This window comes from Roseovarius sp. M141, assembly GCF_024355225.1.
Classification (GTDB): domain Bacteria; phylum Pseudomonadota; class Alphaproteobacteria; order Rhodobacterales; family Rhodobacteraceae; genus Roseovarius.
Map to the genome: position 1 here is coordinate 108,975 of NZ_VCNH01000001.1, position 57,671 is coordinate 166,645.

The following is a 57,671-nucleotide window of genomic DNA, read 5'->3' on the forward strand; positions in this document are numbered from 1 at the left end:
GTCACCTGCTTCCACTTGAAGGAAGCCATCATATTGTTCGACTGAAAACCCAAACCCTCTCAGCGCAAGCGCGAACGTTGCCGTTTTCATTGTTCCTACTTTTGTTGCGATGATTGAGGTTTCTTCACCCAAATTGACAAGGGACGCATCCGTAAACCCCATCTGAGCGTAGTTCAGCCGCGCCTCTTCAAGCATTTCGAGCGAATTTACGTCCATGTAGAGAGGACTGTTATCAGCTTCCAGCACATCGAACATGCGCTCGATCACCTTGTCATGAATCTCACCCGGATCGCCACCGAACACAGGTGGCACACCTGCTTTGGCCGGTTTGACCATGATAACCTTCTCACGATCATGGATCTCTTGAACCAGCCAACGGCGTCCAGAAAAGATGAGCATCATCCCAGGTGAAAGGATGTTGTCAATCGGTAGTGTCCCAAGATCTCGCCCGTTTGAGACCAGACGGAATTCCTCGGGCGTCTTGAACACCGCATAAAAGCTATAATGCTCAACCAGCCGTTCCCCGGCTTGCCCCAACAGTAACAACCCACCGTCCGTTTGCTCTATCAAGCCCGTTTCAGGATTACCAAGCGCACGCAGCACCTCAGTGAACACCGCTGTACTGACTTGGCGAAACGGTCCTTCGCGACACAGTACGCTGTATAAAATATTTGCCGGGGCCCCTCCCCGCTGCGCAATCACTGAAAGGATTTGATGGACAAGTGTAGACAGATGCAGCGCTTGCGGCTTGGGTGGTTCGCACCAGCCTTCCAGCAGAAGGTCGATCATCGCGATGGACCGGATCAACCCCAGCCTCAGACGATCCACAAAGCTGCTATCCGAGGTGAGCCTCGTTTCTACCGCATATTGTCGAAGGATTGCTGGCTGACCCTCCCGACGTCCTGAACGTCCTAATCGCTGCCGAAGGGCTGCAACGGTGAAGGGTGCGCCGATTTGGGCGACACAGGTCACATCACCGATATCGATACCCAACTCTAAAGTGGATGTGCAGACAGCCGTGGTCGGTTTGCTGTTATCTTTAAGGCGGCGTTCGACAAAATCACGGTGATCGCGTGAAAGGCTGGCATGGTGCGGATAAAACTCTTGGGGAAGATGGTCTTGCTCGCAAAGATTGCGCAGTCGGTCAGCGTAAATTTCAACACGTTGACGGGCACCGGCAAACACAAGATTGTCGCTTCCGCGTAGATGCTCGAACAAATGCGCTGCGACAGCGCCTGTGGCAGATGGGGTGTTGTCGTCTTCTCCACCGGAAAGATATCCACGCAGCTGTAGTTTCAGTTCCGCTTCTCCGCCCTCTGCTTCGATCAATATGACGTTTTCCGCATTGTCAGGCCGCAGATAAGCGCGGGCTAGGTCCATATCTCCAAGCGTCGCAGATAGTCCAATCCGGCGAATGGGCCTTTTGAGCGCCAGCTCAAGACGTGTCAGCAGGGACCGCAATTGCACCCCGCGCTCACTGTCGAGCACGGTGTGCAACTCATCTATAACCACCGCGCGGGTCGCCCCGAACAAGCGCGAAATCTCCAAGCCCCGACGGACGAACAACGCCTCAAGCGACTCTGGCGTGATCAGCAAAATCCCTTTGGGGTTTTTCATCGCGCGCGTTTTGACCGATTGCGAGACATCGCCGTGCCACGGCACCACTGGAAGTTCCGCCTCATGACAGATGCCTTCCAACCGCCCTGCCTGATCCGTGATCAGCGCCTTGAGTGGCCCGATGTACAGCACGTCGAACCCGCCGCCTTCAGCCGGTGTGTCCAGTACCTGAGAGATCAACGGAAAAAATGCAGCTTCCGTTTTACCACCGGCCGTTGATGCGGCAACGATGAGGTCGTTCTCATTTTCGCAAATAGTCCGAATTGCGCGCGCCTGAATATCGCGCAACTCACGCCACCCCTGCTGTCTGATCCACTTCTGGACGGGGCGTGCAAGTTGGTCAAAGGCGCTGCTCATCCTCAGGGCTCAGAGCTTGAAGCTTATCAGATCATCGTCACCACTTGGCTGAGCACCAGTAGTTTCCTCCACCTCGCTCATGTCCTCGCCCAGGTCTTCTGAGACGTCGATCTTTTCGATCAGGTCACTCCATTCAACACCTGGGTTTTGTTCCAGCACGGACAGCAAGTTCACAAAAGCCGTGACAGTATTGCGTGGCGTCCTGAAATAGGCCTCTCCAATCCGGTCTGAGCAATGGTTCATAAAGGCTTCCAGCGCTGTATCCGGCAAAGCCGTTTCATCGTCTTGCATCACGCGTCTGACATTGGCCAACAGAACAAACAGATCTTCCGGCGTCAGGCTTGCAAGCCGGACAACAGGCCCTGACAGATCGACCAAACCATCCCGGGCGAAGGTGTTTTCTGTCAGCCGCGATTGCAGGGCTTCGTAACTATAAAGCCCACGGCGCGTGCTCATCAAAAACTCTGGCGTGCCCCCCATCAAAAAGCCAAGGTTCTCGGCACTGCCCTGAAGCACGTCATTCAAAATCCGCAGAATCTGCTCGTAGTTCGCATTGCGTGCTTGGGACGATGTGAGCTTGAACAGGTTCACCATTTCATCAAGGCCGACAAGCAGCCCTTTGTAACCCGCCTCGCACACAAATGCCGACATCAGCTTGAGATGATCGTAAACGCTCGCATCATCGACGATCGTGCGCACGCCAAGTGCTTTGCGCGCATCCGTGCGGGTTGCAAATTCTCCCCTAAGCCAGCGCAGAGCAGCAGACTTAAGCTCGTCATCCCCGTTCTCATGGCCTTCCCAATACCGGCGAATGACCTCTGCAAATTCAAAACCGCCAGTGAGTTCTTCGAAATGGCTCAGACGCTCACGGATAATGGTGCCAGTCGGCACATCTTTTTCCTCGGCGTCTCGGTGGGCTTGGCTGACAAACCGTTCAACCACACTGGCCAATGCACCGCCGTCGGGCTTTGTGCGCGTCGACAGGTTGCGCGCCATCTCTGCGTAGAGGCCACGTGCCTGACCTCCCGTCGCGTGAATACGTCTATCAGGGGCAAGATCAGCGAACATCACCACTAGCCCTTTTTCCAAAGCCACCAAACGGATCAGGTTCATAAAGAAGGTTTTGCCTGATCCATACTCCCCGATAACGAAACGGATGGCTGAGCCGCCGTCCGCGATACGTTCCATGTCCTTCACAAGTTCTTCGATCTCGCGAACGCGTCCTACCTGAATATGACGCAGGCCCAGTTTTGGCACGACCCCCGCCCGCAAAGCCTGAACAATTGCATCGCGTTCACGTGGCTTCAATTTAGACATGACGCCCCTCCCCTTCCAATTTTTGTTTTACCGCATCCGCAATCTCCGGAGACACGTCATATCCATCATACTCGTCCAGCAAGGCTTCATCATGAGTCTCAAAGGCCCACTCGTTTACGGCCTCCAATGCACCTGACGGCATCAATCCATGCTTTCCGCAAAGCTGCTCGAATGCGTCCTCGGTCCAGTTCTCTTGGCCCACCAAATCCAACAGCAGTGCCCCATGTTTTGCATCTAGCCCAGCAAACAGCGTTACATCCTTGGAGTCCCTGCCCTCTTCTGCTTCTTCCTCGGCTTCAAATATCTGTCCAAGGACAGAAGACACCCGCGCCGTATCTGATCTAATAGCCGCGATCCGCGATGCATCCAGCACTGGCCCGGTTGCCTTTTGTAGCTCAGGAATGGCCTCTCCAGAATTGCCCGGCTGGGCCGCGCGAACAGTGCGTGGTGCATCCGCAATTTCTCCAGCGTGCAGGTCTGAATACGCAAGCGACGGATCAAGACCCAATGCCTTGTACACCTTCTCAATACTGGCGACTTCTTCGGATTGGATGACACCATCGGCGTGTGCCGCACCCACCAAGGCCGCACGCATCGCCATTTGGTCTTCCACACCAACATCTTTGAGTTTGCGGCGCAGCAGCGTCATGTCAGGCGGCACAGCAAGGAACCATACCATATTTGCCTGAAGCCGGTGGCGCTCCTGCTCACTCAGCCCCTCAACAGATGCAACTTGAGCCTCCAACGCTTTGCGTTCAGCTTCGGCGATACGCCCATCAGCATGGGCGACAAACGAGGCAAGAGCTAACTCCATCAACGCAGTCTGATAACTTGCCGAAACATCTTCCAGCTTTTCGATCTGCTCGCCGAGATCAAACAAGACCACAGGCTCTTCCGGTTTCGGGGAACGCAGTGCAAAGCGTGGATCAGGTGCCAGCCCAAATCCAAGACGCGCCAAAGCATCTGCCGCCCCTGTTAGCTGTCGCTTGCCAATTTTCGTGCTGCGCTGTCCTTCGAGCTTTTCGATCACGTCGGCCAGCGGAATAAGTCCGCCGCTCTTCATGATCCCCCTCGCCCACTCTTTCAGCGCTTCCATTTCTGTCGATGGGAACAGGGTCCACAGATCTAGTGGCAAGAGGGCATGCGCTTCGATGCTTCCGCGACCCTCGGGGTTCCGACCAAGATAGCGGCTCAGCTTATCAAGGCCGTCTATGACTTCGTCCGCGACTTCCTGCGCAATCTCGACCGGCTTTCGCAATCCGGAGATATCTGGAACGGGTTTGCCGTCGGCTGTTGGGTTGAGTGTCCCCTCGAACTCGCTTGAGGCTGCGCGATACGTTGCTTTGAGGTGTTTGCGCGGCTTGCTGACCTTTAGCCCATTGGGAAAGCGATCGTCGAACCTCATCTTGAACAACGCCAGAAACTCTTCACGACAGCGCGTAGCGGGCGTGCGTAAATGGCTCTCTGGATGGCAAATCAACCAGCTCAGGACCCAGTCTGCGCTCAGGTTTTCTCCCTTATCGAGACGCGCGCCAATCGCATACTTCAACGAAAATGGAAGCTCCCAACCCTGGCGTTCAAAGGTCGGCTCCAGCGCCTCAAACTCAGTTTCGGCAAGTGTCGCGATATCAAGAAATTCACCCAAGTATCGTTTCACCGAATGGTTTTCAGGATAAAGAGAAATCAATCTCCGAACTTCCGCGATGATATCCTTTGCATCAGCGTTGGATTGGTCGACGAAAAATCGCCGCTCTAACCCGTAAAAATACAAAAAAATGTAACCCGGATCATAGGATGGGTCAGAACGGCCACTTGCCAACCACTCAAGATAGGTAGCCCTGCTTCGTGCTGAAATATCGGAGTACCCAGGCCAGTACGACATACCCTCCCCTGCCCTATCGTCCCCTGTCCTAGCGACAGAAAGAGACGGGTCAATGAATGCTCTGCATTTGTCTTGATAGCCGTGCTGATTGAGCAATGGCGGCGTGCCGACATAAACCATTCCACCGATATCTCGTCCAGCAACGGTCGCTGTCTCTGCCGCAGATATCCAGCCACTCCTACGTGAATTCGTTTGCGTCTTTTGTCCTTTTGGCCGCGCGTTTTCATACTGCGTTGCAATGGCGGAAAGTGCTGGTGCCGCAGACTGGCCAGCACGCACAATTTCAGCGTGATCCTGTTTTGGAAATTCAGGCGGCAGTTGGGGAGATGCGGCTGGTTTCTCAGCGCTCATCGGAGGTTTGCGGACAATCTCTTTATCGGAAATGCGCGGCGCGATGTTGGGTGAATGGCTACGCTGTTTTTTATCTTCAATCGTATCCGGCTTGCTGAGCGCCTTCCGTGCCCTTCTGCGCTCTTGCAACCACACAAGCAAGATAGGCAACCCAAAGGCAAAGAGCATTTGACCGCCAACGGGCCAGCCTTGCAACACAGTCACTACGGCCACCATGCACATCAAAAAATAAATCGCGAAAAAAAATAAAACTCGAAAAAACTTTAGAATTGATGCCATTAACGAAACCCTCTTTCGGAACACACTAGATTGCGTGATTTGCGATGCAATCACTATCGCTAAAGTAGCAGCGAAAATCTCTGCGACTTTCAATAACTACGCTCTCGGTCCGCGTCACGATGAGAGCAGACCAAGGCAGGTCCTAGGATGCAAAGGCTTAAGCATTGATGTCACTCCACAGGGCGCTCACGGGGAGTGCAAAATTTCTATCACCAAAGGTGAGTTTTTCCTGACCCAAATAGAACACGATGCCGGTACATGCCCGACTACGACCGGGTCCGTCTTTTGAGAACCATTTGAGGTGTTTGAAATCATCTCCGCTGACTGATGCAGAAGCTTTGACCTCGACACAGACCAGATGGCTGCCGCCGTCGATCAGGATGTCAATCTCCCGCTGGTCCGCACTGCGCCAGTGATAGAGCCGATAGTCAGCGGCCTGCATCGGGACGGCACGCTGGATCTCGTTCAAAACGAAGCTCTCAAGCAGACCGCCGAGGGCTTGCGGATTGTTGTCGATGGTAAAGGTATCTTCAGTGAAGCGGCGCAAGGCACAGGCTATGCCTGAATCTGCGAAGTGATATTTTGGGTTCTTGATTTCCCGCTTGCCCTCACCCGATGTCCAGGCACCCAGCTTGGTGAGCATTGATAACCGTATCAGGATATCTAGATATTGTTCGACCGTAGCGCGCTGCAGCTTGGTCAGTTTGGCGAGTTCGGACGCGTTGATCTCTTGAGCCGACCGTGCCGCCATCTGGTCTATCAGGATACGCAGGGCATCTGGCTTCCGAACCGGCGTGATATCTGCCACATCGCGCTCAACGACCGCGTCGATATAGTCCCGATACTGCCGCTGACGGGATCTGAGTGGCAGCGTTCTGGTTTCAGGAAAGCCACCTTCCAGAATAAGATCAATGTAGTCACTTCGGCTGACCGGCTCTGGATCAACCACTTGCCCTAGCTTCGGGTCTTTTTGCATCGCCCAATCCATTAGGCGGCTGACAGGTGCTCTTTTGACTTCGGCGACTGACAAGGGCCAGAGCTTAAGTGTGCGCATCCTGCCCGCAAGCGAGTCAGCTACGTCAGTGGTCGTAAACACGTTGGAGGATCCGGTAAGGACAAACTGCCCTTTGCGCCGATTGGTATCCACAACCCTCTTAACTGCCAGAGCCAGCTTTTTAGACCGCTGAGCCTCATCAATGATAAGCGGTGCGCGGTCTAGGTCTTCCATCAGACTGGCGAGCTGCCCTTCTGGGTCCGATTCAATGGCGGCCAAGACTGCAGCGTCATCCAAAGTGATAAAACGGCCATTGCCAAACAAGTCTCTTACAAGTGTCGTCTTGCCGACCTGCCTCGGGCCTATGAGGTTAACCACACGTGCTGATGCGATTGCATCTTCAAGCTCTGGAACGAGGTGTCTTGGCAGGTAGTCTTCTGTATCACTCATGGATCGGAGCTTCCCTTTCGAGCTTTGTGGAAAACATACCGTGTGAGGGGTCTGGTTCCTTACCACAGATTGCATATTAGAATGTCCACCATTTGTCTACTAGAAGCTTCACCATTTGCTCATTAGGAAGCTCACCATTTGCACACTACATGAGCTTCTGCGTGTCAACTCGCCAGACCAGCATCCTGTAACCCTTCGTGATCAGGCAAGTCGCGGAGGCTTTCCATCCCGAACACCACCAAGAACTTCTGCGTCGTCACATAGGTATAGGGTGCCCCGGCCCGCGGGCTGCGCGGTCCGGGGGTGATCAACTCTTGCGCTCGCAGACGTGCGATTAGATCGCGGTTGATATCTTTGCCGAAAATATCCTTCAACCCATCGCGGGTCAGTGGCTGGTGATAGGCAATCGACGCGAGCACAGCGACTTCGAATTCATTCAAGTCGACCAGCTGGTCGCGCACATCCGCCGCCGCGCGTATCGCTCCTGCAAATCGCACCCGCGTGCGCATCATCCAGCCATCGCCAACCACGACCAGCTCATAGGGACGACCGGCCAGTTCCGCTTTGATATCCTCAATCAACAGATCAACCGATGCCCCCTGCCCCACAACGCGCGCCAGATCCGCAGCGCGCACCGGTGCCGCACTGGCAAAAATCACCGCCTCAATGCGGCCCATCCATTCCCGCCACCGCAGGTCCGGCGGCAGGTCTTCCAATTCAGTGTCTAACTCGGGCGTTTCCTTGGTCATGTTCACACCCCGTAGAGCCGGAACGTCGCGCGCCCGGTGAGTTCGCGCACAACGCCCAATTCCACCAGCCGATCACAGAGCCGCCGTGCCGCACGGTCTGTCATCGGGACCGCCGTGCCTTGTATCATCGGAGACAACATCCCCGATGGCGACACTGCATCATGGCTCAAGAACAGAGCCAACGCCTCATCCGATCCCTTGGCCCGCAGTGTCGGCGCAACGGCCCGCAACTTCGCGACGCGGCGATCCAGATCCGCAGCCTTGCGAATGGCCCCATCGCAGGCCGCAATCATTGCCAGATGCACACGAGGACCCGGATCGCCTGCCCCGTCCGCGATCGCTCGGATATCCTTGCGCGGCAGATGCGCCGCCAATAACGGCATGGGCCGATCCCACCCAACCGCGCGGGCCAGCGTGAGATCCGCCAACATCAATGCCGCCGCTTCCTCGCGGGGAAACTGTCGCAGCACGTCCGCCAGTATCCGGCTTGCCTGTGCAACCGGCGGTCCTGGAGGGGCGCCAAAATCCGGCATCGCGTCCGCCACCGCGGCAGGCAGCACCGTCCTGACACGGTCTGTCCACCCACCCGCGGCCAAGTTCACCCGCGCCAACCTGCGCCATGCCACAAACATGTCTCCAGCAGGCCCATAGGCATCCCCTGCCCGCCCCAGTCGCTCTGGCCGCACCAGTCGCACTGGCCGCGCCAAACACACCGCATCCCGGATATCGGATGCAGAGTCACTGCGACCTTCCAATCTCAGGCAGGCTACAGCCGCATCCATTGCCAACCGGTCCCGCAACAACGGCGCAGGCAATGTGCCGCCCGGGTCGCGCAGCACCACATCTAGCATCGCTAACGCAGCGCCCGATAAAAACGCAACAGTTTCAGGGGTATCGTCCTGCGGGAGGGTGATCCAGCGGGGTAGCAGCTGTATGCTCTTGGTAGCGCTCAGAGTGGGTTTAGCGGCTTGCTTCATCCCGAAAGCCTAAACCCACGCGGCGCTTTACTCCAGAAAATACTGCGCTAACCGCCCCGCCTTACAGTTCTCTCTTACGTCCAATAATGTTGCATTATCGGACATGAAAAGATATGCTGGGAAGCAGTTCAATTTCATTGCTGGATTCACTGGAAAATGACCTCAGAGGACGAGAAACCGACTTCATCAACCACTGGTGCATTTAGTATTGCTCAGGACGACGAGGGAGATCAAGAACAAAGCGATGGGATCGCCCTGCCCGCGCATGTCGCGGGCTCGGGCACCCTCGATCGTCTTGTCGACACCGCGCGCGACTACGCCAAAGCCTCCACGGCCGAAAACACCAACAAGGCTTACGCTGCCGACTGGAAACACTTTGGGCGATGGTGCCGGATCAAGGGCACCGATCCCCTGCCCCCCTCTCCCGAAATGATCGGACTCTATCTGGCGGACCTGGCTGCGCCAGTTGGCAAGGCCTCAACAACAACGGTCACGACCATCGAACGGCGTCTCTCGGGCCTCGCCTGGCACTATCAACAACGCGGCTTCAGTCTTGATCGCAAGAACCGCCACATCGCCACCGTGCTGGCCGGGATCAAGCGCAAGCACGCGCGGCCGCCGGTTCAGAAGGAAGCGATCCTGCGTGATGACATTCTCGCCATGGTGGCCACCCTGGGTTTCGACCTGCGGGACTTGCGCGACCGGGCGATTCTGCTTCTGGGCTATGCTGGCGGCCTCAGGCGCTCGGAGATCGTCGGCCTGGACGTCCACAAGGACGACACGCCCGACAGCGGCGGCTGGATCGAGATCATGGGCGACAAGAATGGAGGGGGTGCCCTGCTCACGCTAAACGCCAAGACTGGCTGGCGCGAAGTCGAGATTGGCCGTGGCTCCAGCGACCAGACCTGCCCGGTCCACGCACTGGAACAATGGCTGCACTTTGCCAGGATCGAATTTGGGCCTCTGTTCGTCCGCACGTCCCGTGATGGCACGAAGGCACTGGAGGCGCGGCTCAGTGACAAACACGTCGCCCGTTTGATCAAGCAAACAGTGCTGGATGCTGGCATCCGGTCCGACCTCCCCGAAAAAGAGCGCCTCGCCTTGTTCTCCGGCCACTCGCTGCGGGCTGGTCTTGCCAGCAGCGCGGAAGTCGACGAACGATACGTCCAGAAGCACCTCGGCCACGCGTCCGCCGAGATGACACGCCGCTACCAACGCCGCCGTGATCGGTTCCGCGTGAATCTGACCAAGGCTGCGGGGCTATAAGCCCCCTGCCCTCTTCAGTCACCAAGTAACGCCAGGATATCCCGTCGTTGATGAAGAACACGGATAACGGCGATCCCGGTCTCGACGGTCTCGAAAACAAAAATGTGGGATCCGTAGATGTGTATCCGAACGGGCGGTCTGAACTCTTTTCGCAAGCGGGCTATCTCGGGCTGTTCGCTCAAGAGATCAAATAGCTCAACCATCCCGTCGAAGTAGCGGTCGGCCTGCGCAATGCCCCAATGATCCGCGCCGTCGGTCCAGATGTCAGCAAGGTCCTGTTCAGCAAGCGGTCGAAGAACGTAGCTACGGGCCACGTGTGGAATGCATCTTCTGCTTAAACGCCGTGGGATCGAATGGCGCGGCCGGACCGCTCTCCAGCCCAGCATCAATTGCGGACTGAAGCTCCGCTATCACCATACCCCGCTCCTGATCGCGGCGGATAAGATCGCGCACGTAATCGCTTGAGTTGGCAAACCGACCACCTTCGGTCTGTTGCTCCACCCAAGATTTCATCTGCTCCGGGAGAGATACATTCATTGTCACCATGATGAGCCTCCTTATGAAAACCTATGGCAAAGATTGCCAAATATCAAGATCCTTCCACTCTCCGCAGACCGAAAGCGACGCGAAGGACATAATCTTCTCATGATCTCACGCCGCCACTCCACTCAAGCGACCGTAGAAGCTGCGCTCAAGATGCAGCTCCCCTGCCCCGGCCTTCTCAACCATACCACGCAGATATCCCCCAGGTGAGGCCACCTCGCCGGCGCAATGCTTGTCGAACACGAGCACAAGCGCCGCTGTCGCCACTTGCTTGCCCAATCGATCCTGGGCAACGTGCCAGGCGTGCTCTGAAATGCCGATCATAGGTCGGAGCTGGCCTGCGACGCGGTAAAGATCGCCCCAATCTTTCAGATATCCTCCCATATTGTGCGCCCAGGATGCGAATTCGGGACAAGCCTGCATGACTGTCTGCAGATCAAGCGCTGTTCCCCGCTTTTTGCGGGTTTCAGCCACCCAGTCTTCCAGCTCCTGATCAACACGCTCTTCCGGTGGCGCATTTGGCACCACGGCCGCCGCGTTCTCATTTTCTGAGGACTTACTAATTACAGGAATAAGTTGTTTTGTAGTTAGTATATGAGGGTCGGAAATGACCTCCATGGGGTTCATATCTTGAGTCTTTCTAGATGTCTGTTCATTCGTTGCGGAGCTGTTATCCACAACTTCATCCATCGCAGCTGCCTTGAGGAACGATGCTTCGACGCGCTCTTGAAGCTTCCTGAACCAGTCCAGAAGGCATTCAAGTGTCTCGGAGGCCTCGTGGCGACGCGGGAGCCTGCCCAGAAGGTCCTCAAACATGTCAGTGAAGACGCCCCAAGGGCCCTTCAGTGCGCCGCTGAGCGCCGCATCGATCCGGGCGCGGATCATCCGGCGTGCGATTGTGATCTGACGCTTCAGGCGCTGGCACAACGCGCGTTCAGCCTGAAGCTCGGCGTGGAGATGCTCGAATTCTTCGACACGGGCCGACATGGGTGACAGATCAAAGCCGTAAGCCTCGATGATCACGCCATCCGCGTCCCTGCGTCCCCAGCGCTTGCCATTGGAGCTATCCTGGAAGGCAATGATGCCCGCCTCTGCGAGGCGGCGTGCGTGGCGCTTGAGCGCAGAGAGCGAAAACCCCGTCTGCTCCATCAGGTAGGCGTTGGACGCCCACACGATCGGCCGCCTGCCCCCCTCCCAGTCCTGAGCTTGTGTGAAGGCCCCAAGCGTGTCGAGGAGCATCATATCGCTCGCTTTAAGCCCTATGTGTGCACCCACACGCTTTACGGCCACAAAAGCCTTTGATTTTGACACACTGACCCGTTCACCGGCTTGCGCAAGTTGCTCTGCAACCCCAAGACCCGGTGTCGGCTTGCGCCAACCTGTATGTTTCATGCCTGTATTCCACCTCCATTTTATGTGGAGGCAAAAGAAATCCGTTCACCAAATCGGTGTTGTTTTGTTGACAGCGATTCGCGAGAGAGGTATCTATCAGGTGTTCAGATTGACTAGATCAGCTCTCAGGCCGCTTGGTTTGGGGGCTTTTCTTTTGCCGTTAGTTCACTTGGTCTTCTCCTGTTTTGCCGAGAGAAATGCTTCATAGAGGCCATCAAGGTTTCCGGCGAGATAGTCGCCGAACTCCGAGGCGTCTGTTGATGTGAGTGAGACGTTGAACGCTTTGCCCGACTTTCCCACAACACCTTTGATCCGACCGCCATTTGCGGTCCACGTGCGCTTTGCCGGAGCTGCACGTCTTGTCTTCTTGCGAACCGCCCTGCCCTTTTCAGAGAGCTTACTCAGAAGTAGCTCAAAACGCGCGTCGCTTTGCAGCCCGGCAAAACTTGGCTCTGCCACCATATGCTGCACCAACTTTATGTTCGCTTGTTCGGCCATCAACTTCTTGAAGCCTTCCCAGCGATCACGTCCAATTTGCTTTGCTGGCCCGACGCCATCGATGACATCTCGTGGGATCTGCTGAGTGACAGACAACATCCGCGACAGAAGCGTTCCGTCAACGGTGAGTGCAGACATGATCACATCTTTTGGCTGCCCTATGTCTGCAAGATTTCTGGCAAAGACCGCCTTTTCAATGAACGACAGATCGGCTCGGGCCGTGTTTTCATGACCCTGAGCAAGAATATGAGCAACATCGTCCATGGGCTTAACGACTGCTCGTACCATACGCTCAAGCTCAGCCGCAGCGCGCACGCGCCTGTGGCCAAAGACCACCATGAAGCGTCCTGTAGTATTGGGATGGGGGCGCAACAACACAGGAGTGTCTTGCTGCCCTGCAGCTATCGAAGCCTTGAGTTCCTGAAAAGCTTCGTCATCCAGTCCAAGCCTGTCGCTGACAAAAGAACTGTCGATTAGGTCTGGCGATATCTCGACGATAGTCTCGCCATCCATCATGCGGCGCGCATCTTCGGCAAGGCTATCAATCGATACCTTCATGGATTTAGACGCGCCGCGCATTGCGTAATTCGTGCGACCGCCGTCCGAGGCTTTGTCCGCAGCCGGGTTCAATACGCTTTTCAAGAGGTCTTTACGCGCCACGGTGGCCCCCCCAATAAGTTGTAGCAAGGCTATTTTTGGCCCCAAATTCCAACTCTGCACGGCTGTCAAAAATACCCATCATCAGCGCCCCCATGCTTCGTGAATGAGGTCAGAAATCTCGTCGTTGACCGCGTTGAGCGAGTCCATTGCTCGATCATATGTGGTGCGCACAAACTGGGCTCTCTCGACCTCATAAAGCGTTTGTTTGGTAATGCCTGCGTCAGAAATCGCTGTGGATTTGACCATATGATTTTGCAGCATCTGGCCGGGGAACATAGCTTGCATGAAGCCGACCATTTGCTTCTGTGGGCTATCCGTCGGCTCAAATCGGGTCACAAGGTAGCGGAACCACTTCAAGTTCATTTGAGCACCCGCATCTCGGATCGTCTTCATGATACCCCCCAACATCAGGAGAAACTGGCTCATCGACATAACGTCTAACATTTGAGGATGGACTGTGATCAGCACTGAACTCGATGCCGTAAGTGCGGTTAGGGTCAAGTACCCGAGTTGCGGAGGGCAATCGATAACAACGATATCGTACTGGTCATCGACCTCCTTCAACGCCTCAGAGATACGTGTGAAGAAGGCGCGACCAGCTTGCGGCTCGCTGCTCGTTAGAGCGACCGGCGTATCATACTCATACTCCTGAAGATCAAGACTCGCAGGAATGATGTCGAGGTTTGGAATATTGGTCGAACGAATTACGCTAGCGATGGATTTCCGCTCGTTATCATAACGCAATGTCTCGTAAAGGGAGGGGATCTCGTCCAACTCTGGCTGAATACCATGAAGCGCGGTCAGCGACGCCTGCGGGTCCAGATCGATTGCCAAAACGCGGTGACCGCGCAGCGCTAGGTGCTGAGCGAGATGCGCAGCGGTCGTTGTCTTACCTGAACCTCCTTTGAAGTTCACAACTGATACGACGTGAAGGTCTTCGCCCTCTTGACGATGTGGCAAGTATCGCTTTTTTCCAGATCGTCCATGCTTGTCGAGATAGGCTCTCAACTCCAGCATTTGTTCCGCAGAATAGCTGCGCCGACCAGAGGTTGACGTCGTCGGTTCTGGGCCTTTTCCTTCAAGATGCAATTTCTTGATGTTGGATTGCGTCACTCCGAGGAAGTATGCCACTTCGGCTAAGCTGAACTGGCGTAGACTCTTCTGAGCATCAGGAGGATACTGCTCCATGCGCAACATATTGAGCCTGTCAGAAATCAGCTCCCCCTGTTGAAGGATGATCTCATCGAACGGCTTAACAGTCCCGTTGTCCTCAATTTCCCGCATATTCACTGCCCGCTCTCATCAAATATCGCTTTTAGCGCGATTTCTTTAATACAAGTGTCATTAACGGGGAACTGTGAGTCGGGCAAGATATTTTCTTCAGTGCGTCGTCCGTGGCAATACTTTCGAGGATCACCCCGCATGTTGTGTAAGGCCGACCATATGACACAATGATGGATTCGCTGACGTTCGCGAAGCACGGTATGTAACCTCTCATGCACTTGATTTATGACTAGCACTTCATTGTTTAAAAACACTCTTCTTGCTCCTGCACGGCTGTCAAATCGACAAATTCGCAGTCCACCTGCCAATAACGTGGGCCTAAATCGAAAGCTATTCCGCAACAGCTGAGAAGAGAGGAGTTAAGCCAGTTCACCTTGATCACAACGAAGTAAACAGCATCTCGCAGTCGAGAGTCCTGGGTTTTGGATAGAAAGATATAAACGCAGAACATGGCTCGATTCTCCACTTGTCAGGCGAAATTTCCTCCAGCGCTCGACAAAACACTGGCATCGCGACGGCTCTTCAGTAGAAACCGCAGCATACAACAAAGGCGTGATTACGATGCCTGCTGCGATCTAGTCACTCCTCAAAGCATCCGACCCATAATCCGCCATGGGCCGAAGCCGCGTATAAGTGATAGCCGGGCGGAACGACCCCACGAGTTTCGACCGACACAACCGCATGACGTTTTCGAGCGCGTAGTTGAAGTAACTCGCCCCGGTGAACCCAGCGATCGCGAACACCAGCACGGCAAACGTCCACCAGCGGATATGGAAGACGAACAGGACGATGAAAAACACCAGCCGCGCATCGAAGAACGCCAGATGCGGCCGCGCCATGGCGTAGCGCCAATGCACCGTCGAGCGATAGATGTTGTATCTGTTCTCAGCCATGGCTTACCTCCAGCCTTTAACGGTTTGGCAACACGACGTTGCTGGTGAACAAGACGCCGATGATCTGGCGAGAGCGCAAAGAGATCAGCGGCCCTCTGGGGGCGCTTTGGACAAACTCACCCGCGAGATCGTTGCCAACTTCTGCGAGACCTTTGGAGAGGCCTTGCTCGATTGTTGGCGCCGGGCGCGTGACACCCGTGACGCCGCCAAGATCGATCAGCGATGTGCCAGGATCTGAGAGGGCGTCGCCGACGCCGGACACGAATGCCGCCGCGACGCGCGGCGCATAACGTGCGAACAGACGCCGGTCCAGATCGCTCCGCACCGCGAGTGACTTCTGACGGGCATCGACCGCGTAGGCGGCTATGGGGATCCGCGTGCCGTCTTCGAGCACAGCTGTGTTGAACTGCACGATCAGATGCGTGTTGTTCTGGTTTGCCTCGAACCCACCGAGCAGCCGGGCCCCCTTGAGCGGCCCTTTCATGATCTGCGCGACCACCGGGCCGGGTGTGTCGCTGTCATTGGTGATGATGCTCGAGGCGAGAACGACGTCGCCTGCGCGAATGAGCGGCTCTGAGAGGGCAGGGGCGCCGGATTGGCGCGTCATGCCATCGTTGGTTCGGGCAGATGTGGAGTCTTCGCTGGGGACCAGGTCTTCTTCGACGACAACTGTGACGGCCGATGGCTGCGCTGTCCATGCGCCGATCAACCCCTGCTGCTGTGTCGCCATCAACTGTGCGAGCTGGTTGATACGCGCGTAGTCCGGTGGTTGAGGCTGGTCCGGCATTGGTCGCCCTTGTTGCTGCACCGGTTGCTGACGATCGATCACCACGGTTCTAGGTTGTTCGGTTTCAACAGGTTCGTTCGCCGGGGGTAGGGGGCGATTCGGATTGGGCGCAATTGCAGGCGGCTTATCATCGATCTGGCGAAGTGGTTCGTCCGGTGTGGCGATAAACGAAGTGTCGGACTCCTGCGCCTCGCGGGCGCCGTCTTCATTCTGCTGTCGCAGATTGTCCTGATAGCGCTCGGAGTCGCGCAGCTGATCACCGGCCGGCGTATCATCGACATTCGGCGTCCCAGCGACCCGGCTCGGGCCGATCAGTTCAGGGTTTTTCCAGATCTCATAGCCGACAGCGCCGCCGACGGCCACTATTGTCAGCAAAGCCATGTTTCTGAGTGACAAAAGCCCGCCCTTGCGCCCGCGGGTAACCCGGCCTGCGCTGGTCCGAGCAGCAGTGTCGCTCCTGTCACTCGCATGCCCAATGCCTGCTTCATCATTGTTTTTGTTGGAGTTCTTGGACTCACTCATTCGGAAATCCTCACTTTGGTTACGCGTCCATTGGTGGAAATCAGCGCAACGGATGTGGGCCTGATTCGATAGGCTTTGACCTGACCAGGGCCGGTCAGAATTCCGGAGGCGGGCGGCGAGATGATCGCATCGGCCGATTGCAGATAGATCGCGCCGTCATAGCGCCAGGCTTTGACGGCTCTGTTGTCTGTGGTGAGACGCACAGCATTGCCCGGAATGTCGGCACCGGTGGCAAAAGCCATCATCACGTCGTTTGAGGCCCGTGCGACCGGTTCGCTCTGGCGGGTCTGCAGCGGATTTGTTGCAGCGTTTGGCCCCAACCCGTGCACCGTGAAGTCGCGGCGATAATGCGTGTTGAGGGAGTTCGTTCGCACATCGAAGACCAGTGGTCGGCTTTCGCCGACGAGAGACACCACGATGTTGGAAAACCCGTGGGCGACCAGCGGCGTCACCGCCAGTTGATTCGAGCCCTCCTGCATCGCATAGACTTGGAAACTTTTTGGTTTACCGATCACGTAGGACGCGATCGGCCAGGCCGCGCCGGTCTGATCGTAAAACGCCATGACACTGACCGTGTCGGGACCGGTCAACAGAACTTCCGGGTCTTGTGCCGAGTCGAGTGTCAGGCGTTTGGCATCGGTGATGGCGTTCGGAAACTGGCCGGAGGGGGGCGTCGCGGCCGCCTTCTGGCTCTCGTCGACACGTCGGCGATAGTCGCGAATCATCTCCGGGGTCATCGGGAACTGGCTCTGGATCGCCGCGCCATAGGCGGTGATCTCTTCGGGCGTCAGCGGACGGTCGAGATCGTCCAGACTCTGCAGCAGCTCCTGAGCGCCGACAATCGGGAAATCGCCAGTCGGTGTCTGCTGTTGCTGATCTGCCGGTTGTTGCCGCTGATTGATCTCGTTCTGGGTCAGGGGGTCGGCCCCGGTGGGCAGGGTCTGTTGACCGGGTGCTGGCTGACTGCCATTCTCGATGGTCACCACCGTGGTTCCGTCATTCTGACTCGGCAGGGTCGCGGTCGGACGGTTTGCGGGCTGGGGCAGGGGGGTCTGAACCTCAATGCCGGGCGGAACGGTCTCATCACCACCCGCATCCCTCAGCACCTGTTGCGCTTGGCCAGATGAGAGCATCAGGCCCAATAAGACGGGGGCGCCGACGGTCGTCGATAGGCGAAACTGTCGCATTGATCGGAGTATATTACGCATCAGGCACCTCCGGGGGCCGCGATGAAGCGGGAGATTGCCATCGCATAGGGGGATTCATAGGTTTGCAGCCGCTCAATATTGACGGTGATCATGAAGTTCTGACCTGTCACTTCGGAGGCGGACTGGTACGTCACGCGCAGCGGGATCTGCACGACCCATTCATAGACACCACGGTCGTTGACGCCTTCGCGCACGATGACCGCATTGTTGGCGACGGCGGTGGTGTTGAGGCGGCGGGTCTGCACCAGCTCGAGCATCTGGCTTTTCTGAACGGCCTCGACGAACTGGTTCCAGCCGTTGGGCTTGGTGAAGTATTGCAGCGCGTCGTTGAAGTCGGCGCGATAGTTGGCAAAATCGTAGGTCAGCGACGAGGTGACCGCCTTGACCGCGAAGTTGCTCACCTCGGCGGCTGATTGGTGCGGCTTGTCGAGAGGCACGAGTGGCAATAACTGGCCGTCTGTCGTTGTCGCAAAATACCTTGGCTCTGGCCGGTTCACCGCAAGATAGGCGGTCGAGGCCGCGAGCACCGTCGTCGACAGGCCCAGACCGAGCGCGACCTTGGCCATGACCTTATAGGAAATCTCGAACGTGCGCGCCGAGCGCAGGATGGATTCGGCGGCGCCCAAATGTTCATTGTCTGACAGCATCGACACACCCCGTCACTGACTTGCGGCTTTGGCGATGGTCAGAATGTCCGGCGGCAATTCCGAGAAGGCGAATTGTGCACCTTGATCCGTATCAAAGAGGAAGAACGGCACGCCCGGCATCTTGTTTGCCCGCATCCAGTTGATGTTGTCGACGATCCCCTGGATGACGGCCTTGTCGGCCTGGGTCGTATCCATCTGGGCGACGCCGGATGTCCCTCGGGTGTTCGAGGTCATATGAGCCGTGAAGGTTTGCGCGATATCTTTGGAATGCAGGATCGACAGGGCCGTATTGAACCCCTGAACGCCGGTAACGGGAGCGAAAATGATCCGGAGGTCGACAGACCCGGACGCAATTGACCCTTGCATTTGATCAATCGTCCACTGGCAATGCGGGCACTCCGGGTCGGTGAGCATGTAGACGACGGGTGCGCCGGGGTTCGGCGTTCCGGCAGAAAACCAGATACGCTCCTCACCGGCTTGCTTAAAGATCGTATCGATTCCGGCCTGAACATCGGCAGAGGGGTGTTCAATGGCGGTAATCGGTGCCGACAGGGTGGCAACGGCAGGTGCGTCCAGCGTTGCCGTGTCAGGCAGTCGCGGCGCTTGGGTCGCGTCTTCAGACCGCAGGTTTCTCTGCAATTGATTTAACACAGGTGATGTGGCCCCAGTCGGTGCGCGCCTGGCGGTTTGCGGATTTGAATCGGGCGCCATCGCGCCTTGTGCTGAAGGCGCAGGTGTTGTTGTCCGTGCGGGTAACGAACGTGCAGGACTCGAAGTCTGAGACATCGATGCTTGTGCGATGGGCGGTTTCGCGCCCGGATCGGGTACGGTCATCAGCAGTGCTGCCGAAATGTCCTCGCCTTGCGGTCCAATGATGCGCCCCACAATCGTCAGCCCATCCTGCGTCGTCAGGGCCGTCGCGGGTTTTCCGTCTGCGTCTTTGATAGCCCAGGCTTGCATCTCGCCGATTTTCAGAAGCGGGCGCACCTCTGGGTCTGTTTTTGAGATGAGTGTTTCGATGAAGGGGGACGTTCCCGTGCAACCGGCAAACCCCTCCTTCCAGCTGTATTCCTGAGCAAGGCTTGCCGAGCCAGATCCCAGGATCATGAGGAAGGCGAGACCTGACACTGAGCTTGCACGCGGCGAACGGTTCTTTTTGACAGCTTTCATCGGGAAATCCTTTTCTCTGAGGTGTTTACCAAAGGTCTTTACTGCGCCCTTTATATCGTTATATATAACGATATAGTTTTAATGACCATAGCCGAGTTGCCGCAAGCCACAACACATTGGTACGGGGCGTCGGTTCGAAGAACGGAACCAGGATCTGAAACTGCCGGCGGAAGAGAGGGACAATGTATCGGTCAGACACAGCATCAGGCGTCTCGGCACCATCACCTGTTGACGCTTTTGCCGACCGCTTCACCCTTGCCCGTCCGGGTCGGGTCGGCGGTACGGTCAACGTGCACGCCCGTGAGAGTACCGGCACCGCCTTTATCAACGGGCTGTGCAAGGTCCTGCTGACCCTCGCCGTCCTCGGTCTCGTCGCGATTGGCGGCGTCTTTGCATTCAACGTACTGGACCTGAAGGCAAAGGCGGGACACGCCGTGGTCGAGTTTGCCGATGATCAGCAGGCCCGCGAACTCGATCAATTACGATCCGAGGTGGCTCTTCTGAGCGAACAGAGCCTGGAACTCCGCTCGGAACTGGCGCTGTTGACGGGGCAGGGGGGTGTCCTGCCCAAGCTCGTTGGCCGGCTGCAGGACCAGCGCAAGATCAACGGAGCTCATTCCAACGCGATCCGGCAGCTTTATGCCACCACCGGCCTCATCGGCGCGTCCCTGCCCGCACCCGACGATGGCTCGGCTTCCGAAACGGCCGGTTCTCGCCCAATACAGGTGACGCCCGTTGCGGTTCCCGTGACAGACGCCCCGAAGCGCGTGGTGCTGATTCCAGATGGTAACGCCGAGGCCACACCGAAAATAGAGGGTGGAGATGGTGAGTGATGGAGATGACAGCACATGGACGAGCTGACCGCCTTCTTCACGCGGGTGACCGACATCCTGCCACCGGCGCAGGCCTTCGTGGCAGCACTCTGTTTCGTTCTGGGCATCATCCTCGTCGTGATCGGCAGCCGAATGATGCTGGTGACGGCCGAGGAGCGCGCGCATGCCCATCACAGGCGGCACGGCTACTATCAGGCGCTGACCTACATCGTGTTCGGTCTGCTGATCATCTCCCTCGATCTGACGCTGTCCGCCTGGATTGCGTCACTTTACGGGGCGAGCAACACGACGGCCAGTGCTGCCAGCGAGATCATGGCCTATGCGCCAGAGATGCTTTCGCCCATAGCAGGCGCGCCCGGCGAAGCCATCCTGATCGCACTCGTGCGGGTCGCGCAATTCATCGGGCTGCTGGCGGTCGTGCGCGGTCTCTTTCTCTGCGTCAAATCGGCGGACATGCCGACCCAGGGCCTGATGGGCAAGGGCTTCATTCACATGATTGCAGGGATCATGGCGGTCGATCTGCCCCGGACCGTCGGCCTCTTCGAAAACCTCTTCTTCGGCTAAACAAGGAGCACATTCATGCGTAAGCCTTTTCCTTCAATGCGACCTCGTCCGTCATGGCGACCGGTTCTCGTGCGATCTATGGTGTCGCTCGGCTTCACAACGTTATGGGCCACCCAAGCTTTTGCGCAGACGTTTGGCGATATCTTCACCGAGATGCGCTCAAGCCAGCTTGGCCCCGCCGCCGATATTCTGGGCACCATTTCCTTCGTGCTCGGCGTCGTCTTCGCGATCATGGCGGTCATGGCGATGATCAAGCGGTCGCGCAGCGCCAATGACTCGTCCGTCGAGACGGGCCGCATCCTGATGCTCAGCGTCGCGGCCGCCTGCATGGTGGCCATTCCGACCTTCCTCAATGTCGGCGTCGCCTCGATCTTCGGCACCGGTGCGAACCAATCCTCCGTGGACGGTCAGCTCCGCTCGCTCAACTAAGGGGCATGTACTGATGGTCGCATTCTGGCATCAGGTCGCAGCCCATCTGGGCCGGGGAGCGCTGAAGGCCTCTCTGGACGGGTATTGCCGTCTGGAAACCGCGCATGGCGAGACAGCACTGGTGGCCGACGACGGCTCGATGATGTCGCTCTTCCGGCTCGACGGGTTCCGGTCCTTGCCGGGAGAGGAGGATGTCACCGAAGCCTGCGACCGGTTGCGGGTGGGCCTGTCGCCGTTCTTTTCCAAACCAGGACTGGCCCTGCAGTTCTGGTTCGGGCATTCGCCGGAACTTGGTACGCGCGAGGTCGAGACCATCATCGATGACAGCGCCCGCGTTGCGCGTGACAATGCGCTCGACTTACATGATCTTCTGGACGAGCGCCGCAAACTGCTCCCATCCAAGCTCTATGGCGAGCGCTGTTATCTGGCGCTGTGGACACGCCCCTCCTTGCTGACGGCGGAAGATCGCAATGCCAGCCTGAAACGGCGCACGAAAGTGCTGAATGCCGCGCCACCGATCTCGCTTGGTCAGATCCCGGATACCGCGCTTGAAGGCCTGGCAATCCGCCATGACAGCTTTGTTACAGCTTTGGGGCGCGAGTTCAATTCGGCGGGTATCGCGCTCGAACTACTAGACAATTACGAGGCACTGAACGCGATCCGCAAGATCGTGGCGTCCGACACGTTGGGTCTCAACCACCCGTGGCGCGCGACATTGCCGGGTGACTATCTCAAAGCACGACTGCCGAGCCTCGGGCGCAACATCACACGCAAAGATATCTCCAATCTCGTGTGGCCAAATCTGTCGGAACAACTCTTCACCGATCATGCCGAGGTGATCGACGGCAAGATCGTGCGCATTGGCAACACGGTGTTTTCCGGTTTCGACATCGTGCTGCCCCCCGAAATCGTTGTGCAGTTCAATGAGCTGATCAGGCGCGTGATCGCCAACGGCACCAGAATCTCGTGGCGCTGTTCTATCCTGATGGAGAGCGGAGGGTTCGCAGGGCAAGTGTTTCGCGAGCAGCTGGCGCGGCTGCTGGCCTGGACTGCCCCCACACATAACGGGCGCATCAAGGAGAGCTTCGAGCGGTTGCGTCAGACGGACGGCGACGGCAACACGGTCATCCGCTGGCGCGCCTCCTTCGCGGCCTGGGCACCAGCCGACGAGGTCGGACAGCTGCGTGCCCACGTCTCGTCCTTACAAGAGATGGTCAAGTCCTGGGGCAATTGTCACACCAATGCGGTGGTCGGCGATCCGCTCGATTGCGTGATGTCGTCCGCCTTGGGCTTGTCCACTGCTTCGACCGCAGAAAGCTGTGCCGCCGATCTGCTGGACGTGCTCGCCATGGCCCCGATCGTGCGCCCGGCCTGTCCGTGGCGACGCGGGTCGATCATCTTTCGCACCGCGGACGGCAAGCCGTTTCCCTACCAGCCCGGCTCCTCAAAACAGAATGCCAGCGTCGATATCATGGTGGGCACGCCCGGATCCGGTAAATCGGTTCTGATGAACGCGATCAATCTCGGCGTGGCGCTGTCGCCGCAATCCGGAAGGGGCGGGGACAACCAGGCGATCCTGCCGCGCATCGCCATCATCGATATCGGCCCGTCCTCGTCGGGCCTGATCAGCCTGATCCGCGACGCCCTTCCGCCGAACCGGCGACACGAGGCGATGTTCCACCGGCTGAAAATGGTGGACCGCGATGCCGTCAATCCGTTCGACACCCAGCTTTGTTGTCGAAAACCGTTTGCCCATGAACGCGCGTTTCTGGTGAACCTGATCGGGCTGATCTGCACACCTGAAGATGCCAACGTGCCCTATGACGGTGTCTCGCAGCTGGCCGAGGCCTGCGTCGATGAGGCCTATCGCTATTATTCCGATGAGGTCAGCCCGAAGCGCTATTCGCCAACCATGGATCGCCATGTCGATGAAGCGCTGAAGAAGCATCATTTCGAAGTCGATGAAGAGACCACCTGGTGGGAGATCGTCGACGTCCTGTTTGCGAAGAACGAGCATCATGCCGCAGCCCTCGCGCAACGCCTGGCCGTGCCGATCCTCGGCGATCTAATCCCGATCTCCAACGCAGAGACCGTGCGCGAGCCCTTTATCAAAATGCGGGTGCAATCGACCCAGGAACCGATGGTCGGCGCGTTCCAGCGTCAGATCACCGCCGCGATCAAGCAGTATGTGATCCTGTCGAACCCGACCCGGTTCGATATCTCGGGCGCACGCATCGTTGCCTTCGATCTGGCCGGTGTGACCGAAGCGACCGGCAAGCGCGGGCGCAAGCAGACGGCGGTCATGTACATGATGGCGCGCCAGACGCTGACGTCTGACTTCTGGCTCGACGAGGATGAGATCAAAGGGTCCGATCTGCCCGACGCCGTGCGGGCACATCATCTATTGCGATTCCAGAACAACCGCCAGATGCCCAAACGCATCTGTATCGACGAATACCACCTGACCGGCGGGCTCGGTATCCGGGACCAGATCGTCGCCGACGTGCGGGTCGGCCGCAAGGCGGGCGTGCAGATCTCGCTCGCCAGTCAGCTGATCGGGGATTTCGACCATGCAATCCGCGAACTCGCCACCAACATTTTTCTGTGCAACGTGCCGACCGCCGAGAGCGTGCGCACGGTGATGGACACCTACGATTTGCCCGCCAGCCTGAAACCGGTGATCAGCCGGTTGAGCGGGCCGGAGCCGGGCGAGGGCGCGCCGATCGTCGCCATCTTCAAGCTGAAATCCCAGACCTATGTGCAGCACTTCTATAACCAACTCGGGCCCATCGAACTTTGGGCGCTGTCGACAACTGCCGAAGACACGGCGTTGCGCGCGATCCTCTACGAGCGGCTCGGCAGTCCCGAGGCGCGCCACATCCTCGCCCGTCGCTTTCCGGCCGGGTCGGCAAAGGCGGAGATCGAGGCGGAACTCGAGGGGCTGATGTCTTCCGGCAAGATGCTCGACGAGTCCGCACGCTCGAACGTCATCTCCCGCATGGCCGACGATCTCGCGAAAGGGGCATTTCAATGACATTGCGCGCAAGACACAGGCGGTCACCGCTCCTCGTCTATCTGGCTGCACTGCTGGTCACGTTGGGTGTGCTGTCCGCGCTTGCCGAGGACAGTCGCGAGAACAACCAGCCTGGCGGGGATATCGCGGTTCAGCAGCTCTCCTTCGCGCGCAACGATCAACAGGCGCTGAACATCGCGCGGCAAATGTATGGTCGCGATTTTCCTTACGTGAAGGCGATCCGGGTCTGGCTGGAAACGCCGAACGACGATCCCGAGCAACTCTTTCTGAAGATCGGCAAGAGCCGCAACTGCAAGACCGAGTGCTTTAACGTCGCGCTGTTCCACAACGAGAAATGGCTCGAAATCTATCGCAGGCCCGCCGTCGAGGAGCTTGGGCTGTCAGCGGTCACACCGACCGGTATGCGCTCGATCGTTGAGGACGGGCGGGTCTGGACGTGGAGCGGTCAGGCCTACACGCCTCAACCCGATCAAACGGGCATGGTGGAACGCGAGGCCAATGAGGCGGAGCTGGCCCTCGTTAGCAAAGAGTTGGGGGCAAACATCGACGAGACGACGGCGACGTCTTTTGGGCCGCCCGAAGTCAGCGTCTATGAGGTCGAGATACTGCTCGGCGGCGAAAAAATCATTGTGGTGCGCTCACCCTATTATTGCGGTCAATCATTCTGTCCCGTCTTTCTGATCAACAATCTTGGTCAATCCTACCGGATGATCCAGGCGCTTGAGGGTGTGGTCGGCCTCTCCAGAACCTTACGAGACGAAAACGGCTTTCGCGGCATCGAGACGCTCAGCCGTGGCGGTGTGACGGTGATCTCGCCCTCGACCGGCGCAGTGATGGAGACGATCCCGACCCAGCCAGTTGCTATCGCAGGGACCGTTAAATGAGCCGCTTTCCCCATATCGGCTATCTTGGCATTGCGCTCGCCCTCTGGGCTGGAACCGCCCTGGCGAGCGACTATGCCGATCTGATCCGCACGCAGGAATCTGGCGGCAACTACGGAGCCTTGAACACGCAAGGCGGCACGGCGGCAGGTGCCTACCAGATCACCGCCGGGACGCTGGCGAGCCTTGGCTATGTAAACCATATTGGCGGGTCGTACGGCAGCTGGAGCAACTACGAATGGACGTCGCTGGCGACAGTACAGGGCGTCACATCCTTGAGCGGTTTCCTGACTTCACCCGCCGGGCACGCCTTGCAGGACCAGGCCTTCGACACCCTGACGACACTCAATCTTTCGGCGCTATCAACGCAAACACTGGGGTTGGTTGGTCAGACCATCAACGGCGTGACCTTCACGGAAAGCGGGCTGCTGACCGCGGCGCATTTCTTGGGAGCCGGCGCGCTCAACGACTGGGTCGCGAGCGGCTTTGATCCGACCGTGTTCCCGCAGAGCTATCTCGATGCCAACGGCTTCAGCTCCTACGCCGAGCTGCAATCGCACCTGATGAACCGCATCGGGGCCGCGTCCGACACAATGTACGCGGGCGGGACTGGTACGGGCGGCAGCTTTGCGCAGACCACAGGCTTTCCAGGCTTCGGCGCAAAACGTCCCATCCTCATTCGCGAAACACCCCCTTTCCAAGGGGAACGGACCAGTCTTGGAGGCACTCAATGACCAGACCATGCAGACATGACATGCGATACGTTTTGAGTGCGACGCTTATCGCGGGGCTGGCCATCGTGAGCGCGCCAAAAACCCACGCGCAAGTCGATGATCAAATCCTGCAACTCTTCCCGTCCGGCGGCCAGGGATGCACCGACACGGTGAAGCTGAACCTCACCAATGCGATCCGATCAGGCATCGAAGCCGAAGTCCTGCGCGGCGAAGAGGCGCTGAAAAAACCGCACTCCATCGCGGCGCTTGGATGTCTCGACAACCTGCTCGACGTCAACCTCGACATCGCGATCCAGGTGCCAAACCTGCAAGGCATCTTCCAGGCGGCGGTCAGTCAGGCGCAGGGCCAGATCTGTTCCTTCGCAGAAGGTAAGATGAACGAGCTCACCGCCCAGATCACCAATCTACTCCAGCTGCCGAGTTTCAACTTCCTGCCGATTGGCGGTCTGACAGGCAATTCGACAACTTCGATTGGCGGCGTGGATCTGAACACCGGCGGCGGTCAGGTGGGGCAGGGGGTGACGCTCAACGGCACGACGACCAGTCCGACCAATTTGGATGCGGTCTATGACCTTATCTATGGAGGCGGAAATGCCGAATAACATCCTGTCGAAAATAACGCTTGGAAAATGGATCGCGCTCGCGGTCGTTCTGGCGGCGATCGCATTCGTCTTGTTGATCCAATTCACGTCATTTCAGATCCCCAAGAGCGTGACCGAAGGCAGATCGAAACCTCAGGACCCCGCTGGAATCCAGAGCCAGGGGAGCACGGAGACGCGCACCAACCTCGATGAGGTCAACGACATCATCCGGGGCAAAAAAGGGAATGCTCGGAGCGAGGGAGTGGGAAATGACAACTGATCAACCGACGACGCATCAACCACGTGTGATGGGGAGCGCACTGTCGGTTTTTGCCGCGGCGTGGCTGTTCACGCTTTCAACGCCGGGATACGCCTTTGGCGGCTGTTCCTGTGGCGGCGTGCAAAACATCGTTCGCAGCGCGCGGATCAATGTCAACAATCACACCACGGAGGTCGGCAACTACATCGTCGACAACATCCTCAAGGGTGTGGCGCAGCTCTCGGCGTACTCCAAACGCGAAACCGAAGCCGCGAAGCGCATCGCCGAAGGACGCGACCAGAACGCCGTCCTGCTCGAGCGCCAGAAAATCCGGGCAGCGGCCGAAGGCGGCCGGTATGATCCGGCCACCTCCGCCTGCATCGATCTCTCCGGCGTGTTGAACTTTGGTGGCGGGCAAACCAGTCAGGGCGTCGGCGGTATCGACATCGCCAACCTGTCGCGCAACCGGTCCTACGGCAACGGTCCGGCCGGGGCACCGGTCCGCTCCGGCGGTCTGGCGCTCGCCCAAGAGATCAAACTTGATCGCGACACCCTGCGCAACGTCGGCGGATTTGCGGATCCGACATCCGATGTCCGGCTCTTGACCGAGGCCATCACGCTCGACACCTCCGACCAGCAGGTCGCACAGGCGTTCGCGCGGATGGTCAACAACATGGTCGATCCGCTGCCGCCGAAACCGGTCACCACCGAGGAAGCGAAAACACCGGCTGGCCTTGCGCGCATCGCCGCGCGCCAGATCGATGCGACACGCCGGTCGGCCTCGCACGCGGTCTTCACCTATCTGGGCGACATTGCAACCCCGACCGGCGGGACGGAACTTGCGAATTGGGCACGGGATGCGGCCGGGCCCGCCTATCCGAATGCTGTGGGTGACAAGGTCTCCTCGCTTCAGGCGGTCGACATCTTCGTTCATTCCCGGTTTGCCAACCCCGACTGGCATCAATCCATCGCGAAAATGTCACCTGATGCGGTGATGCGGGAGCTTCTTCTTACCCAGGCGCTCGATCTTCACGTCAACTGGATGCGCTTCGGTCTGGAACGCCGTGTGGCCGCGGTGGAAGCCGCCGCCCTGGCCTCAACCATTGACGGGACCGAGGGGGCGGGCGGCGGCGCCCCGCTCGGCAACTGACAGACAGGGCTGATCAAACATGGCGCGCAACCAGGATGACAATGAGCCAAAAAAGAGCCGTGCAAGACGCGCGGCCGGGTTCTTTGCGCGCCGTGGTGGCATTCACAGAGCCTTCGAGGCCAGTAGGTTTGGCGCGGATTTCATTTACGATCTTGCCGAACGGGTCCGGCCCAAAGCGCTGGATTCCAAAGGGCTGACAGGTCGCTACGATGACGGTGGGATCGAGCGGTTTCAAGAAATGGCCCGGTCCATAAGCGCCTCACAGCTACAGCGACAGCATGAAGGTTGGCGGACGCAGCGCAGCTGTTTCCTATACGCCGGGCTGGTCGCGGTATTGGCCATTCCTGTTGGTCTCATCTTCTTTGATATCAGCCGGGTGTTTGTCATCGGGCTTGTTGCGCTCTTTCTGTTCTCGATGTTCCGCGCGGTCCGCGCCGATTTCTTCGCCTGGATCATCGAGCAGGGACGTTTTGGCGGGTTCTACGATTATCTGACCTCGCGCCTGCCACGCAACATGCAGATCATCCTCCCAGGTCGGAAGCAGGACAAATGAAAGCGATTCTGACCGTCACTCTGGCTCTGGGCCTGCTTCTGGCCTCCAGCGATGGCGGGATGGCGCAGGCCATCAGCGTGCCGGATATCTTCAGCGGGCAGGGGGACGATCGCTCCAACACCTTCTTCAACCTGATCTTCGGCGATCTCTTCCCGGGGCCTGCCGCCAACAACCGCACCGTCATCTCGCTGCTGATGTTGTCGTTCAACATCCTGTTCCTGGCGGTCGGCGGGCTCTTCCTGCTCTACAACATCTTTCAGGGAACGCTGGATTCGGCCCATGAAGGCATCGTGCTCGGTCAGAAATCAACCATCTGGGTGCCGATCCGGATCTTGACCGCCTTCGCGCTGCTGATCCCGCTCGACAATGGCTATAATGGCATCCAGCACGGCATCTCCTATGTTGTCCGCGCCGGCACGGCAGCGGGTACCTTCTTCTGGAACAAGACCGCAGATTTGATTGTGTCCGACGAAGTGCCGATTGTCGGCACCGACTATGTGGGCTCGGACGCGCGTTTCCTGCAGCAGCTCTGGCGCATGGAGTTCTGCCGCGCGGCCTATAACTATGAGGTTTCCAAGGGCGGCGATCTGCAACTCGTCAGCGGCGGTATCTGGTCCGACCTTGCCCCGGCCTCCGCCACCGATCTGATCGACGGATACACACCGCAGATCCTGACCTATTCCACGCCCACCATCACAAGTGCCTGTGGGTCGGTGACGCTGCCGCCCGCGACCGCGGCACTCAAACGTATCAGCCCGGCGACGAACATGGACACCATCAATACCGGCATGCGCGCTCTGATCGATGCACTCCGCACCGAGATGCGCGGCTCCGCCGAGACAGTCGTCGCGAAGATATCGGCCCGCGACACGATCGCACCGGGCGATTTCCCGAACCTCGCCGCCATGATGCGCACGTTGCGCCAGCAACATTCCGCGATCGTCAATCCGATCGTGAACCCGAGCGCGCTGTCCACCCTGGTTCAGACCGAGAGTGGGACGCCGATCAGCCTGCAGATCCAGTCCATCGGGTCGGACGGGAGCGGTGCACTGTCCGCACCAACCGCGATCGCGGGCGATCTCAAGACGGGCGGCTGGATGATGGCCGGATCCTATTACATGCTGATCAGCAAGATATCCGGCGACGCCAACGCGGTTGCGGGCATGTTTCCGACGGCAACGCCGGGCACGCTGATCTCGACGACGCTCAGCGGCGGAGTCCAGAACACGCTGGCGACCGAGCTCGGCAGGGCCTACTGGTTCCAGAGCAATGCGGACCGCGATGCGCAGAAGATATTGGCGGGGATCGGTGCGAGCTATAATGCGAGCGTGGCGGCCTGGAACGAGGCAGCCGCCAATGCCGGGCTGCGCGAGTTCATCACCGAGCGCGCCTACGCCGGGGACGATGCCTCCTCGCCGGAGAACTTCCTGCCACCACCGACCAACCTGCTGAAAGGTATCCAGCTGCTGGCCCCTGACACGATCACGGTCGATCCGATGATCGGGCTGATGGCCTACGCCTCGACCTTTCTGACCTATGCCGTGGTTGCGATCGGGGTGCTGGCGACCGCCTCCGCGGTTCCCCTGTTCGGTTCGATCCCCGCGACGCTTGCGTCGCTCACCAGCGGATTGTTCCAGATCGGCATCTTTGCCGCAATTTTCGTCGGTTTCGTCCTGCCCTATCTTCCGGCCGTCATTTGGCTGATCGCTATTCTGGCGTTCATGCTATTGGTGATCGAGGCGGTCTTTGCGGCACCGCTTTGGGCCGTGGCCATGCTGTCGATGGACGGGCACGGAATTTCGTCCAATATCTCGCGCAAGGGATGGTCTCTGCTGCTGATGCTGTTTCTCACCCCGCTCCTGATGGTGTTCGGCTTCCTGCTCGGGATGGTCCTGTTCCGGATCGCGGCTTTCTCGCTCAACGGTATGCTGTTTGCAGCACTGAGTTCACAGATGGCGGCAGATCCAGGTGCGTTTGGGGTCTTATCTCAGTTCCTGACTATGGCGGTGCTGACCGTGTTTGTCGGCTTGCTCTACGTCGTCATCATCGATTGGTCGTTCAGCCTGATCAACGTGTTTCCGGCGCGGGTCTTCAAATGGATCGATGGGATCGGTGACGATCTGGGGGCAGGGACCGCCATGACGGCGCGTGCGATTGGGGCGGGGGGAGCTTATCAAACCGGGGCTGCGGCTGGTGGCACACTTAGCCAAGCCGGCAATATCGGGTTGGCGAACAACCGCGCACGTCCACGACAATTGGGGAACAAAGCTGCCAAGGACAAGTAGCTATCGGCGAAACACGGACATCACCACCAGCGCACCCAAGCCGCCACTGTTGAACTTATGAGGCATATGCCAAGAACTACGATATCCCGCGCGGTTTACCGTCAGGTGCAAAACGAAGATGATCGATACCAATTGCAGGAAGTAAATCGGTTCCGAGATCAGATGCACAGGGATCGCGACCAAGCCGTCAACAAACCCAAAATGCTCTGAACGGCTTTCCCGCCAGGCACCGGCAAACACCTCCACTGAATCCAGCATGTGAAGCATGGCGCGCCAGAAATAGATCATCAGACCGACAGCCAGCCATTGGCCACCGAGATGTACCCAGTAGCCGATCTCGCTATGCGACTGTCGCGTCTTCTTGAGCCATTTGAACATATCAAAGTATGTCCCGGATGGTGCTTTTTTGCCAGCTTTTTGAAATGATATGTAACGTAATATTTAACGATATGCGTGATACTGGAACAATGACTAGAGCTTGATCTGACCCAGAAACCCGATCCCGGCCTGAATAATCCCAGAGACATCCGCCGCCTTGACGATCTTGCGCTGCACCAACTGCTCGGCGGACTGCGTCATCGTCCTGGCGACCAGGTTCGGATTGGAACGGCTGTCCGAAAATATCCCCTTCACGACGTTCACCCACGCCAGGGGAGGAACGCTCAAAAACCGGTCCCGCACGTTCTGATCAAAGACCAGATACTCGCGCAGCGCGACGCGTCCTTTGCCGTCTGCAGTTTTAACCAGCCTTTGCCAGATGATGAGATTGAGCGAGGTCATCAGATCGAAGGAGCGTGCCTCCTGCTCCTCCGACGGGAACAAAAAAGCCATGCGCCGGAGCGCCTCGGCGATCGATCCCGCATGTGTCGTCGTGTTCACCAGATGACCGGTGAGACAGGCTTCGATACAGGCCTCCATGCTTTCACGGTCCCGGCTCTCACCGACATTGATCACGGCAGGCGCACGCCGCATCGCGGCGCGGACACCTTCCGCGAAAGTGGGGATATTCCGGCCAACACCAATTTCCGACTGGCTGATAAAGGACGCAACATCGGCCGCGTCGGTGTTGATGTCGCGGAACGTGTATTCGATCGGGGCCTGCAGATCGATGATCTTGCGAGAACGTTGCCGGTTCTCCAGATGACACCGTGTCATCGCGGCCATGGTCGTCGACTTGCCGTGACCCGTCGCGCCGGCCACGACGATGATCCCGCTCGCTGGCTCCAACCGGTCGCGCAGCTCTTCTTCGAGCCCGACGTCATCCAGGGTCGGTGTTGTGTCGGGCAGGGCGCGCAGCGTGATCTGTACCCCGTTGGTGCCGAATCTTTGCTCACCTGTCGCATTCACCCGAAACCTCTGACTGCGTTTGCGATCAATCTTCTTTTCATAGGAAAAATCCAATGGTCGCCCGGCGCCCACAAGAGACATCGCGTCATTGGCTGACCACAGATGCGCCAGCATCGCCTGGACTTCCGTGATCAGCAGACGACGCTTCGTTGCAAGCTTCTGGTCGCCGTGCAGTTGAACTCGCATCCTCAGGTCCGCGCTGATATTTATGTCGGACGCTCCCTTCATCGCTGCCCCGACCAAAAAATGATCAAATGCCGACAGATCACTGTCGAACCGATTTGGCTCATCCTTCAGGATCGTGACCTCAGCTGCGTTCGGATCATCAGGCTCGAGATTGATCCTATCCAGATCAATCATTTCGTCACCGCATAGCGCCTCTGTAACGGCTTCCACTGGCTGGGATCGCGCACGAAACGGGCGGAGCTGACAATCTTGACCCGGCGCTCACCGATGAAAAGTTCGTCGCCGTCGCCAGCGGATCGACGCTCGCTGGACTGGATCACCAGTTCCCTGACCAACCCGGCCTGAACCATGCGCCGATACTCGATCATGCCAAGATAGTCGCGTTTCAGACGTACAAAGTTGAGTGCAAGCGCTTCGTCAGCTTGCTCGACGCCCGCCTGCCAGCCCTCGGCGGCGAAGCGGTCGAAGACTTGCTTTTCCTCCTTATCTTGCGGCAGGAAGTCATCGTCGGGATCGCTCGCCTCTTCGAGTGGGATGACAAGGTAGTCCCGCCAGGTCGGCACGATCGTGACGATGCGGCCGGGGATCTCGAGGCGGTAGAATTCATCGGCTGCCACAGCGGACTGTCCGCTCTCATCGACATTGATGGCAGCCGTGGCGCGGCTCACGACGGGGGGAAGAATGTATCCCGTCTCTCTCGGGGCGCTGTAGGAAATCCTGTTGAAGTCAAAGGTTCGGGATAGCTTTGGGCTGTCGCGTTCAAGCTGGCGCATGACTTCCCAGACCCGGTGCTGGTAGCCGGCCTGCGCCGAATAGGAGACGGCTGCTTCGCGCAAGAGATCGTAGCGCTCCTCGTCGACCGAGGTCTCATAATTCCCGCGCCGCGTGCGCGCACTGAACTCGGCGAAGTCGGCCGGAGGTCGGTTCGAGCGGTATTGGTCCGGACCGCCGATGAAGATCGGATCTGGCTCCTGAAGTTCGGAACCCAGCGGCTTGAGACTTTCGCACCCGGCCAGGACAAAGACAGCCAAAAGCGGCACCAGCGGTTTAAAACAGTGACGCATCATGTTTCCGTGTCCTCGATATGGGGCACGGGGCTGCGTTCCGGCCTGCTGTAGATGATCGTCATGGTCTTTGTGCGCTGATCGACGACCAGTTCCACCCGGTTCTTGGCTTGAAAGAGCGCCTCGCTCAGCGCGCCCATTGCGGGCAGGTTGCGTTGCACTAAGGTGATCAGGATCGGCGCGCCGGGTTTTTCGCCTTGGGCGGTGACCCGATATCCGGTCTCGAGCGCCATTCTGGAAACGAAGTCTTCGATGGGGCCGGTGAAGGCAGAATGCACGACGGTCATCAGGCGTTCGTCCGTCACGTAGTCCGGGTTCTTGAGAGTCGCGGTGCCTGTCGCGTATGGTTCCAGCACCCCATTGTAGAGCCCCGCATTGGCAATCTCCCGATCCACGACCGAGGTTTCCGCCTCTATCAGGGCGGACAGGCTGGTACTTTCAGGCTCTCTGGCAACCGTGCAGGCGGTGGCGCTCAGAAGCAGGAAGTTCAAGAATATGTTCTGGGCCAGTCGCATCCACGTCCCCATCGTTCGTCCCGTTTATCGGTGAGTTGATCCAAACCCTGTTGCTTTTATATCGTTATATATATTGATATAAAAGCACGTAAGGCAGCAACTTCATAGGTGAGCATGATGCAGACCGACCCGTTTGAGCACATTGCGCGAAAACTTGCCGCTCTTGCCGCAAAACCCGACACCAGCTTTGCGCTGCGACGATACCTTCAGTCTTCAGCAGACCGGGACATTGTCGATGTCATGAACGAAATCGATTGTCTGGCGCGCATCCTCGCTGAACACGCGCCAGAGGGCAGGGAGCCTTAGCCCCCGATCCTTTTGACCGGAATGCCCAGCTTGCGGGCTTTGTCGACGAGGTTCTCGTGAATGCCGGAGCCGGGGCAGGCGATGATGCCTTTCGGCATGGTCTTCAGGAGTTGATCGTTGCGCTTGAAGGGGGCCGCTTTGTTGTGGGATTTCCAGTCGGGCCGGAAGACCACCTGGGTGACGCCGCGGTTCTCTGCCCAGAGGCTCGCGATACGTTCTGCTCCGCTCGGTGTGCCGCCATGCAGCAGGATCATATCCGGATATTTCTCTCTCGAGCCGTCGAGGATCGTCCAGATCGCGTCGTAATCCTGATAGTCGCCGCCGGTGAAGGCGATGCGGGTGCCCTCGGGGCAGTGGATTTCGTTTTTCTTGCGGCGCTCTGCGGAGAGGAAGTTGCGGCTGTCGACCACCGAGGCTGTAAGGTTCTTGTGCGATACCCGCGATCCTGATCTTGGCATCCAGATCGAACCGGTCTCCGTGTGGAAATGGGCGGCTGAGGCGTCCCGCATCGCCTCATAGGCGTCCCGGTGCTCGACAAGTTTTTGTCCACGGTCGAGCTTGCGCTCCAATTCCAGGCTTTTGACCTCTGATCCGTCCTGACATCTCACCAGGTCGCGTTGTTCGCATTCATTCTCATCGAGCTGGCGCTCAAGGCGCGTCAGGCGGCGATGAAAGATGTTGGTGAGCGACCAGAGCATCTCTTGCAGATCCTCTTCGAGCTGTGTGTCGGCGAGAAGCATGTGGCTTGCCTCGACCATGGCGGTGATGGCGGCCTCGGTCTGGTCCTCTTCGGGCAGGGGGCGGTGATCATGTTCGTCTGCGGGGGGGGTCGCGCCGTAAAGGGCGAGATCGTCGAGGACGCTGGCTGTGGCGCTTGAGGCGGGGGTGAAGGTGGAAGATGCGAGGGTCATGGGCTTGGGTCCTTTTGTTGGCTTTGGGTTTCGTCCTGATCCGATTTGGATGGGGCGATAACAGGACCGTCAGCAGCCCGGCTGCACCCGCAGGGCCGTAGCACCGCGCAGGACGGGCAGGGCGCGAAAATTTGTCCCGCGAGGAATGGGCGCGCCCCGCGCCCAGGGGAAATTTACGGGGTCTGCCCGTTGCGGCTGGGATGAGGGCGCCTTTGCGCCCGACCTGCCGGTCCATCGACCCGGACATCCAAACGGAACAGGACGTCAACGCCGCGGCCTGAAGGGCCACGCCCTGTCCCTCCCTGCCTTCCGGCACCCCTTATGAGGGCCAGAGATCATGCTCGGAGGCTTGTGCGTCGATGAGGGCCACCAGCCGACGACGCAGTTCCGTGACGCCGCACTCGGCTAAGTCCAGATTGAAGTCGTTTCGCTCCGGAGTCAGGACAACCGGTTCGATCCCGTCCGCATCGGCGCGATCTGCAAGGCGGAATGCGGCGCGCGCGCCGGTCTTGTCATTGTCGCGCGCGATCCAGAGGCGCTGGATCGAAGATGGATAGTTGAATGCGGCGAGATGGTTTGCTGTCAGGCAGGAGACCAAAGCCGCGCTTGGTAGCGCCGTGCCGACGGACAGGGTGTTCTCTAACCCTTCGCCGACGAGAAGGTCGGTGCAGTTGGCCCATTTGCCGAACCGGACCCCGTTGCCATGCAGGCGGCCCAGCACACGTTTCGGAGCCTCGATGTCGGCCAGACTACCCGTCTCGAAGTTGAGAAAGACGCGCGAACATCCGGTGACCCTGCCCGCGTTGTCCGTGATTGCGGCGAGGAGCGCCGGGATTTCCAGACGTGTGCCGTCCTCGGCTCTGAGATAGACGCCCCGATGAAACGCGAGCGCCGGTCCGAACCGGGCGATACCGCGACCGCGCAGATAGGCCTCGGCCAAGGTGTTATTGATTGGCCCGCCATAAGAAAACAATCGGCGTCCTGCCGCCTGACGATTTGAAACCGCTGCCGGTTCGTCACGGCTCGGCCCGTCATTTGGCATCACGGGTGCCTCGCCGAGATAGTCAGTGGCCTGCCGCAACAGGTCTGGGTAGGCCACCGGCTCAAGCTGATGTTGCAAGAGATCGAGCAGGTCGCCATATTCCCCCGTCGCATGATCCACCCATTTTCCGGCTTGCCGTCCACCATGGGCTTTAAGCCGTACCGCAAGGCTGCGTCCCCTGGCGCCGGTGACGTCCGCCATCTGCCAGAAATTGCCGACCTTGCGCCCATTCGGAAACCAGTACCGGCAGAACGCTTCCGTGTCTCGGGCGAGACCGCTTGCAATCGCACCCGGATCCAGCTTTGCAAACCTGGTCATGCCGCACTTCTTTCTCCGGTTCCGGCCGCCGTGATCTTGTGTCGCGTCATGATCTGGTCGACGACATTGGTATCATCTGTCGGGACGAACAGCCGCGTCGCCCAGGAGATGATCTCGGTGAAGCATCCCATCGCCTTGTAGCTTTCCAACGCGGCACCATTGTAACCAGTGAGTTCCAACCGATACGCGCTCATCACCCGCGACCGGCGCAGAGTGAGACCGCCGGAGAGCGGCAGGCTTTGGCCACGTTTGAGGACGGCATCGAAGATTTCAGCGGCGGTGAGCTCGACCGAACAATCCAACCCAAGGGCGGCATAGACATTGGCCATCTGGTCCTGCGTCACCATACGTCCGATGGCGCGTTCACCGTCCTCGGTTTGCAGGCGATAGATGCGCATGTTGTCGGTGGGCAATCGGTCCCAGATTGGCAGCAACAGGCCCGAGATCAGAGTAAGTTTCGAGATGGACGTTTCCGGCACGGCGTCGACTTCTTTCGACCACGCCCGTTCGAACTCGAAGTCGTTGACCTCCTCCCAATGGGAGGCTGGCAGTTCGAGCTCCAGCATCCGGTCGGTCGCCATAGGGCGGCGCAACTCGACCCGGGCGATCGGTTCGCCCTCTTCGGTCATCAGGCTGGAGGTCGGTACAAGCACAGCCGCGCGTTCGGATTTTCGATTGAGCATCAGCCGCGCGCTCGACGATCCCATGCAGAACTCCTTGACCTTCTCGAGGGAGAGCGGATGGTTGCGGTCTGTACGCTCAACGGTCAGGGCCGTCGCGGTCGCACCCGTGGCCGCGTGCTCAAAGATCACCTTGCGGTCGATGATCTCGAATTTCTCGGCGCGCAGTGTCTCAAGGCCGACTTCATAGGTGCCCGCCGCGCTCGCATCATCAATGATGGCTTCGAGCAAGCCACCGAAACACTCAAAGATCGCATCCTGCATGTCGATGGTCAGGGCCAAACAGCGGTTGAGGAATTGTTGGATCGGCGGCAGTTGCTCTTTCAACGTGCCATCGCCGTCCATCAGCGAAAGTCCCGTCATCTCCTCGAACCGGGTCTGCGAGCAGGCGCTGATCCGGCCTTTGGTCAGATCCCAGAAGAAATTGCGCAGCGCCTTGCGGGCATAGGCACTTTCGAGATTGTCCTCGGCGCGGAACATGTTCTGCCCGCCAGTCTCGCGCTGCCCCTTGGTGATCGCCCCGAGCGTGTCCAGCCGCCGTGCAATCGTCGACAGGAATCGCTTTTCGCCTTTGACGTTGGTGGCACAGGGACGGAACAGCGGCGGCTGCGCCTGATTGGTCCGATTGGTACGCCCCAGACCCTGGATCGCGTTGTCTGCCCGCCAGCCGGGTTCCAAGAGGTAATGCACCCGCAGCCGCTGGTTCTTCACGCCGAGATCAGCATGGTAGGACCGCCCCGTGCCGCCCGCGTCCGAGAAAATCAGGATGCGCTTGGCATCATCCATGAAGGCCTGGGCCTCACCGATGTTGGACGACCCCGGCCGGTTCTCGACCTTCAACCGTTGATCCCGCGTGCGGACGATGCGCCGGGAACGTCCTGTGACCTCGGCGACCTGATCCTTGCCGAAATGCCAGAAGATCTGATCCAGCGCGCCTTGCACCGGTGCCAAAGCTCCGAGCCGTTCGACCATGGCATCGCGTTTGCGCGCAGCCTCGCGGCATTCGATCGGGTTCCCGTCACCATCAAGCGCCGGCCGGGATTTGAGATTGCCATCCTCATCCGTGTAGGGTTCAAACAGCTGGGTCGGAAAAGAATGCATCAGATAGTCGACTACATATTCGCGCGGTGTGATGTCGACATGCAGATCATGCCATTCAGAGGCCGGGATCTGCGCCAGCCGACGTTCCATCAACGCCTCACTCGTCGAGACGATTTGCACAACCGCCGACGCGCCGTTCTGAAGATCGCTCTCAATGGATTTTATCACGCTCGGGCATTTCATCGCGGTAATCAGATGGTTGAAGAAACGCTGCTTGTTGCTCTCAAAGGCAGAGCGCGCCGCAGCTTTCGCCTGAACGTTGAGCGTGCTGCCGTCTGCCGTGACGCCGACTGCCTCGAGCGCCGCTTCCAGATTGGTATGGATCACCTGGAACGCCTCGGCGTAGCTGTCATAGATATCGCGCTGTGCCGGTGTCAGTTCATGCACCAGCATTTCATATTCGACGCCCTCATAGGACAGGGAGCGCGCCAGATAGAGACCGAGGGCTTTCAGGTCGCGCGAAATAATCTCCATCGCCGCGATCCCGCCCGCCTCCATATCCGCGATAAACTGTTCGCGCGTGGCAAAGGGTGAATCTCCGGTTGCCCAGAGACCGAGGCGAGAGGCGTAGGCAAGATTGCCCACAATGGTCGCGCCAGTCGCCGAGACGTAAAGCACGCGCGCATCGGGCACGAGGTTCTGCAGTTTGAGGCCGGCCAGACCCTGTTGCGACGCCTTCCTGTCGCCCCGCCCGCCCTCCTTGCCCTTCTCACCGGCGGCGTTGGCCATGGCATGGGCCTCATCGAACGCGATCACACCGTCGAAGTCTTTTCCAAGCCAGGCCGTGACCTGATCGAGCCGCGAGGCTTTGAGGATGTCGCCCTGTTGACGCTCGGCCGTGCGCAGCGTCGCATAGGTGGCAAAGAGGATGCCTTGCTCAAACCTGATCTCGGAACCTTGCTTGAATCGCGACAGGGGCACGATGTCAGTTGCCCGCCCACCGATGGCCGTCCAGTCGCGTATTGCATCCTCAATGAGCTTATCGGATTTGGAGATCCAGACCGCACGTTTTCGACCGCGTAGCCAGTTGTCGAGAATAATGCCTGCGACCTGACGACCCTTGCCGCATCCCGTGCCGTCGCCCAGAAACCAGCCTTTGCGCAGCTGAAATCCGTTTTCAGATTCCGCCTCGCAGGCGACGAGACCCTGGTCTTCGGCGTCATGGCGAAACCAGCTGGAAAGATGTTGCTCATGGGCTTCGCCCGCATAGATGATGCTCTCAAGCTGCGCATCGGACAGCGCGCCATCCGTGATCAGGGATGCGTGGATTTTAGGCCGGTAAGAGGGCGTGGGCGGGGCGACCGAGGCCATGGCCGCCGATTGCACAAGGGCGGTTGGATGCGGTTGGGCGTTCTCGATCGTGATCGACTGGACCTCATAGCCTTCATAGAGCGCTTCGGTGAGCCGGGTTGATTTCTCGGCCCAGACCTTTGGCAGATAGGCGATCTCGCTCGCCTCCATCTGATCAAACGGATGCCGGGCCTTTTCCGCCTCATTGGCACGTATCTGGCTGCGGGCTTTGTCCCGCAAGGATTGGATTGAGGACGAGCGCGCGGATGAGGAAGAGGTAGGGGCCGTTGTCCGATCTGTTGGTTGGTTCTCTCGATCATTCACCAATCGTGACGGGCAATGGGCCTGCACCAGAGCCAGCAGCGCCTGCGAACTTTCGGCCTGTTCGTGGTAGGCGGCGTTCTGATCTTGCGTCAGTCCGCCACGCTTGTCGATGACCGTGAGCCGGGTTTCGGTGGTTGTGCCGTGGCGGGCATAGACGCGGCCTGCGATCGGCGCGGAGAACCGGATCGACGCGCTCTCACTGATGCGTTTGAAGGCGGATCGGAACGCGGTGTTTGCCGGTGAAAAGTTTGCGCCGGACACAACGACCAACCGACCATCCGGTTGCAACCGGTCCAATGAGGAGAGGACATGTTGGCCCATGGCGGGTTTGTAGCGGCCTTCGACACCGGGCGCGGCCGAGAAGGGCGGGTTCATGACGATGATATTGGGCGTAATACCCCCTTCAAGCCGATCATCTATAGAACCGGCATCGTGATGACTTATGGCTGCATCCGGGAAAAGCCTGCTCAACAGATCAGCGCGGGTCTCATCGATTTCGTTAAGGTGAAGTTCGGCGCCCGCCAATTGTGCGTAGATGGCCAGGAGGCCGGTACCGGCTGAGGGTTCCAGTACCACATCGTCTTCCCGGATCTGCGCGGCCTCGGCGACAATCGCAGCCAGGGGCAGTGGCGTCGAAAATTGCTGCAACTTTTGCGACCTCTCGCTGCGGCGGGTGTGTGACAATGCGAGGCCAGCAACCTTTTCGACTACGCCCAAGAACTTTGCGGGCGCGGCGCATTGGCGGCGCATCAGCGCGCCATATTTGAGCAGCAACAGGATCTGCGCACATTCGCCTGCCTCATATCCATCCTTCCAGACCCAGGCACCCGATGTATCAGTGCCACCGAAGGCGATCTCCATGGCGTCGCGGACGCAGGCCTGATCGAGGGCCTTGCCCTGTTCAAAATGCGGAAGAAGATGATTGGCCGCCTGAAGGAGGGAAGCGGCACGCGACGGTGTGATTTCAGCAGGGATATCAGTCATGGGAAAGCTCCGGGTTGAAGGGTTTCGACCCTTCCCGACGATCTCTCTCTCACACCGGGGAGGGCTTGCCCTTCCCAAAACCCTCCCCTTGCTCTTACCGGCAGCATTGCGCCGGATTGCGGGGGAGCAACCCGTGCGGGTCGCTCTCCAGCCCTTATGGCGAGATAGCAGACGGCTACCCCGCCTCCAGCCCTATTCGGTCGCCGCGACTGGTTGGGGATTCAGACCGCTGACATCAATCCGGCCTTTGCCGATTTCGACAGTGATGATCTGATCCTGGCGGCGCAGCCAATAGAGCTCACGATCTATGACGCGGGTGATCGCATTGATTTCTGCGTCAAGGCTCGTTTCCAACATGTTGATCGCAAGGTCCTCGGCCTCGTCGCGGAACCAGCGCTCTTGTTGATCATAGGACCCGGCCTCGGCATCGTCAGATGGGCAGAACAGCGCGTGTTCCAGAAAGTCGACCAGATCGGCGCTCGTCGCCTTTGAAGATTTTGTAACCGCGATATCGACGTCATCGAGCCCCCAATCGTCCTCGCCAAAGATCAGCCAATCGGTCGCCAGGGTCCACGCCTCGGAATAGGTCGCGTCCGCCAAGATGCACTGGATTTCCAACTGATCGGGCCGCTCGGTCATGGTGAGGCGTTTGCCCGGCGCGACACAGAAAGTGTCTGTGTCACCGATAACGCGGTATTCCTTGACCGAAAGTCGGGTCAGCTGTTCATACCACTCATAGCCCGTGAATGCGGGCTTGGGATCATAGAGGCGAGTTTCAACACGCTGCGCGGAGAGCGCATAGGCGAGGTTCTGTTCTTCAATCGCACCGCCCTCACTGTCGTAAATCACATCGTCGGCCGTGATCGTCTTGACCGCACCCAGACTGGTCTGATCACGATCGGCATGGCTGGGTTTGAATTCACGCAACATCATCGCGGCTGGCAGCAGGTCGATGCCAAGCGCGGCTGCGCGCCTGAAATTGTCATAGGAAAGCGAATGTGCCCCAGCCTCCTTGATCAGCTGATAGAAGAGCAGACTGATATGGTTGCGCAAATCGTCCATGAAGGCGTTTTCGACGATCTCTTTTCGCGCCGGGAGAACCAGTTTGAGACTTGCGCAATGGGTGACATCCAGCCGCGCGTAATAGGTCCGGTGGAATTCCTGGGACAGGCTTGGCAATCGCGCATGCAATGTTACGCCATGGAAGTTGATGATTTCGCTGTTGCGGAACCCGACCGTGCTGCTTTCGTAGATGCCAATGCGGATGCCGTTCCATTCCTCAATATACTCGGCATCTGCCAGAAAATCCTTGCGCGAGGCGATGACGCCATCGATCATCACATCTATCGGCAGATACCGCGCGGCGTGGTTGGCGGCCGGGACAAAACTCTCGTTGGGTTTGATGGCGATCAGGATCGTCGTGCCATCATGGTTCGGCGGTCCCTCGCTACACGTGATCGGAACCTCTCCACCGAAGCTCTCGGGCTCCGCGTCTATCATCCAGGACCGGCACGTGCCGTGTTTCTGGGCGATGATCCGCACGCGGCGACCTGCCAGCGAGAAGAACCCCATACCGGCAGCGTCTTCAATCGACTGCACGTCATTCTCCCATGCGCTTTGCCCCAGAGTGAAGAGGTCTCTGGGATCGCTGAGGCCCGGTCCGTTGTCGATCAGGCAGATGACAGGGCCGAGGTCAGGATAGTCGATCTGGCTGACGGAGATCTGTGTCGCACCGGCCCGTCGGGCATTCTGAAAGAGCTCGGCAAAGATATCGTCGAGGGTGGCGTTGAACAGGCGCGATACTTTGGAAATGGCGTCGTCGGCGACGCAGGCGTGAAAGGATGTGGGGTTCTTCATGGCGAGGCTCCTTGGAACGGGGTGACGCCCTCCCGGAAACTCTCTCTCAAACAGGGGGAAGGCTTGCCCTTCCCCAAACCGCCTTTTGCTCTTTGTGGCGGGCAGCCCCCCAGGCGACGCGCACGGGCCGTGTCAATTCACCGACGATTTGGCCTCAGCCAGGCAATAGCCGTCATAGTCGCCAAGAAACCCCCAACATGACGCGACCTCGTCGTCATCTTTTTCGACGATGAATCCGTAACAATTGCCGGTCAGATAATGGTCGTAGGTCTGGACCTCCTGGCGCAGATGGTCGGCGATCCTGGTGCGCAAATTCTTTGAGACGCGGGTGACGCCGTAGTCTTTGCGGATATCGTCCAGCGTCACATAGATATAGCCGACCTGGCCGGAATCCCAAAGGCAGTGAAAGCCCGTCGTGTTCATGGTGATACCGCTGTGATCATAGAGATAGAGCGGCAGGATGACGGCGCGCCTCGACGCCCGCTCGATCAGCGCATTCATCGGCAGGTCGGTGTCGCCATCCAGACCGCAAAGATCGACCAACAGGTCGCGCGGATCTTCGCGGTCATGCTTGTCACCGAGCATGTAACGGCGGTGCCAGCAGGACATTGTACCGAGATTGTCGTAGTCGCGCGGGTTTTCCGGATCGGGATCGGGGACGATCTTGATCGTGTGATCGCGATAGGTCTCTTCATGGATCGGGGTGCCCATCATCGTGCTCCTAGGGTTGTGTGTGAAACGAAAAAGGCCCGCCATACTTGGCGGGCCCTTGGGCCGGATCGTTTGACCTGCCCGTGTCAGGCGGCGGCGTTCTCACCTTTTGGTGATTCTTCAGCGTCGAGCTCTTCCTTGGTCCTGAGGTTGAAATAGAGGTTTCCGGTGGCCTTGCTGAAACCGGGAGGTTTGCGCGGTGCCAGACAGCGGACCGACGCGTTGCAGCCCTCGCCATGTTCCATCGCGAAATGCGTGACCTGATCGACAAGATCGCCCATCCCGGCCGCCGTCAGCTCTTTGGTCGGATAGGTTCCGCCGAAGAGGTCGTATTTGGTCACAACGAAGTTGCCGTCCTTGTGTGCGGGATAGAGGGTAACTTTGAAATCGCAGGGTTTAGCCATTTTCGTGGCCTCCGTGACGGGCGGGACCGGACCATCCGGCCCCTTGTGAAACCCGTCAGCGGGGAAGGGCCGTCCTCGATCATGAGGACGGCCCAGATATCACCAGGCAGTTGCGTGGTTCAGTATTCGGACGGGAACAGAAGCGTCAGAACACGGCGCGTGCGCGCGGGATCGGTCGGTGTCTCCGCGCCGTACTCAAAATTCTCGTCATAGAGATCGAATTTGAACCAGACCCGTTCAGCTTCGACCACGAGCACGCCCATCTCGTGCAGCCCGTAGGGATCACTGTTGGCATCAAAGGCATCAAAGGCGACGAGCGCTTCGATGAGAGCTGTGCGGAATTCGTCGCTCCGGGCAGCGATGCCTGCCGTCATGACGAGCTTACCGGGCGGAACACCGGCCAATTTGACAGATCCGGTGATAGACGTTCGGAACGCATCGTTCTGTTTTGCAATGATCGCGGCCGTCGCGGGATTGGTCACGTCGTCTTCGGCATGTGGGGCATCGCTTTGAGGTTCGTGGTTCATGGTCTTTCTCCTGTGCCGGAACGGCCGACCCATTCGGCCCGAGGTTTCCCGACAGTCGGACAGGACCGCCCCCGACCCTTCAGAGGGCTGGGAGCGATCCAGAGTATTGATGGTTTGGTGACTGGTCAGGCCGCGTCGGTCATGAAGGCGGGCAGGGCGTCTGATCCCGCCGAAGTCGCCTTGGCATCGTCCTCATCCGAGTCCGGTGTCGCGTGATCAGTCTCCGCTTCGCCAAACGCCATTCCGTCTGGAAGCCAGCGAGATGTCTTCGTAGCGGTCTCCGCTGTCAGACCGGCGGCCTCTTGCGGTGTGTCGCAGAACGCCTGCTCCATGGATTTTGCGATCTCCGCCTTGCGCAAACCCGACTTGTCGTCAGCCCAGCGGTCGTCGATCAGCGCCTTTGCCGTCTCAAACGCGTGGTCTTTTTTCACACGACCCCAATAGCTATCCGCCGTCGGACGCCAGCAGGCGGCAACATCCACGTTGAGACGGGAACCGATCGCTTCGATCACAACGGTTGCACCGGTATCGTTGGCAAGCTGCTGGTTGAGCGCATAGGCCGCACACCAGGCAAAGATCGCCTGCTTGTCGCGTTCCGGAAGCGCCAACAATTGTTCGATATCTTTCGGCGCTTTAGCCTCCATCCAGGCAAGGTTGAGACCGTCATTGAGCGCGTCAAGCATGCGCGCCGCAACGGTGTCCTTGAGGACCTCGCGCGATCCCGTCGTCATCGCGGGCCGGAGCGAAACGTCCAGTGGTGCACCAATGCCGCTGCGCCCGAACACGCCCCGTGCCATCGTGTAGAGCATGGCATCATAGGCTGCGCTGTAGTCAGCCGCCAAATGCGCCCGCAGGATCTGATGACGCGTGGCCCGCAGATCGTCAGCGAGTGATTGCGGAATACCCTGTGCCTTGCGGGCTGCGGTCGTCGCATCGACTGGCATGTCCGGACGACGCATCGTGGCGGGAAGTTCAATCGCTGGTCCTGCGGGAATGCAGCCATCTTCGTCAGATGTTTCGCTATCCCCGTCATCCGCCGCAATTGTTTCAGCTGGTCTGGGAATGTCTTCTGGTCGCACCAATCCGGTTTCCAGGCGCGGCTCGCCATTGTGACTGATCGTCACGACACATCCGGCGATCCTGTAGTCGTCGTCGGTATAAGCGACGTTGGCCTCTTCGATCGTCTCGATTTCGCGGATGCGATTCCAGATCCGGTCTTCTTCCGCCTGTTGCTCCTCTGTCCACGTCGCCTCATCATAATTGCTTTCCAAGGCGTCCTGGCGCTCCTGCAATGTGGCAAGTTCGGTCGCGAGGTCAGGATCGGGATCGAGCGGTTTGGGATAGACTCGCCCATAGGGGCGAAAGCTATCGTAGTCGGTCTCCAGATGCGCCTCGGTCCATTTCCAGATCTTGGCGGCCTCATCCGCCAGCCCCTGAAGTTTGTCCTGCGCCAGGCTCTCGAGCAGATTTGGATCCTCCAGATGCATAGCGTCGCGCTCAGAAAAGAGGTCCTCAATGACCGATCCACCCGCCTCTTTGTAGGCGTCGATTCCGACGAAGAGGGCGAGTTTGGACGACCCCGAATAGGATTTCTGGGTCAGATGGTTTCGGATCGAATGCGGCGACGGACTGTAATGTTGCTTGACCGCTTCCCAAGCCTCAACCTGACGCGCATGATCGTCGGTCAGTGTGAACGCCATGACGCAATCGAGCGACATCTCACCGTCGCGGAACAGCTGCATGAGGTCCGGTGCGACACTGGCAAGCTTTAGGCGGCGGCGGACGAGATCGTTTGTAATCCCGAACTGCTTTGCGATCTGATCTTCGGTGCGCCCCTTTTTGCGCAGAGCGGCAAAAGCCCCGAACTGATCGGCTCCATGCATCGCCACGCGCACCATGTTTTCGGCAGCGGACGTGTCTTCCGCCTGATCGGATTCCTCGACCGAGCAGGAGACCGGATGGTCGGGCTTGATGATCTTGTCCTCAGCCAGCTTGTTAAGTGCTGCGAGACGCCGCCCGCCGGCATGAACATGGAACTTTGCACCCATCTTGTGGACAATGAGGTTCTGTTTCAGTCCGGTCTCCTTGATGCTGGCATAGAGTTCGGCATCTTCGGCCTCGGTGGCTGATGTCTTGCGGACGTTCTTCGGGCTGAGCACCAGCTTGTTCAGCGGGACCATTTGCGATTCCGCCTCAGGCAGGGCGGTGGTCACGGCGGCCTTGGGCTTGATAGCTGATCTGGATTTGGGGTTGGTCATCGGAAAGCTCCCTTTCGGAGCCGGACCGGGAGAGCCTCTCTCTCCCTTCAAAGCCCGGCAACCCGGGCTTGCCTTCCTCTTCCTCTTCGCGGCACCAGCCACATACACCGACCATCGATCTAAGCCCGCCGTCGGTGCGTTCTGCACTTGGACAGCCTACTTCGCATGGATGGATTTTAACCTCCATTTCGTGGCAAACTGCCGACCGTTATCTTATTACACTACGTCAGCAGAATTCTGAGCTAAACGACATTTCGCTAACCGCCCCAGCGCCTCTCCTGCTCGCTACCGCCCTTTCTGCAGTGGCCGTAGTGGCGATGTTGGTCGAACAATTAACATTCGCGGCCTCGGGTGGAGCGCGTGGTTCTCTCAGTAAGTTGGCTGACGTTGATGTTCTGGGTCTATTACTCAGTTTTCATCATCGCACCGGGCGCAGGCTTCAATTCCCAAAGTGAGGTTTTAGAGAAATCACTTGGGCCACAGAAAAGGGGCTGTGCCAATGTCACGACAAACGCGGATTGCCCCTGCCGAGGGATACAAAAACCCTCGGCAAATGCGATCTCATGGATCAGGCTTCGCTCGCACCAAGCGTGCCGATCTTCAGGTCGATGGTCTTTTCAGTGCCACGGCGCAGGATCTGCAACGCGACTTGTGCGTTTGGTGCTGTTTCTGCGACGGCGCGAGTCAGATCGCGCAGTTCCGATATGTCTTCACCATTGAAGGACAGAATGATGTCGCCCGACTGGAGTCCTGCGGCCTCGGCAGGGCTGTCGCCTGACACGATTTCCACCACTGCGCCACGGGGGCCATCATAACCAAGGACTGAAGCTACTTCGTCAGACATGGGCTTGATCTGAACGCCTAACCAGCCGCGCGTGATCGTTCCGTCATCAGCAAGATCATCGACAATCCGCTGAACCATGTCGGAAGGAACGGCAAAGCCAATACCCACCGAACCGCCGTCCGTTGAGAAGATTGCAGTATTGACCCCGATTACTTCCCCGTCCGCGTTGAACAGCGGGCCGCCGGAATTGCCACGATTGATTGCCGCATCGGTCTGGTTGAAGTCGTCATAGGGGCTCGAGTTGCTGTTACGCGACGTGGCGGAAACGATGCCTGATGTCACTGTGCCGCCCAGTCCGAAAGGGTTGCCGACCGCGATGGAGACCTCCCCTCACACTCAGTGCTTGTGCATATTAATTTATGTCACTGTCCATTGTGATAGCCGGTCACCAACACTGCGGCCGCTTTCCCGCTCTACTTCGCTTAGAATTAGCAGTCTCAGATTTTAGCCTATTGTCCCGAAGTCAAAGAACACCGTCAGTCTACATCCTCTATCGTGGCTTAGTGGGTCCGGAATGTTCCCCGAGCATCTGCACCGCCGGTCGGCGGCGCAGATCAGCGTTGGCAGGTGTAGAAGCCACGATATCCAGCGCGCAAGCCTGCATCAAGTTCTAGGACGAGGTTGGCCTCGGTTGGCTCGCCATTGGCGACATTCAGACTGTCCGTCTCATTCGGCGCGCTCAGGCGTATCGTAATGCCCTCCGCCGTCAGTACCCGTCCCGCTTCATCGGCCTCAAGTCGGACCAGATCGCCGCTGAGCTTGACCAATGCCGCCACCGTGCCATCCACACGACCGATGATGACAGATGCAGGGCTTTGCGTGGTATAGTTGAAGGTACAGGCGGCACCATCTGGAAAGAGCTGTGCGATTTCTTGCTGGGTCACAAATTCTGGATCGACGATGGATACTTCTGCGGTCGCAAGCGCATCTTGAAGCGAGACGATCCCCGCTGGGCCATTACTGCTTTCTTCTCTGATTTTACCCGATGCCTCGATTTCATTGATGAGATAGCGCATTTCGGCAATTTCTTTGTCCTGCGCAAAGATGATCTCGTCGGCCAGCTTGCGCACGCGCGCATCTTGGATATTGGCGCGGCCCGATGTCATGATGGCGATGGAATGGTGCGGAATCATGGCGCGCATGTAGCTGGTATCGCCCACAGTGCTCTGGCTGCGCACCAGCCAGAGCGAACCGACAAAGGCAATAATTGCGCCGACAGAGATCGCGGCGTTGATCGCCTTGTTCGAATACATCGACAGCATGAACGCTAGCATGATGATCGCCATCGTGGCGCCCATCAGGATCGCCATGTAGGCGCGGGTTTCGGACCAGAAAATATGGGTCCAGAGGAACGTGTTGAGATACATCAGGATGAACATGACGACCGTCGAGGTCGCGATCATGGCGGCAAATCTCCAGTATGACATGATAAATCCTTTTGTTATCGCATTAAGAAGTTGGGTTTGATGCCCGAAAAGTGAACGTGAAACCAGCTTCCAGCGCTGGAGGGTTCCAAAGTTTTATGAGATTTTTGTGCCTCACAACCCCGGTCAGTGATTGCGCCGTGTCGTGACGAGGAAGATCGTCGAAGCCGAGCAGCTGATCAAAAGAAACCCGTTCAGCGCTTCGATGCCGGCGAGAAATCGAAGATGACCGGTTGGATAAATATCGCCGAGGCCAAGCGACGTGTAGTTCACGACCGAAAAATAGAAGAAATCCATGACCGAATTGACATTTTCCTGCTCGAAACCGCCAATTCCTATCCATTCACCCAGAATGAAGCCAATGGCATACAGGCCAGCTTCGGCGACATGCGCGGTCGCCAAAACATAAAGAGCGACCACAAGACCATGCATGCCTATGATATCGTTGCGGTCGGTAAAGTTCATGGCGAAAGCCATTGCACGCGCATGCAGCACTCCACACAATCCGAAAAGCACGACGGCCAGTAACCACGCTACGATCATGTTCAGCAGGCGCCCTAGCCGGTCTCTTTCAGATGCAGACTTTGCTGCTTCGACGCCAGATCGGCAAGGATCGGGCAATCGGGGCGGTGGTCACCCGCGCAGGCATCGACCAAGGTTGCGAGGGTCGCGCGCATTTCGATCAGCTCCGCGATCTTGTCGTCAATCCGGCTTAGATGCTCCTCAGCGATCTGCTTGACCTCGGCACTCTCGCGGTCGGTATCCTCATATAGCTTGATCAAGCCGCGACAATCTTCGATGCTGAAGCCAAGCGCGCGGGCGCGGCCAAGGAACGCCAGCTTGTGCACATCGCTGGCGTGGAACATGCGATAGCCGTTGGCGCTTCGCAGGGGTTTCACGAGGCCGATATCCTCGTAGTAGCGGATCGTTTTGGCGGGCAGGCCCGACCGGGTGGCGACATCTCCGATATTCATTCTAAGCTCCTCATTCGGCGGCTGCAGGGGAAAGAGCGGCGCTGGCGCTGGCCTCTGCGGTTTCCTTCATGGCGGGGCGGACCCGGCGCAAGCGCAGCGCATTGGTCACCACGAAGACCGAACTGAGTGCCATCGCACCGGCCGCCAGAACCGGCGACAACAGCAGGCCGAACGCAGGATAGAGAACGCCTGCCGCAACCGGGATCAGCGCCACATTATAGCCAAACGCCCAGAACAGGTTCTGGCGGATGTTGCGCATCGTGCGGGTCGAGACCTCGAACGCGTTGACGACACCGCGCAGATCGCCCGACATCAGCACCACGTCAGCGGATTCGATGGCGACATCGGTACCGGTGCCGATGGCGATACCGACATCGGCATGGGCCAGCGCCGGCGCGTCGTTGATCCCGTCCCCTACGAAGGCGACCGCCTTGCCACCTGCGCGCAATTCATCGAGCGCAGCAACTTTGCCATCGGGAAGAACGCCCGCAATGACGTGGTCGATGCCGGTCTCGCGCGCGATGGCCTCGGCCGTCTCGCGCTTGTCGCCGGTGATCATCGCCACCTTCAGCCCCAGATCGTGCAGCGCCCGGATCGCGGCGGCGCTGGACGGTTTGACCGGGTCTGAAACCGCGATGACAGCGGCAACCCGTCCGTCGATGGCAGCAAAAAGCGCGGTGCGGCCCCGGTTGGCGAGGTCCGTCTCGGCATCTGTCAGCGGGCCCGGGTCCAGCCCTTCGCGCGCCATCAGGCGGTCGGCCCCGATCAGAACGTCGCGCCCCGCGACCTGCGCGCGCACGCCGTAGCCGGTGATCGACTCAAAGCCATCGACCGTGTGGCGCGCCGCGCCCTCGGCCTCGGCGGCCCTGACAATCGCCTCGGCGATGGGATGTTCGGACTGCGCCTCGACCGCTGCCACCAGCGCCAGAACCTCGGCGCGCCCGAACCCGCCGGCCAGCACCATATCGGTCAGTTCCGGGCGTCCCTCGGTCACGGTGCCGGTCTTGTCCACGGCCACCACGCCGACGCCGGTCAATTGTTGCAGCGCGTCGCCCTTGCGGAACAACACGCCCATTTCGGCGGCGCGTCCGGTGCCGACCATGATCGAGGTCGGCGTGGCGAGGCCCATCGCGCAGGGGCAGGCAATGATCAGCACCGACACGCCCGCCACCAGCGCATAGGAGAGCGCCGGGGATGGGCCGAGGATCAGCCAGACCAGCACCGTCAGCGCGGCCAGCGCCATAACGGCGGGCACGAACCACAGCGTGATCCGGTCGACCATGCCCTGAATCGGCAGTTTCGCGCCTTGCGCCTCTTCGACCATGCGGATGATCTGCGCCAGCGTCGTGTCAGCCCCGACGCGGGTCGCGCGGAACTGGAAACTGCCGGTGCCGTTGACGGTGCCGCCGGTGACGGGATCGCCCTCGGACTTGGCGACGGGCACAGGCTCGCCGGTGATCATGCTTTCATCTACATGGGCGCTGCCTTGGGTCACCTCGCCATCCACCGCAATACGCTCGCCGGGACGCACGAGAAGGATAGCCCCCGTGCTGATCTGCTCGATCGGAACATCCTGCGCCTCACCATCCACCAGAACCCGCGCGGTGCGGGCCTGAAGCCCCAGCAGCTTCTGGATCGCTGCGCCGGTGCGGCCCTTGGCGCGGGCCTCCATCCAGCGGCCCAGAAGGATCAGCACCACGATCACCGCCGCTGCCTCGAAATAGACTGCACGCGCGGCTTCGGGCAGCAGAGTCGGTGCGAAAAGCGCGACAAGCGAATAGAGATACGCCGCCGAGGTGCCAACGGCGACCAGACTGTTCATGTCAGGCGCGCCCTTGAAAAGCGCCGGAAAACCCTTGGTATAGAAGGCGCGGCCGGGCCAGGCCAGAACCACGGTGGTCAGCAAGAACTGGATCATCCAGCTGGCCTCGTGCCCGATGGTGCGCCCGATCAGATCATGCGCACCCGGCACGACATGCGCGCCCATCTCCAGCAGGAAAACCGGCAGCGCCAGCACGGCGGCAAGCAGGGTCTTGCGGGCCAGAGCGCGGGCCTCCTCGGTCTTGCGCGTGCTCGCGTCCTCCTGGGCCGCGGCATCCGCCGGGGTCGCCGGATAGCCCGCTTCCCTTGCGGCGCGCAGCAAATCGTCCAGACTGACCGCGCCCTCTGCATAGGTCACGGTGGCTGTTTCCGATGCGAGGTTCACGTTCACGTCCCAAACACCCGGCACCGCCGCCAGCGCCTTGTCGACGCGCCCCACGCAGGAGGCGCAGGTCATCGACGCTATGTTCAGCCGCACCGTCTGGCTGCGCGCGGGATAGCCGGCCGTGTCCAGCGCGGCCACGATTTCGGCCACCCGCTCCGGCGCATCAACCTGCGCCTGAACGGTCTCGCTGGCGAGGTTCACGCTGACATCGCTGACGCCCGGAACGGCCATCAGCGAGCGCTCGACGCGCCCGACACAGGACGCGCAGGACATGTTCTGAACCGACAGCCGGACGGATTGTGAAACTGACATGGGAAACTCCTGCAAGTACTTCCTCATTGAGATAAGGGTTCCGCCTGCTGGAAGGTCAATAGGTCAGGTAAATTCTTTTGGCCATAACATTCAACCCTTGACCTTCCTGTGCGGGAACGCCCCATCTGTCAGGCGATGCAAAGGAGACTCCCATGACCAGATTTGATGTTCCTGAAATGAGCTGTGGACACTGCACCGCAACGATCGAAAAGGCGATCAAGGCGATAGACCCAACTGCAAAAGTGACCTGCGATACCGGCACGCGCAAGGTCGACGTCGAAAGTGTCCTGAACGAGCGCGCCCTGACCGAGGCGATCCGCAACGCCGGATATGACGTCAAGACGGTCGCGACGATCTGAAACCAGACTGGCGCCCGAACCTACGGGCGCCAGTCCAGCGTTGTCAGTTTCGCACTCGCTCATTCGCCGTCGCGAGCTTGATCGACCAGTGCCTCCAGCTGATTTTGCTCGACGAAGCCGGGGACAAGATTGTCGCCGATCACAAATGATGGCGTGCCGTTGAAACCCAAAGCCTGTGCCAGCCGCATAGATTCGTCGATATGATCCTGCACATCTGATGCCTCCATGTCGGACCGCAGCCTGGCGATATCGAGGCCGATCTCTTCGGCAACACGCAAGACCGAAGCTTCCCCTGCGGGTTCATCCATCTCCATCAGAGCCCAGTGCAAGTCATCGTATTTGTCTTGTTCACGTGCCGCCAGAGCTGCCTTGGCGGCAAAGATTGATCCCTCGCTCAGTATCGGCCACTCGCGAAAGACGAGCCGGACATTCGGGTCCGCCTCGATCAATCCTTCCACTTCGGACATGGCCTTGCGGCAATAGGGGCAGTTGTAGTCGAAAAACTCCACGACCGTGACATCGCCATTGGGGTTGCCCAGCACCGGCGCATTCGGGTCCTGTTCCAGTAGTTGGCGCTGGTTCTTCAAAACGTCTGCCCCTGCCTGTGCCTGAGCCGCGGACCGCTCTTGTTCGAGAATCTGCACTGCTTCCATTACAATCTGCGGGTTCTCCCGGATTGCCTCAAGTGCCAGCTCCTTGACGCGCTCCTCGCTCAGCTCCTGAGCGAGGACGGGAAATGGGGCTAAAAAGATGCCCAGAATAAACGTGGTAGGTCGAAGTAATTGCATGGTCAGTTTCCTTGTTGCTGGCGCTCTGCGTCGCTGCGAGCAGCCTGGACCTCCAGCTGTCGGTCAGGCCAAGTGGATTTGATGAAGGCGAGGATGTTTCGAATCTGAGGGTTCGTGAGTTGATCGCCGAATCCGGGCATGCCGCTTGTAAAATCCACTCCCTGACGGGCAAGAGCTGCCTTCCCGCCCAGTTTGGTGTAGTCGAAGAGAACGCTGTTGGAATGGTGCCAGGTATGGCCCGTTTCATTATGCGGCGGCGCGGGGAAAATGCCTTCCGGGCCAGCCGATCGCCAATCGGGCTGCCCTTCGAGATTGGCCCCGTGACAAGCCGCACAATAATCTTGGTACAGCCGGTCCCCCTCGGCGAGATCGAAGGGTTGCCCAGGCGTGGACGTCAAAGTCTGCCCTGTCGCAATTGCCCAAACACCGGCGGTGCCACCCAAAGTGAGGATCACCAGCCCACCGAGGATCACAGTTTTTCCCATCATGTCACTTTCAGCCAGGTCATCATGCCCGATGCCGCATGGCTGAGCACGTGACAATGAAACAGCCAATCGCCGGGGGCGTCTGCGACAAACGCTATTGTGCGTGTTTCGCCACCGAACATCAGGCTCGTGTCGCGGAAGGGGCCGAGGCCGCCATCCTTGCCGATTTCGCGGAAATGCAATCCGTGCAGATGCATCGCATGAGGGAACGAAGTGTCGTTGTAGATCTGCAATTTAACCGTTTCGCCGCGAGATACCTCGACAAGTGGCGTGTCGGTCATGCCAATCGTTCCGTTGAAGGCCCAGAATTCGTTCGCCTCCACCAACTGGCGAAAGCTCTTTCGTTCGCCGTTCAGGATCGCAGCATCCAGCGTGCCCATCGCGCCGCCTTGCATGTTCAGCCGTGCCGTCACGGCGCTGTCGATGCCGGGTATTTCCATCCGCGGATTCCGGGGCAGTGGGGCAGGGGCTTCGCAGCGGGCGACGGCGGCCCGTCCGATGACAGGAAAAGCCACTTGCGAGATGCCTTCTTGATCTTCAATGCGCACGAGATGGGCGGTCTCATTCGCTGCGGCAGTCACGTCCACGATCAGATCCGCCCGCTGACCGGGGCCGAGGATCAGGGTCTCTGCCAAAGGCTTGGGCTGCGCCAGCGGCATCCCGTCGAGCGCGATCGTCCATCCCTCCATTCCCGCCAGTGCCAGCTCGAATATCCGGGCATTGGCCGCATTGATGAGCCGCAGGCGCAAGCGCTCGTTTTGGCGCACGTCGAGCGAGAGGTCGTGGCGTCCATTGGTGGCGATGAAATTGCCGCGGCGGCCCGCGTGGCTTCGATCATGGCGCGAGGTGAAATCTGGATCAATTTGAGCAGTTTCAGGGTCGAGAAGCCAATCGTCGAGGATCAGCACCTGCTCGCGGTCCACATCCGGCGGCTCGGACTCTTCGACGATCAACGCGCCATACAGACCGCGCGCCACCTGCTCGGCGGATCGATTATGCGCGTGATACCAGTAGGTTCCGGCATCCGGCACGACGAAATCATAGTCAAAGTTCTGCCCCGGTTCCACGGCGGGTTGCGTCAACCCCGCTACGCCGTCCATCGCGTTGTCAATTCGGATGCCGTGCCAGTGGATGGAACTGGCCTGCGGCAACTCGTTCACAAACGAGCGTTGCAGGCGCGCACCTTGAGCGAGCCGCAATTCAGAGCCGGGCATCGCGCCGCCGTATCCCCATATTCCGGTTTCAGGATAAGGGCTTGGCGCAAGCTGGATGCTTGCCTTGCGCGCCTTGATCTGTGCAAATCGCGGCGTCGCTGCATGAAGTGACGTCGGCAAAGCAAGACCCGCAGTGGCGGCTACACCCGTCAGGAGAAAGTTTCGTCTTGTCGGCATGGAGCATCCTGTCATTCGGTCGGGAGTTCCGGAAGCGCGTCGCGGCCGTGCATGAATCACGGCGTCTATCGCTCGCCAATCTCCTAATCCGGTTCGGACTTGTCATCCGGTCTCGTCGCGCATGAGACAATGTGAGAGGTTCAAAAAATTCCGTTCTCTTTCTGGAGCGCGCGAATGTATCGCGCGATCAATTTCACATCACCATCGGTCACCCCCTTGACCGGCGGCATGTCCCCGAAACGCCAGTGATGCGCGCGCACGCCATTCTTGGCCGCCAGCACAAACGCCTTGTCGGAATGGTGGTTGGGTTCGTAGGTCTTGTGTACGAGTGGCGGCGCGACGCCGTTCTTACCAGCTGCATTGGTGCCATGGCATTCGGCGCATTTCGCCTCGTAGGCGCGCTTGCCCATTTGTGCATCGGTCGTCAATTGTGTCGGCAGCGACACCTCTACAATGGGGGCGCCTTGACCCAGATCGCTCGTATCCGGTGGCACCATTGAGTGCCCAATGCCTTGCGGGGTTTGTTGAGTCATATTCCAATAGACGACGCCACCGCCCAGAACGAAAAAAGCTATGATAGCTAAAAATGTCTTATTCATTTGCCCTCTGTTTCAGATGAGTTTTACCTGGGTTCCCACCGGCGTTCTGTCGAACACTTCGATGATCTGCTCGTTATAGAGGCCAATGCACCCGCTTGATGATTTGCGCCCGATCTTGCGCGTGTCTCCGGTACCGTGAATCCGATAGTATTTCCAACTCAGATGCATCGCCCGAACACCGAGCGGGTTTTTCGGCCCGGCCGGGACATATTTTGGCAAAGTCGGGTCGCGTTTCAGCATGGACGGCGTGGGCGCCCAGTCCGGAGCATCGTCCTTGTAGACGATTTCACTATACCCCCGCCGTGTGAGTTCGTCGGTCATCGGTACCGAGGTCGGATAGATGCGCATCTCTCCATCTGCCGTCCAGTGCTGGAGAACGCGTGTCGTAGTGTCCGACAACAGGATGCCCTTGCCGAGGCTGTCGAAATGATCCCGCCAGTCATGCAGCAGAAAAGACGACATGTTCCTGCGAACCGGTGCAACCTCCTGCGCGCTCAATATCGATGGTGCTGCCAGGGCGACAAGGCCGCCGGACGAGGCGAACAGAAAGGCCCGCCGAGCGATCGTTTTGTTAGATGCTGCACACATGAGTTGCCCCCTTTCGGTTCTTTTCCCTCTGGTGATACCGGATAAACCACCTTCCACCACTGGAGGGTCAAGAGTTGCGCAGGTGACAAGACAGTGAACTTTGTATCGGTTTGTAACATTGACCTTCCCGTGGTGGAATCTCGTAAGCGTCGCAGGGGCACGATGGAGATTCGAATCATATGGAGATTGGAATCATGAAGATAATTGAAACGCGGGAAAGACGTCAAACGTCCGATATGATCATGAAATATGGAATGTGTGCCTGCTGCGTGATCATGGTTGCGCCGGTTATCTTGTATTTTGCCGAGGGTGGATTCTCCGGCGGCATGCTGAACAGCGCCATCGTGTTTGCGCTCTTGCTTGTCTGTCTCGGGGCTCATTTCGCAATGCATCGCTTGATGGGAAAATCCTGCCACGGCGCAGCGAAGGGTGAAGAAGCTGTGACTGCGAAAACTCAGATACCGATTGGTCAGACAGTTGCTCCTGAGTAAGCGACAATTGGGTTTCACCCTTCGCTTCCATACTGTCGCTCCTTTGGTTTTCGTGGCACTTGGTGCCTGTTCTCAAACTTTCGGGACATGCAATCAGGGCGTTGCCAATACACTGTCGACTCGTGGCCCGTCATCCCAACTTTCGGAGGGATGCACGGCGCAAGAGACCAACGCGAATGGAGTGTCAGTAGTGGTGTGTGCTGACGGTCGCGAAGGGTTTATGGTTGTGCCTTCTGCAG

At 58.8% G+C, this 57,671-nt stretch carries 52 protein-coding genes and 1 pseudogene (1 of these 53 only partly in view); 15 read left to right on the forward strand and 38 right to left on the reverse strand.

Annotation, left to right across the window (positions count from 1 at the left end):
- From FGD77_RS00650 to FGD77_RS00675, 6 genes are all read right to left on the reverse strand, one after another.
- Positions 1-1,974, reverse strand: partial view of a DEAD/DEAH box helicase gene (locus FGD77_RS00650; RefSeq protein ID WP_108693236.1) — the 5' portion only. It extends 201 nt beyond the left edge of the window; the window shows 1,974 of its 2,175 coding nt (coding positions 1-1,974); its start codon is at positions 1,972-1,974; the stop codon falls past the left edge of the window.
- A 9-nt stretch (positions 1,975-1,983) separates the two neighbouring features.
- On the reverse strand, positions 1,984-3,291 hold the full coding sequence (locus FGD77_RS00655; protein ID WP_108693235.1) for an ATP-binding protein: 1,308 nt from the start codon (positions 3,289-3,291) through the stop codon (positions 1,984-1,986).
- Positions 3,284-5,896, reverse strand: a complete 2,613-nt coding sequence (locus FGD77_RS00660; RefSeq protein WP_243405173.1) for a TerB N-terminal domain-containing protein — start codon at positions 5,894-5,896, stop codon at positions 3,284-3,286. Before FGD77_RS00660 ends, FGD77_RS00655 begins: the two co-directional genes overlap by 8 nt.
- Positions 5,897-5,960: 64 nt before the next feature.
- Entirely contained in the window at positions 5,961-7,247 is a 1,287-nt protein-coding gene (locus tag FGD77_RS00665) for an ATP-binding protein (RefSeq protein WP_108693233.1), read from the reverse strand.
- A 164-nt stretch (positions 7,248-7,411) separates the two neighbouring features.
- The gene (locus FGD77_RS00670; RefSeq protein WP_108693232.1) at positions 7,412-7,996 is read right to left on the reverse strand and encodes an SMC-Scp complex subunit ScpB; all 585 of its coding nucleotides are present in this window, start codon (positions 7,994-7,996) and stop codon (positions 7,412-7,414) included.
- Between the two features lie 2 nt (positions 7,997-7,998).
- A complete protein-coding gene (locus FGD77_RS00675; RefSeq protein WP_108693231.1) occupies positions 7,999-8,973 on the reverse strand; it encodes a DUF1403 family protein in 975 nt (324 codons plus the stop codon).
- Between the two features lie 156 nt (positions 8,974-9,129).
- Between FGD77_RS00675 and FGD77_RS00680 the strand changes: the two genes are divergently transcribed.
- Positions 9,130-10,239, forward strand: a complete 1,110-nt coding sequence (locus tag FGD77_RS00680) for a tyrosine-type recombinase/integrase (RefSeq protein ID WP_108693230.1) — start codon at positions 9,130-9,132, stop codon at positions 10,237-10,239.
- 14 nt (positions 10,240-10,253) lie between these two features.
- On the opposite strand, the gene FGD77_RS00685 is transcribed toward FGD77_RS00680, so the two are convergent.
- From FGD77_RS00685 to FGD77_RS00730, 10 genes are all read right to left on the reverse strand, one after another.
- Positions 10,254-10,553, reverse strand: coding sequence for a type II toxin-antitoxin system RelE/ParE family toxin (locus tag FGD77_RS00685; protein WP_243405172.1), 300 nt, complete (start codon positions 10,551-10,553; stop codon positions 10,254-10,256).
- Positions 10,543-10,785 carry a type II toxin-antitoxin system ParD family antitoxin gene (locus FGD77_RS00690; RefSeq protein ID WP_108693229.1) on the reverse strand — a complete coding sequence of 81 codons (243 nt, stop codon included), beginning with the start codon at positions 10,783-10,785 and terminating at the stop codon, positions 10,543-10,545. Before FGD77_RS00690 ends, FGD77_RS00685 begins: the two co-directional genes overlap by 11 nt.
- Before the next feature lie 105 nt (positions 10,786-10,890).
- Complete coding sequence (repC, locus tag FGD77_RS00695; protein WP_255005518.1) at positions 10,891-12,174, reverse strand: plasmid replication protein RepC; 1,284 nt, start codon at positions 12,172-12,174, stop codon at positions 10,891-10,893.
- Positions 12,175-12,339: 165 nt separating this feature from the next.
- Positions 12,340-13,332 (reverse strand): plasmid partitioning protein RepB, encoded by a 993-nt coding sequence (repB, locus tag FGD77_RS00700; RefSeq protein WP_255005521.1) that lies wholly within the window; start codon positions 13,330-13,332, stop codon positions 12,340-12,342.
- 81 nt (positions 13,333-13,413) lie between these two features.
- Positions 13,414-14,616 carry a plasmid partitioning protein RepA gene (repA, locus tag FGD77_RS00705; protein ID WP_255005704.1) on the reverse strand — a complete coding sequence of 401 codons (1,203 nt, stop codon included), beginning with the start codon at positions 14,614-14,616 and terminating at the stop codon, positions 13,414-13,416.
- Between the two features lie 575 nt (positions 14,617-15,191).
- Positions 15,192-15,509, reverse strand: a complete 318-nt coding sequence (icmT, locus tag FGD77_RS00710; RefSeq protein ID WP_255005531.1) for an IcmT/TraK family protein — start codon at positions 15,507-15,509, stop codon at positions 15,192-15,194.
- A gap of 16 nt (positions 15,510-15,525) precedes the next feature.
- Positions 15,526-16,818: a DotG/IcmE/VirB10 family protein gene (locus tag FGD77_RS00715; RefSeq protein WP_255005533.1), complete on the reverse strand. Its 1,293-nt coding sequence runs from the start codon at positions 16,816-16,818 to the stop codon at positions 15,526-15,528.
- Positions 16,815-17,801: a DotH/IcmK family type IV secretion protein gene (locus FGD77_RS00720; RefSeq protein WP_255005534.1), complete on the reverse strand. Its 987-nt coding sequence runs from the start codon at positions 17,799-17,801 to the stop codon at positions 16,815-16,817. The genes FGD77_RS00715 and FGD77_RS00720 overlap by 4 nt, the downstream gene beginning before the upstream one ends.
- A 224-nt stretch (positions 17,802-18,025) precedes the next feature.
- Positions 18,026-18,652, reverse strand: coding sequence for a type IVB secretion system apparatus protein IcmL/DotI (locus FGD77_RS00725; RefSeq protein ID WP_255005535.1), 627 nt, complete (start codon positions 18,650-18,652; stop codon positions 18,026-18,028).
- A gap of 33 nt (positions 18,653-18,685) precedes the next feature.
- Positions 18,686-19,843 (reverse strand): hypothetical protein, encoded by a 1,158-nt coding sequence (locus FGD77_RS00730; protein WP_255005538.1) that lies wholly within the window; start codon positions 19,841-19,843, stop codon positions 18,686-18,688.
- Between the two features lie 182 nt (positions 19,844-20,025).
- On the opposite strand from FGD77_RS00730, the gene FGD77_RS00735 reads away from it, so the two are divergent.
- The 11 genes from FGD77_RS00735 to FGD77_RS00785 all read left to right on the forward strand — a co-directional run bounded on the left by FGD77_RS00735 (position 20,026) and on the right by FGD77_RS00785 (position 31,146).
- Positions 20,026-20,676, forward strand: a complete 651-nt coding sequence (locus tag FGD77_RS00735; protein ID WP_255005539.1) for a hypothetical protein — start codon at positions 20,026-20,028, stop codon at positions 20,674-20,676.
- 15 nt (positions 20,677-20,691) lie between these two features.
- The gene (locus FGD77_RS00740; RefSeq protein WP_255005540.1) at positions 20,692-21,240 is read left to right on the forward strand and encodes a hypothetical protein; all 549 of its coding nucleotides are present in this window, start codon (positions 20,692-20,694) and stop codon (positions 21,238-21,240) included.
- Positions 21,241-21,255: 15 nt separating this feature from the next.
- Complete coding sequence (locus FGD77_RS00745) at positions 21,256-21,669, forward strand: hypothetical protein (RefSeq protein ID WP_255005541.1); 414 nt, start codon at positions 21,256-21,258, stop codon at positions 21,667-21,669.
- A 121-nt stretch (positions 21,670-21,790) separates the two neighbouring features.
- Positions 21,791-24,703 (forward strand): ATP-binding protein, encoded by a 2,913-nt coding sequence (locus FGD77_RS00750; RefSeq protein WP_255005547.1) that lies wholly within the window; start codon positions 21,791-21,793, stop codon positions 24,701-24,703.
- Positions 24,700-25,587 (forward strand): hypothetical protein, encoded by an 888-nt coding sequence (locus tag FGD77_RS00755; protein WP_255005550.1) that lies wholly within the window; start codon positions 24,700-24,702, stop codon positions 25,585-25,587. Before FGD77_RS00750 ends, FGD77_RS00755 begins: the two co-directional genes overlap by 4 nt.
- Entirely contained in the window at positions 25,584-26,318 is a 735-nt protein-coding gene (locus FGD77_RS00760; protein WP_108693217.1) for a hypothetical protein, read from the forward strand. Before FGD77_RS00755 ends, FGD77_RS00760 begins: the two co-directional genes overlap by 4 nt.
- 20 nt (positions 26,319-26,338) lie before the next feature.
- Positions 26,339-26,920, forward strand: a complete 582-nt coding sequence (locus tag FGD77_RS00765; protein WP_108693216.1) for a hypothetical protein — start codon at positions 26,339-26,341, stop codon at positions 26,918-26,920.
- On the forward strand, positions 26,910-27,179 hold the full coding sequence (locus tag FGD77_RS00770) for a hypothetical protein (protein WP_133176222.1): 270 nt from the start codon (positions 26,910-26,912) through the stop codon (positions 27,177-27,179). Before FGD77_RS00765 ends, FGD77_RS00770 begins: the two co-directional genes overlap by 11 nt.
- Complete coding sequence (locus FGD77_RS00775) at positions 27,169-28,308, forward strand: hypothetical protein (RefSeq protein ID WP_133176221.1); 1,140 nt, start codon at positions 27,169-27,171, stop codon at positions 28,306-28,308. Before FGD77_RS00770 ends, FGD77_RS00775 begins: the two co-directional genes overlap by 11 nt.
- A 19-nt stretch (positions 28,309-28,327) precedes the next feature.
- A complete protein-coding gene (locus FGD77_RS00780; RefSeq protein WP_255005552.1) occupies positions 28,328-28,861 on the forward strand; it encodes a hypothetical protein in 534 nt (177 codons plus the stop codon).
- A complete protein-coding gene (locus tag FGD77_RS00785) occupies positions 28,858-31,146 on the forward strand; it encodes a DotA/TraY family protein (protein ID WP_255005554.1) in 2,289 nt (762 codons plus the stop codon). The genes FGD77_RS00780 and FGD77_RS00785 overlap by 4 nt, the downstream gene beginning before the upstream one ends.
- Here the strand turns inward: FGD77_RS00785 and FGD77_RS00790 are convergent, their stop codons facing one another.
- The 4 genes from FGD77_RS00790 to FGD77_RS00805 form a co-directional block, all read right to left on the reverse strand.
- A complete protein-coding gene (locus tag FGD77_RS00790) occupies positions 31,147-31,524 on the reverse strand; it encodes a hypothetical protein (protein WP_108693211.1) in 378 nt (125 codons plus the stop codon).
- Between the two features lie 93 nt (positions 31,525-31,617).
- Entirely contained in the window at positions 31,618-32,853 is a 1,236-nt protein-coding gene (locus FGD77_RS00795) for a type IV pilus twitching motility protein PilT (protein WP_108693210.1), read from the reverse strand.
- Positions 32,850-33,746: a type IV secretory system conjugative DNA transfer family protein gene (locus tag FGD77_RS00800; protein WP_207768740.1), complete on the reverse strand. Its 897-nt coding sequence runs from the start codon at positions 33,744-33,746 to the stop codon at positions 32,850-32,852. The genes FGD77_RS00795 and FGD77_RS00800 overlap by 4 nt, the downstream gene beginning before the upstream one ends.
- Complete coding sequence (locus FGD77_RS00805) at positions 33,743-34,258, reverse strand: DotD/TraH family lipoprotein (RefSeq protein ID WP_165802934.1); 516 nt, start codon at positions 34,256-34,258, stop codon at positions 33,743-33,745. The genes FGD77_RS00800 and FGD77_RS00805 overlap by 4 nt, the downstream gene beginning before the upstream one ends.
- A 117-nt stretch (positions 34,259-34,375) precedes the next feature.
- Between FGD77_RS00805 and FGD77_RS00810 the strand changes: the two genes are divergently transcribed.
- On the forward strand, positions 34,376-34,564 hold the full coding sequence (locus FGD77_RS00810) for a hypothetical protein (protein ID WP_255005557.1): 189 nt from the start codon (positions 34,376-34,378) through the stop codon (positions 34,562-34,564).
- On the opposite strand, the gene FGD77_RS00815 is transcribed toward FGD77_RS00810, so the two are convergent.
- The 13 genes and pseudogenes from FGD77_RS00815 to FGD77_RS00875 form a co-directional block, all read right to left on the reverse strand.
- On the reverse strand, positions 34,561-35,475 hold the full coding sequence (locus tag FGD77_RS00815; RefSeq protein ID WP_108693207.1) for a DUF2493 domain-containing protein: 915 nt from the start codon (positions 35,473-35,475) through the stop codon (positions 34,561-34,563). The genes FGD77_RS00810 and FGD77_RS00815 overlap by 4 nt on opposite strands.
- Positions 35,476-35,794: 319 nt before the next feature.
- Positions 35,795-36,835: a toprim domain-containing protein gene (locus FGD77_RS00820; protein WP_108693206.1), complete on the reverse strand. Its 1,041-nt coding sequence runs from the start codon at positions 36,833-36,835 to the stop codon at positions 35,795-35,797.
- Complete coding sequence (locus FGD77_RS00825; protein ID WP_108693205.1) at positions 36,832-41,214, reverse strand: strawberry notch family protein; 4,383 nt, start codon at positions 41,212-41,214, stop codon at positions 36,832-36,834. Before FGD77_RS00825 ends, FGD77_RS00820 begins: the two co-directional genes overlap by 4 nt.
- Before the next feature lie 192 nt (positions 41,215-41,406).
- Positions 41,407-43,071, reverse strand: a complete 1,665-nt coding sequence (locus FGD77_RS00830) for an ATP-binding protein (protein WP_108693204.1) — start codon at positions 43,069-43,071, stop codon at positions 41,407-41,409.
- Between the two features lie 132 nt (positions 43,072-43,203).
- Positions 43,204-43,782, reverse strand: a complete 579-nt coding sequence (locus FGD77_RS00835) for a hypothetical protein (protein WP_108693248.1) — start codon at positions 43,780-43,782, stop codon at positions 43,204-43,206.
- A gap of 86 nt (positions 43,783-43,868) precedes the next feature.
- On the reverse strand, positions 43,869-44,186 hold the full coding sequence (locus FGD77_RS00840) for a hypothetical protein (RefSeq protein ID WP_108693203.1): 318 nt from the start codon (positions 44,184-44,186) through the stop codon (positions 43,869-43,871).
- 119 nt (positions 44,187-44,305) lie between these two features.
- On the reverse strand, positions 44,306-44,713 hold the full coding sequence (locus FGD77_RS00845) for a DUF3768 domain-containing protein (RefSeq protein WP_108693202.1): 408 nt from the start codon (positions 44,711-44,713) through the stop codon (positions 44,306-44,308).
- A gap of 125 nt (positions 44,714-44,838) precedes the next feature.
- Positions 44,839-47,118, reverse strand: coding sequence for a ParB/RepB/Spo0J family partition protein (locus FGD77_RS00850; protein WP_255005563.1), 2,280 nt, complete (start codon positions 47,116-47,118; stop codon positions 44,839-44,841).
- A 421-nt stretch (positions 47,119-47,539) separates the two neighbouring features.
- Positions 47,540-48,133: pseudogene (locus FGD77_RS00855) on the reverse strand (S1C family serine protease); the annotation flags it as partial.
- Between the two features lie 236 nt (positions 48,134-48,369).
- Positions 48,370-49,242: a DUF305 domain-containing protein gene (locus FGD77_RS00860; RefSeq protein WP_108693199.1), complete on the reverse strand. Its 873-nt coding sequence runs from the start codon at positions 49,240-49,242 to the stop codon at positions 48,370-48,372.
- A gap of 123 nt (positions 49,243-49,365) precedes the next feature.
- Positions 49,366-49,782, reverse strand: a complete 417-nt coding sequence (locus FGD77_RS00865; RefSeq protein ID WP_108693198.1) for an ion channel — start codon at positions 49,780-49,782, stop codon at positions 49,366-49,368.
- Positions 49,783-49,796: 14 nt separating this feature from the next.
- On the reverse strand, positions 49,797-50,213 hold the full coding sequence (gene cueR, locus FGD77_RS00870; protein WP_108693197.1) for a Cu(I)-responsive transcriptional regulator: 417 nt from the start codon (positions 50,211-50,213) through the stop codon (positions 49,797-49,799).
- Between the two features lie 10 nt (positions 50,214-50,223).
- The gene (locus FGD77_RS00875) at positions 50,224-52,731 is read right to left on the reverse strand and encodes a heavy metal translocating P-type ATPase (protein WP_108693196.1); all 2,508 of its coding nucleotides are present in this window, start codon (positions 52,729-52,731) and stop codon (positions 50,224-50,226) included.
- A 152-nt stretch (positions 52,732-52,883) separates the two neighbouring features.
- On the opposite strand from FGD77_RS00875, the gene FGD77_RS00880 reads away from it, so the two are divergent.
- A complete protein-coding gene (locus tag FGD77_RS00880) occupies positions 52,884-53,090 on the forward strand; it encodes a heavy-metal-associated domain-containing protein (protein ID WP_108693195.1) in 207 nt (68 codons plus the stop codon).
- Positions 53,091-53,149: 59 nt separating this feature from the next.
- Here the strand turns inward: FGD77_RS00880 and FGD77_RS00885 are convergent, their stop codons facing one another.
- From FGD77_RS00885 to FGD77_RS00905, 5 genes are all read right to left on the reverse strand, one after another.
- The gene (locus FGD77_RS00885) at positions 53,150-53,878 is read right to left on the reverse strand and encodes a DsbA family protein (protein WP_108693194.1); all 729 of its coding nucleotides are present in this window, start codon (positions 53,876-53,878) and stop codon (positions 53,150-53,152) included.
- Positions 53,879-53,880: 2 nt separating this feature from the next.
- On the reverse strand, positions 53,881-54,366 hold the full coding sequence (locus FGD77_RS00890; protein WP_108693193.1) for a cytochrome c: 486 nt from the start codon (positions 54,364-54,366) through the stop codon (positions 53,881-53,883).
- A complete protein-coding gene (locus FGD77_RS00895) occupies positions 54,363-55,754 on the reverse strand; it encodes a multicopper oxidase family protein (protein ID WP_108693192.1) in 1,392 nt (463 codons plus the stop codon). The genes FGD77_RS00890 and FGD77_RS00895 overlap by 4 nt, the downstream gene beginning before the upstream one ends.
- Before the next feature lie 140 nt (positions 55,755-55,894).
- Complete coding sequence (locus FGD77_RS00900; protein WP_108693191.1) at positions 55,895-56,353, reverse strand: cytochrome c; 459 nt, start codon at positions 56,351-56,353, stop codon at positions 55,895-55,897.
- 12 nt (positions 56,354-56,365) lie between these two features.
- Complete coding sequence (locus FGD77_RS00905) at positions 56,366-56,941, reverse strand: L,D-transpeptidase (RefSeq protein ID WP_108693190.1); 576 nt, start codon at positions 56,939-56,941, stop codon at positions 56,366-56,368.
- A gap of 194 nt (positions 56,942-57,135) precedes the next feature.
- Between FGD77_RS00905 and FGD77_RS00910 the strand changes: the two genes are divergently transcribed.
- Positions 57,136-57,432: a DUF2933 domain-containing protein gene (locus tag FGD77_RS00910; protein ID WP_165802933.1), complete on the forward strand. Its 297-nt coding sequence runs from the start codon at positions 57,136-57,138 to the stop codon at positions 57,430-57,432.
- Positions 57,433-57,671: the final 239 nt, after the last annotated feature.

What these genes read in the sequence shown, in the direction of transcription:
- FGD77_RS00655 (WP_108693235.1), bottom strand. Translation starts at nt 3,291, where the DNA reads ATGTCTAAATTGAAGCCACGTGAACGCGATGCAATTGTTCAGGCTTTG.
- FGD77_RS00665 (WP_108693233.1), bottom strand. Translation starts at nt 7,247, where the DNA reads ATGAGTGATACAGAAGACTACCTGCCAAGACACCTCGTTCCAGAGCTT.
- FGD77_RS00670 (WP_108693232.1), bottom strand. Translation starts at nt 7,996, where the DNA reads ATGACCAAGGAAACGCCCGAGTTAGACACTGAATTGGAAGACCTGCCG.
- FGD77_RS00675 (WP_108693231.1), bottom strand. Translation starts at nt 8,973, where the DNA reads ATGAAGCAAGCCGCTAAACCCACTCTGAGCGCTACCAAGAGCATACAG.
- FGD77_RS00680 (WP_108693230.1), top strand. Translation starts at nt 9,130, where the DNA reads ATGACCTCAGAGGACGAGAAACCGACTTCATCAACCACTGGTGCATTT.
- FGD77_RS00690 (WP_108693229.1), bottom strand. Translation starts at nt 10,785, where the DNA reads ATGGTGACAATGAATGTATCTCTCCCGGAGCAGATGAAATCTTGGGTG.
- repC (WP_255005518.1), bottom strand. Translation starts at nt 12,174, where the DNA reads ATGAAACATACAGGTTGGCGCAAGCCGACACCGGGTCTTGGGGTTGCA.
- repA (WP_255005704.1), bottom strand. Translation starts at nt 14,616, where the DNA reads ATGCGGGAAATTGAGGACAACGGGACTGTTAAGCCGTTCGATGAGATC.
- icmT (WP_255005531.1), bottom strand. Translation starts at nt 15,509, where the DNA reads ATGGCTGAGAACAGATACAACATCTATCGCTCGACGGTGCATTGGCGC.
- FGD77_RS00715 (WP_255005533.1), bottom strand. Translation starts at nt 16,818, where the DNA reads ATGAGTGAGTCCAAGAACTCCAACAAAAACAATGATGAAGCAGGCATT.
- FGD77_RS00730 (WP_255005538.1), bottom strand. Translation starts at nt 19,843, where the DNA reads ATGAAAGCTGTCAAAAAGAACCGTTCGCCGCGTGCAAGCTCAGTGTCA.
- FGD77_RS00735 (WP_255005539.1), top strand. Translation starts at nt 20,026, where the DNA reads ATGTATCGGTCAGACACAGCATCAGGCGTCTCGGCACCATCACCTGTT.
- FGD77_RS00740 (WP_255005540.1), top strand. Translation starts at nt 20,692, where the DNA reads ATGGACGAGCTGACCGCCTTCTTCACGCGGGTGACCGACATCCTGCCA.
- FGD77_RS00745 (WP_255005541.1), top strand. Translation starts at nt 21,256, where the DNA reads ATGCGTAAGCCTTTTCCTTCAATGCGACCTCGTCCGTCATGGCGACCG.
- FGD77_RS00755 (WP_255005550.1), top strand. Translation starts at nt 24,700, where the DNA reads ATGACATTGCGCGCAAGACACAGGCGGTCACCGCTCCTCGTCTATCTG.
- FGD77_RS00760 (WP_108693217.1), top strand. Translation starts at nt 25,584, where the DNA reads ATGAGCCGCTTTCCCCATATCGGCTATCTTGGCATTGCGCTCGCCCTC.
- FGD77_RS00765 (WP_108693216.1), top strand. Translation starts at nt 26,339, where the DNA reads ATGCGATACGTTTTGAGTGCGACGCTTATCGCGGGGCTGGCCATCGTG.
- FGD77_RS00770 (WP_133176222.1), top strand. Translation starts at nt 26,910, where the DNA reads ATGCCGAATAACATCCTGTCGAAAATAACGCTTGGAAAATGGATCGCG.
- FGD77_RS00775 (WP_133176221.1), top strand. Translation starts at nt 27,169, where the DNA reads ATGACAACTGATCAACCGACGACGCATCAACCACGTGTGATGGGGAGC.
- FGD77_RS00780 (WP_255005552.1), top strand. Translation starts at nt 28,328, where the DNA reads ATGGCGCGCAACCAGGATGACAATGAGCCAAAAAAGAGCCGTGCAAGA.
- FGD77_RS00785 (WP_255005554.1), top strand. Translation starts at nt 28,858, where the DNA reads ATGAAAGCGATTCTGACCGTCACTCTGGCTCTGGGCCTGCTTCTGGCC.
- FGD77_RS00790 (WP_108693211.1), bottom strand. Translation starts at nt 31,524, where the DNA reads ATGTTCAAATGGCTCAAGAAGACGCGACAGTCGCATAGCGAGATCGGC.
- FGD77_RS00795 (WP_108693210.1), bottom strand. Translation starts at nt 32,853, where the DNA reads ATGATTGATCTGGATAGGATCAATCTCGAGCCTGATGATCCGAACGCA.
- FGD77_RS00800 (WP_207768740.1), bottom strand. Translation starts at nt 33,746, where the DNA reads ATGATGCGTCACTGTTTTAAACCGCTGGTGCCGCTTTTGGCTGTCTTT.
- FGD77_RS00805 (WP_165802934.1), bottom strand. Translation starts at nt 34,258, where the DNA reads ATGCGACTGGCCCAGAACATATTCTTGAACTTCCTGCTTCTGAGCGCC.
- FGD77_RS00810 (WP_255005557.1), top strand. Translation starts at nt 34,376, where the DNA reads ATGCAGACCGACCCGTTTGAGCACATTGCGCGAAAACTTGCCGCTCTT.
- FGD77_RS00815 (WP_108693207.1), bottom strand. Translation starts at nt 35,475, where the DNA reads ATGACCCTCGCATCTTCCACCTTCACCCCCGCCTCAAGCGCCACAGCC.
- FGD77_RS00820 (WP_108693206.1), bottom strand. Translation starts at nt 36,835, where the DNA reads ATGACCAGGTTTGCAAAGCTGGATCCGGGTGCGATTGCAAGCGGTCTC.
- FGD77_RS00825 (WP_108693205.1), bottom strand. Translation starts at nt 41,214, where the DNA reads ATGACTGATATCCCTGCTGAAATCACACCGTCGCGTGCCGCTTCCCTC.
- FGD77_RS00830 (WP_108693204.1), bottom strand. Translation starts at nt 43,071, where the DNA reads ATGAAGAACCCCACATCCTTTCACGCCTGCGTCGCCGACGACGCCATT.
- FGD77_RS00835 (WP_108693248.1), bottom strand. Translation starts at nt 43,782, where the DNA reads ATGGGCACCCCGATCCATGAAGAGACCTATCGCGATCACACGATCAAG.
- FGD77_RS00840 (WP_108693203.1), bottom strand. Translation starts at nt 44,186, where the DNA reads ATGGCTAAACCCTGCGATTTCAAAGTTACCCTCTATCCCGCACACAAG.
- FGD77_RS00845 (WP_108693202.1), bottom strand. Translation starts at nt 44,713, where the DNA reads ATGAACCACGAACCTCAAAGCGATGCCCCACATGCCGAAGACGACGTG.
- FGD77_RS00860 (WP_108693199.1), bottom strand. Translation starts at nt 49,242, where the DNA reads ATGTCATACTGGAGATTTGCCGCCATGATCGCGACCTCGACGGTCGTC.
- FGD77_RS00865 (WP_108693198.1), bottom strand. Translation starts at nt 49,782, where the DNA reads ATGATCGTAGCGTGGTTACTGGCCGTCGTGCTTTTCGGATTGTGTGGA.
- cueR (WP_108693197.1), bottom strand. Translation starts at nt 50,213, where the DNA reads ATGAATATCGGAGATGTCGCCACCCGGTCGGGCCTGCCCGCCAAAACG.
- FGD77_RS00875 (WP_108693196.1), bottom strand. Translation starts at nt 52,731, where the DNA reads ATGTCAGTTTCACAATCCGTCCGGCTGTCGGTTCAGAACATGTCCTGC.
- FGD77_RS00880 (WP_108693195.1), top strand. Translation starts at nt 52,884, where the DNA reads ATGACCAGATTTGATGTTCCTGAAATGAGCTGTGGACACTGCACCGCA.
- FGD77_RS00885 (WP_108693194.1), bottom strand. Translation starts at nt 53,878, where the DNA reads ATGCAATTACTTCGACCTACCACGTTTATTCTGGGCATCTTTTTAGCC.
- FGD77_RS00890 (WP_108693193.1), bottom strand. Translation starts at nt 54,366, where the DNA reads ATGATGGGAAAAACTGTGATCCTCGGTGGGCTGGTGATCCTCACTTTG.
- FGD77_RS00895 (WP_108693192.1), bottom strand. Translation starts at nt 55,754, where the DNA reads ATGCCGACAAGACGAAACTTTCTCCTGACGGGTGTAGCCGCCACTGCG.
- FGD77_RS00900 (WP_108693191.1), bottom strand. Translation starts at nt 56,353, where the DNA reads ATGAATAAGACATTTTTAGCTATCATAGCTTTTTTCGTTCTGGGCGGT.
- FGD77_RS00905 (WP_108693190.1), bottom strand. Translation starts at nt 56,941, where the DNA reads ATGTGTGCAGCATCTAACAAAACGATCGCTCGGCGGGCCTTTCTGTTC.
- FGD77_RS00910 (WP_165802933.1), top strand. Translation starts at nt 57,136, where the DNA reads ATGAAGATAATTGAAACGCGGGAAAGACGTCAAACGTCCGATATGATC.